The sequence below is a fragment of the Salmonella sp. 32100201201700099SM genome, from assembly GCF_017572645.1.
GTDB classification, from domain to species: domain Bacteria; phylum Pseudomonadota; class Gammaproteobacteria; order Enterobacterales; family Enterobacteriaceae; genus Salmonella; species Salmonella enterica.
In genome coordinates, this window is the sequence record NZ_JAGERQ010000002.1 from 115343 (window position 1) to 173013 (window position 57671).

50 protein-coding genes, 1 tRNA gene and 6 pseudogenes (2 of these 57 running past the window's edge) are annotated in these 57671 nt (G+C 51.3%); 22 read left to right on the forward strand and 35 right to left on the reverse strand.

Translation table 11 applies throughout. The annotated features are described in order from the left end of the window. The 5 genes from eptA to melR all read right to left on the reverse strand — a co-directional run. Positions 1–620, reverse strand: partial view of a phosphoethanolamine transferase EptA gene (gene eptA / locus J4685_RS03885; protein ID WP_000919284.1) — the start only. The gene continues 1024 nt to the left of window position 1, outside the view; only the first 620 of its 1644 coding nucleotides appear in the window; the start codon lies at positions 618–620; its stop codon lies beyond the left edge, outside the window. Between the two features lie 133 nt (positions 621–753). After that, complete coding sequence (gene adiC / locus J4685_RS03890; RefSeq protein WP_000093130.1) at positions 754–2091, reverse strand: arginine/agmatine antiporter; 1338 nt, start codon at positions 2089–2091, stop codon at positions 754–756. 139 nt (positions 2092–2230) lie between these two features. Then, complete coding sequence (locus J4685_RS03895; RefSeq protein ID WP_001217076.1) at positions 2231–2992, reverse strand: AraC family transcriptional regulator; 762 nt, start codon at positions 2990–2992, stop codon at positions 2231–2233. 297 nt (positions 2993–3289) lie between these two features. After that, complete coding sequence (adiA, locus tag J4685_RS03900) at positions 3290–5557, reverse strand: arginine decarboxylase (protein WP_011233239.1); 2268 nt, start codon at positions 5555–5557, stop codon at positions 3290–3292. Positions 5558–5789: 232 nt separating this feature from the next. Further along, the gene (gene melR / locus J4685_RS03905) at positions 5790–6722 is read right to left on the reverse strand and encodes a transcriptional regulator MelR (RefSeq protein ID WP_000106990.1); all 933 of its coding nucleotides are present in this window, start codon (positions 6720–6722) and stop codon (positions 5790–5792) included. 268 nt (positions 6723–6990) lie between these two features. On the opposite strand from melR, the gene J4685_RS03910 reads away from it, so the two are divergent. Further along, entirely contained in the window at positions 6991–8346 is a 1356-nt protein-coding gene (locus tag J4685_RS03910; RefSeq protein ID WP_024131599.1) for an alpha-glucosidase/alpha-galactosidase, read from the forward strand. Between the two features lie 83 nt (positions 8347–8429). Then, positions 8430–9860 (forward strand): melibiose:sodium transporter MelB, encoded by a 1431-nt coding sequence (melB, locus tag J4685_RS03915; protein ID WP_000028070.1) that lies wholly within the window; start codon positions 8430–8432, stop codon positions 9858–9860. A 97-nt stretch (positions 9861–9957) separates the two neighbouring features. On the opposite strand, the gene fumA is transcribed toward melB, so the two are convergent. The 5 genes and pseudogenes from fumA to J4685_RS03940 form a co-directional block, all read right to left on the reverse strand. Beyond that, positions 9958–11604 (reverse strand): class I fumarate hydratase FumA, encoded by a 1647-nt coding sequence (fumA, locus tag J4685_RS03920; RefSeq protein WP_000037205.1) that lies wholly within the window; start codon positions 11602–11604, stop codon positions 9958–9960. Between the two features lie 95 nt (positions 11605–11699). Then, positions 11700–13040 (reverse strand): anaerobic C4-dicarboxylate transporter DcuB, encoded by a 1341-nt coding sequence (gene dcuB, locus J4685_RS03925; RefSeq protein WP_000899148.1) that lies wholly within the window; start codon positions 13038–13040, stop codon positions 11700–11702. Positions 13041–13186: 146 nt separating this feature from the next. Next, positions 13187–13453: a hypothetical protein gene (locus tag J4685_RS03930; RefSeq protein WP_011233240.1), complete on the reverse strand. Its 267-nt coding sequence runs from the start codon at positions 13451–13453 to the stop codon at positions 13187–13189. Between the two features lie 316 nt (positions 13454–13769). Beyond that, on the reverse strand, positions 13770–14489 hold the full coding sequence (gene dcuR, locus J4685_RS03935; protein WP_000611307.1) for a two-component system response regulator DcuR: 720 nt from the start codon (positions 14487–14489) through the stop codon (positions 13770–13772). Beyond that, positions 14486–16100 (reverse strand): annotated as a pseudogene (locus J4685_RS03940) (sensor histidine kinase). The gene dcuR and the pseudogene J4685_RS03940 overlap by 4 nt, the downstream one beginning before the upstream one ends. A gap of 355 nt (positions 16101–16455) precedes the next feature. Between J4685_RS03940 and J4685_RS03945 the strand changes: the two are divergent. The 4 genes and pseudogenes from J4685_RS03945 to J4685_RS03960 all read left to right on the forward strand — a co-directional run bounded on the left by J4685_RS03945 (position 16456) and on the right by J4685_RS03960 (position 20977). After that, positions 16456–18885, forward strand: a pseudogene (locus J4685_RS03945) (DMSO/selenate family reductase complex A subunit). Positions 18886–18898: 13 nt separating this feature from the next. Then, entirely contained in the window at positions 18899–19525 is a 627-nt protein-coding gene (locus tag J4685_RS03950) for a DMSO/selenate family reductase complex B subunit (RefSeq protein ID WP_000816143.1), read from the forward strand. Next, positions 19518–20291: a dimethyl sulfoxide reductase anchor subunit family protein gene (locus J4685_RS03955; RefSeq protein ID WP_000544919.1), complete on the forward strand. Its 774-nt coding sequence runs from the start codon at positions 19518–19520 to the stop codon at positions 20289–20291. Before J4685_RS03950 ends, J4685_RS03955 begins: the two co-directional genes overlap by 8 nt. Before the next feature lie 74 nt (positions 20292–20365). Beyond that, on the forward strand, positions 20366–20977 hold the full coding sequence (locus J4685_RS03960; protein ID WP_016505071.1) for a molecular chaperone: 612 nt from the start codon (positions 20366–20368) through the stop codon (positions 20975–20977). A gap of 64 nt (positions 20978–21041) precedes the next feature. Here J4685_RS03960 and J4685_RS03965 read toward each other — a convergent pair whose 3' ends face one another. Further along, positions 21042–22442, reverse strand: a complete 1401-nt coding sequence (locus tag J4685_RS03965; RefSeq protein ID WP_000773797.1) for a DUF1996 domain-containing protein — start codon at positions 22440–22442, stop codon at positions 21042–21044. A 303-nt stretch (positions 22443–22745) separates the two neighbouring features. Between J4685_RS03965 and J4685_RS03970 the strand changes: the two genes are divergently transcribed. Further along, on the forward strand, positions 22746–23651 hold the full coding sequence (locus tag J4685_RS03970) for an SdiA-regulated domain-containing protein (protein ID WP_001268193.1): 906 nt from the start codon (positions 22746–22748) through the stop codon (positions 23649–23651). Positions 23652–23938: 287 nt separating this feature from the next. Here the strand turns inward: J4685_RS03970 and J4685_RS03975 are convergent, their stop codons facing one another. From J4685_RS03975 to J4685_RS22440, 5 genes and pseudogenes are all read right to left on the reverse strand, one after another. After that, positions 23939–24283 carry an Ig-like domain-containing protein gene (locus J4685_RS03975; RefSeq protein ID WP_100680417.1) on the reverse strand — a complete coding sequence of 115 codons (345 nt, stop codon included), beginning with the start codon at positions 24281–24283 and terminating at the stop codon, positions 23939–23941. Between the two features lie 7 nt (positions 24284–24290). After that, a pseudogene (locus J4685_RS03980) lies at positions 24291–24507 on the reverse strand (hypothetical protein). 22 nt (positions 24508–24529) lie between these two features. Beyond that, positions 24530–24817 (reverse strand): transcriptional regulator RtsB, encoded by a 288-nt coding sequence (gene rtsB, locus J4685_RS03985; protein WP_011233243.1) that lies wholly within the window; start codon positions 24815–24817, stop codon positions 24530–24532. After that, positions 24814–25689: an AraC family transcriptional regulator gene (locus J4685_RS03990; protein ID WP_000921674.1), complete on the reverse strand. Its 876-nt coding sequence runs from the start codon at positions 25687–25689 to the stop codon at positions 24814–24816. The genes rtsB and J4685_RS03990 overlap by 4 nt, the downstream gene beginning before the upstream one ends. 265 nt (positions 25690–25954) lie before the next feature. Further along, positions 25955–26177 (reverse strand): annotated as a pseudogene (locus J4685_RS22440) (hypothetical protein). Between the two features lie 316 nt (positions 26178–26493). On the opposite strand from J4685_RS22440, the gene J4685_RS03995 reads away from it, so the two are divergent. After that, positions 26494–26787 carry a DUF1778 domain-containing protein gene (locus tag J4685_RS03995; RefSeq protein WP_001110452.1) on the forward strand — a complete coding sequence of 98 codons (294 nt, stop codon included), beginning with the start codon at positions 26494–26496 and terminating at the stop codon, positions 26785–26787. Next, a complete protein-coding gene (locus J4685_RS04000; protein ID WP_000626100.1) occupies positions 26784–27275 on the forward strand; it encodes a GNAT family N-acetyltransferase in 492 nt (163 codons plus the stop codon). The genes J4685_RS03995 and J4685_RS04000 overlap by 4 nt, the downstream gene beginning before the upstream one ends. Positions 27276–27515: 240 nt before the next feature. Here the strand turns inward: J4685_RS04000 and J4685_RS04005 are convergent, their stop codons facing one another. Then, positions 27516–28268, reverse strand: coding sequence for a non-specific acid phosphatase (locus J4685_RS04005; protein WP_000842405.1), 753 nt, complete (start codon positions 28266–28268; stop codon positions 27516–27518). A gap of 552 nt (positions 28269–28820) precedes the next feature. Between J4685_RS04005 and J4685_RS22680 the strand changes: the two are divergent. Beyond that, positions 28821–28898: pseudogene (locus tag J4685_RS22680) on the forward strand (helix-turn-helix domain-containing protein); the annotation flags it as partial. A 79-nt stretch (positions 28899–28977) separates the two neighbouring features. Here J4685_RS22680 and J4685_RS04015 read toward each other — a convergent pair. The 6 genes from J4685_RS04015 to aspA form a co-directional block, all read right to left on the reverse strand. Next, a tRNA-Phe gene (locus tag J4685_RS04015) sits at positions 28978–29053 on the reverse strand. A gap of 115 nt (positions 29054–29168) precedes the next feature. Beyond that, complete coding sequence (locus J4685_RS04020) at positions 29169–29744, reverse strand: transcriptional regulator (RefSeq protein ID WP_001188504.1); 576 nt, start codon at positions 29742–29744, stop codon at positions 29169–29171. A gap of 36 nt (positions 29745–29780) precedes the next feature. Beyond that, positions 29781–31484 carry a protein-disulfide reductase DsbD gene (locus tag J4685_RS04025; protein WP_000068892.1) on the reverse strand — a complete coding sequence of 568 codons (1704 nt, stop codon included), beginning with the start codon at positions 31482–31484 and terminating at the stop codon, positions 29781–29783. Then, the gene (cutA, locus tag J4685_RS04030) at positions 31460–31807 is read right to left on the reverse strand and encodes a divalent cation tolerance protein CutA (protein WP_000887832.1); all 348 of its coding nucleotides are present in this window, start codon (positions 31805–31807) and stop codon (positions 31460–31462) included. Before cutA ends, J4685_RS04025 begins: the two co-directional genes overlap by 25 nt. 120 nt (positions 31808–31927) lie before the next feature. Then, positions 31928–33229: an anaerobic C4-dicarboxylate transporter DcuA gene (dcuA, locus tag J4685_RS04035; protein ID WP_000637595.1), complete on the reverse strand. Its 1302-nt coding sequence runs from the start codon at positions 33227–33229 to the stop codon at positions 31928–31930. Positions 33230–33343: 114 nt separating this feature from the next. Continuing rightward, the gene (gene aspA, locus J4685_RS04040) at positions 33344–34780 is read right to left on the reverse strand and encodes an aspartate ammonia-lyase (RefSeq protein WP_000069440.1); all 1437 of its coding nucleotides are present in this window, start codon (positions 34778–34780) and stop codon (positions 33344–33346) included. Between the two features lie 340 nt (positions 34781–35120). Here aspA and J4685_RS04045 point away from each other — a divergent pair, with 340 nt between their 5' ends. After that, positions 35121–35597 carry an FxsA family protein gene (locus J4685_RS04045; protein WP_001267291.1) on the forward strand — a complete coding sequence of 159 codons (477 nt, stop codon included), beginning with the start codon at positions 35121–35123 and terminating at the stop codon, positions 35595–35597. 58 nt (positions 35598–35655) lie between these two features. On the opposite strand, the gene yjeH is transcribed toward J4685_RS04045, so the two are convergent. Further along, on the reverse strand, positions 35656–36897 hold the full coding sequence (gene yjeH / locus J4685_RS04050; RefSeq protein ID WP_031609293.1) for an L-methionine/branched-chain amino acid transporter: 1242 nt from the start codon (positions 36895–36897) through the stop codon (positions 35656–35658). 275 nt (positions 36898–37172) lie between these two features. Here yjeH and J4685_RS04055 point away from each other — a divergent pair, with 275 nt between their 5' ends. From J4685_RS04055 to J4685_RS04065, 3 genes are all read left to right on the forward strand, one after another. Then, complete coding sequence (locus J4685_RS04055; protein ID WP_000027827.1) at positions 37173–37466, forward strand: co-chaperone GroES; 294 nt, start codon at positions 37173–37175, stop codon at positions 37464–37466. A gap of 43 nt (positions 37467–37509) precedes the next feature. After that, entirely contained in the window at positions 37510–39156 is a 1647-nt protein-coding gene (gene groL, locus J4685_RS04060) for a chaperonin GroEL (RefSeq protein ID WP_000729126.1), read from the forward strand. A 243-nt stretch (positions 39157–39399) separates the two neighbouring features. Further along, entirely contained in the window at positions 39400–39753 is a 354-nt protein-coding gene (locus J4685_RS04065) for a DUF4156 domain-containing protein (protein WP_000558210.1), read from the forward strand. 47 nt (positions 39754–39800) lie between these two features. Here the strand turns inward: J4685_RS04065 and J4685_RS04070 are convergent, their stop codons facing one another. Both J4685_RS04070 and epmB read right to left on the reverse strand, forming a co-directional pair. Continuing rightward, complete coding sequence (locus J4685_RS04070; protein WP_001229225.1) at positions 39801–40658, reverse strand: YjeJ family protein; 858 nt, start codon at positions 40656–40658, stop codon at positions 39801–39803. A gap of 281 nt (positions 40659–40939) precedes the next feature. Next, entirely contained in the window at positions 40940–41968 is a 1029-nt protein-coding gene (gene epmB / locus J4685_RS04075) for an EF-P beta-lysylation protein EpmB (RefSeq protein ID WP_000940487.1), read from the reverse strand. A 40-nt stretch (positions 41969–42008) separates the two neighbouring features. Here epmB and efp point away from each other — a divergent pair, with 40 nt between their 5' ends. From efp to ecnB, 3 genes are all read left to right on the forward strand, one after another. Continuing rightward, positions 42009–42575 carry an elongation factor P gene (gene efp / locus J4685_RS04080; protein WP_000257282.1) on the forward strand — a complete coding sequence of 189 codons (567 nt, stop codon included), beginning with the start codon at positions 42009–42011 and terminating at the stop codon, positions 42573–42575. 61 nt (positions 42576–42636) lie between these two features. Next, positions 42637–42771 (forward strand): entericidin A/B family lipoprotein, encoded by a 135-nt coding sequence (locus J4685_RS04085; protein ID WP_000977687.1) that lies wholly within the window; start codon positions 42637–42639, stop codon positions 42769–42771. A 107-nt stretch (positions 42772–42878) separates the two neighbouring features. After that, complete coding sequence (ecnB, locus tag J4685_RS04090) at positions 42879–43025, forward strand: lipoprotein toxin entericidin B (RefSeq protein WP_000239598.1); 147 nt, start codon at positions 42879–42881, stop codon at positions 43023–43025. A gap of 30 nt (positions 43026–43055) precedes the next feature. Here ecnB and J4685_RS04095 read toward each other — a convergent pair whose 3' ends face one another. After that, the gene (locus tag J4685_RS04095) at positions 43056–43643 is read right to left on the reverse strand and encodes a helix-turn-helix transcriptional regulator (protein WP_000912959.1); all 588 of its coding nucleotides are present in this window, start codon (positions 43641–43643) and stop codon (positions 43056–43058) included. Positions 43644–43898: 255 nt separating this feature from the next. On the opposite strand from J4685_RS04095, the gene sugE reads away from it, so the two are divergent. Then, on the forward strand, positions 43899–44216 hold the full coding sequence (gene sugE, locus J4685_RS04100) for a quaternary ammonium compound efflux SMR transporter SugE (RefSeq protein WP_000118469.1): 318 nt from the start codon (positions 43899–43901) through the stop codon (positions 44214–44216). Between the two features lie 16 nt (positions 44217–44232). Here the strand turns inward: sugE and J4685_RS04105 are convergent, their stop codons facing one another. The 5 genes from J4685_RS04105 to frdA form a co-directional block, all read right to left on the reverse strand. Beyond that, the gene (locus J4685_RS04105; protein WP_001238393.1) at positions 44233–44766 is read right to left on the reverse strand and encodes a lipocalin family protein; all 534 of its coding nucleotides are present in this window, start codon (positions 44764–44766) and stop codon (positions 44233–44235) included. Between the two features lie 111 nt (positions 44767–44877). After that, the gene (gene frdD / locus J4685_RS04110) at positions 44878–45237 is read right to left on the reverse strand and encodes a fumarate reductase subunit FrdD (RefSeq protein ID WP_000609652.1); all 360 of its coding nucleotides are present in this window, start codon (positions 45235–45237) and stop codon (positions 44878–44880) included. 10 nt (positions 45238–45247) lie between these two features. Next, positions 45248–45643, reverse strand: a complete 396-nt coding sequence (gene frdC / locus J4685_RS04115; RefSeq protein ID WP_000208749.1) for a fumarate reductase subunit FrdC — start codon at positions 45641–45643, stop codon at positions 45248–45250. Positions 45644–45653: 10 nt separating this feature from the next. Then, positions 45654–46388, reverse strand: coding sequence for a fumarate reductase iron-sulfur protein (frdB, locus tag J4685_RS04120; RefSeq protein ID WP_000829509.1), 735 nt, complete (start codon positions 46386–46388; stop codon positions 45654–45656). Further along, a complete protein-coding gene (gene frdA, locus J4685_RS04125) occupies positions 46381–48171 on the reverse strand; it encodes a fumarate reductase (quinol) flavoprotein subunit (RefSeq protein WP_001192954.1) in 1791 nt (596 codons plus the stop codon). The genes frdB and frdA overlap by 8 nt, the downstream gene beginning before the upstream one ends. Positions 48172–48493: 322 nt before the next feature. Here frdA and epmA point away from each other — a divergent pair, with 322 nt between their 5' ends. The 3 genes from epmA to J4685_RS04140 all read left to right on the forward strand — a co-directional run bounded on the left by epmA (position 48494) and on the right by J4685_RS04140 (position 51584). Continuing rightward, positions 48494–49471 carry an elongation factor P--(R)-beta-lysine ligase gene (epmA, locus tag J4685_RS04130; RefSeq protein WP_000004799.1) on the forward strand — a complete coding sequence of 326 codons (978 nt, stop codon included), beginning with the start codon at positions 48494–48496 and terminating at the stop codon, positions 49469–49471. 225 nt (positions 49472–49696) lie between these two features. Continuing rightward, entirely contained in the window at positions 49697–51199 is a 1503-nt protein-coding gene (gene yjeM / locus J4685_RS04135; RefSeq protein ID WP_000149876.1) for a glutamate/gamma-aminobutyrate family transporter YjeM, read from the forward strand. 64 nt (positions 51200–51263) lie between these two features. After that, a complete protein-coding gene (locus J4685_RS04140; RefSeq protein WP_001682126.1) occupies positions 51264–51584 on the forward strand; it encodes a hypothetical protein in 321 nt (106 codons plus the stop codon). Positions 51585–51720: 136 nt separating this feature from the next. Here J4685_RS04140 and mscM read toward each other — a convergent pair. From mscM to rsgA, 3 genes and pseudogenes are all read right to left on the reverse strand, one after another. Next, positions 51721–55047, reverse strand: a pseudogene (gene mscM / locus J4685_RS04145) (miniconductance mechanosensitive channel MscM). A gap of 18 nt (positions 55048–55065) precedes the next feature. Continuing rightward, the gene (gene asd, locus J4685_RS04150; RefSeq protein ID WP_000934949.1) at positions 55066–56034 is read right to left on the reverse strand and encodes an archaetidylserine decarboxylase; all 969 of its coding nucleotides are present in this window, start codon (positions 56032–56034) and stop codon (positions 55066–55068) included. Between the two features lie 91 nt (positions 56035–56125). Beyond that, positions 56126–57178, reverse strand: a complete 1053-nt coding sequence (gene rsgA / locus J4685_RS04155; RefSeq protein ID WP_000041945.1) for a small ribosomal subunit biogenesis GTPase RsgA — start codon at positions 57176–57178, stop codon at positions 56126–56128. Between the two features lie 106 nt (positions 57179–57284). Between rsgA and orn the strand changes: the two genes are divergently transcribed. Beyond that, on the forward strand, positions 57285–57671 hold the 5' portion of the coding sequence (orn, locus tag J4685_RS04160; protein ID WP_001271546.1) for an oligoribonuclease. 159 nt of this gene lie beyond the right edge of the window; only the first 387 of its 546 coding nucleotides appear in the window; its start codon is at positions 57285–57287; its stop codon lies off the right edge, out of view.

Below are 57671 nucleotides of genomic sequence, written 5' to 3' on the forward strand. Positions count from 1 at the left end.
GAATACCATGACCAACTGGCGACAATACTGTTCGATGGGCTTAACGATTTGATCAACTGTTTATTATTTCGAAATAGCGAGGCGTAATCTTTATAGAAAAAGGCGGCGACCAGAATAACTAATAAAATAGAGATCAGGACGCTGGCCAGGCGGTAAAGCCCGCTCCGTAAGCGCGGCGTCGCCGGACGGATTTTGACCCAGAAGGCAATCACGGCTGCCAGAACGCCGCTTAATCCCAGCGTCAGCACCATTTTCGGCGTCATCAGAGCAAAAGTTTCCGCGGGCGTGGTATCCATCATATTGGCGATCATGGAGCGATCGATGATGATGCCGTAAGTCAAAATAAAATACTGCGCGGCAGCGCCGACCAGAATAAAAATGCAGGCCAGCAGTCGGTTTAGCCAAATAAATGAGGCTAGCGTCAGCACACTATTGACCACGCTAAACGCGACGACCGGCATGGAAATAAACCCCAGCACATTGCGCAGCGAGTTTAACGGTAGGTCTTGTAGTACCTGCTTGTAGAACGCAATGTTCAGGCAGACGGCAATATAAAAGGAAAAAAGCAGAAGCCAGGCGATTTGCCCAAGAACAGGTCTTTTAAGAAAGCGCTTTAACATGTTGATGCGTCCATCGATTCGGTGACGCTAATCGTGACAAAGTAAAATTAAGTGAACCTTAAGAACTTAATGTTGGTGGTGGCCGGATAACCTGCGCTATCCGGCCTGTTGCGATAACATTAACTACACGTGGTCAATCCTGCTTAACCGGCGCATCCAGCGGATACGGGTTTTTGTGAATGCGGTTGTAGTTCAACGCATACAGCGCGGTGATCACCATCAACGTGACGAACGACCACATCACTTCTTTGGCGCCGGAACCGATAACCGCCCAGATGCAATATACAAACGCGACGAAGGTAATCAGCAGATACAGCGGGCGCGCTTTACCAAAGTGACCGTGGCCCAATAGCAACAGCGCGGCACAGGTGTAAAGATAAGGCACCAGGGTGAAGATAACCGACACGGAGGAGACCAGACCAAACTCTTTCGCGGCGTTCGGCGACATACTGCTGAACTGGAAGATAGTCATCAGCACGCCGACGATAAGCAACCCAGCCACTGGCGTACCGGCTTTATTAACCCGCGCGAAGATCGGCGGGAAGAGACCATCGTCCGCCGCCGCTTTTGCGGTTTGGCCGGCAAGCAGCGTCCAGCCGCCGAGAGAGCCCAGGCACCCCGCTGCCGCACAGAAGGAAACAATAGCCCCTGCGGTATCGCCCAGCGCCATACGCGCCGCGTCACCGAAAGGCGATGCCGACACACGCAGCGCTGCGTTGGGGATCATCCCCATAATCGCCGTTGTGGAGAGTACATAGCAGACGGCGGCGATCAGTACCCCGCCGATGGTGGCGATAGGCACGTTGCGTTTCGGGTTTTTTACCACACCGGCCGCAACGGAGGCGCTTTCTACCCCGATGAATGACCATAGCGTGACGTTCAACGTGCTTTGAATCGCGCCGAAGGTATTCATACCGCTCACGTTCCAGGCCGCCATATAGGTTTCGCCTTTAAACCAGAACCAGCCGAAGACCGCAATTCCTACGATAGGCACCAGCGCCAGTACGGTGGCGACGGCCTGTACGCGGGTAATCATTTTCGGCCCGACGATGTTCAGCAGAACAAAAATCCACAGCACCGCGACGCAGGTAAGCGTTAATACCAGCGGATCTTTCAGAATCGGGAAGAAATAGCTCAGATAGCCGACGCCGATAACGACCATCGCGATATTACCGATCCAGCATGCCAGCCAGTACAGCACGTTCGTTTGATAGCCCAAAAACGGCCCGAAGCAGCGGCGTGCATAGGCATAAGAACCGCCGGGACTGGGATCTAAGGACGACATTTTGGCATAAACCATCGACAGCGCCAGGGCGCCGATGATAGTGACCAGCCATCCGTAGATTGCAATCCCGCCAGTGGCCGCCAGGTTGGCAGGGAGTAAGAATACCCCTGAACCCATAATATTCCCCGATACCATTAAGGTGACGGGGATTAGGCCCACTTTGTGAGCATCAGCATCCGAAGACATAATTTGGACTCCTGAAAAGGTGACTTCGTTACGATAAATTACGTCGTATCATACCTCCTCAGAATGCCACTGAATTATATCGGAGACGGGTTATCGCCAATGCTGTTATTATCGTGTCTTATCGTTGAGTGTAGAAAAATTAGGCAGCCGATCGTTCCCGATGTTGGCTAACATAATGCAGGGGGGTCATACCATAAAACTCTTTAAACACGGAAATAAAGTACGACGTGCTGTTATACCCACAAAGCTGTGAGACTTGCGAGATATTCTTTCCGTCCATTAATAATTGGTTTACGGCATAACGCATTCGGCAGGTCGTGATTATTTGGCTATAACTGGTATTCTCGTTTTTGAGCTTTTTCTTTAACAAGCTTGGACTCAGGCACAGGCAGCTGGCAACGGCGCTCAGATTCCAGTCTTTATGAATATCGCTCTGAATGATATGGTAAACGCTGTCACTGATGCGGCTGCGCAGCATGTGCATTAACAAAGAAATAAATTTTTTGTGGTCAAGAAAGCGGGATAAAACGGTGAAAAGGAGCGCACGGGTGCGTTCACTAACAATTTCATCCGGTGTTTCCATCGCGCTGTAGCGGGCGGCGACCCTGAAGATATCCGGCGTCAGACAGGTGGCGGTCAATAAGGGATCGGCGTTGCGTTGCCAGACGGGAAGGTGTGAGAGATCTTTATTCAGGAATTGTAAATAGTCTTTAATATTATTGCGACTCACTTGTATTACTAGCACGCTATTTAATGATGAAATGTCAATAACGTTATTTTCACAAGCCAGAATGGCCATATGATTCGCTTTTAAACTGATTGGCTCCTTACCATTTACTCGTAACCATGTATCTTTTTCGGTTAATAACACTATGCAAGGCTCGTTGCTGCAAATCCTCATACCCGAACTCCTGGAATATGAACATAAAAGACCGGATCTCGCCAAACGGGAGAGATAACGGGGACTGAATCAATTGTGTGATGAATTGAAACTGCACTAAAATAACTTCCCTGAATAATATTACAATATTTGTACGATGAATTAGGGTGTACAAAAAGTTGTACGCGAGTGGCAACTTGGCATTTTTGTATAAAAAAAGCGCGGGATGGGGCCCGCGCAAAAAGGTATGACAGTATTATTGTTTTGCAGCAATACTCAGGGAATACATGCCATCCTCAAAAAAAAGACTCTTTGTGATTAGGCTTTCACGCACATAACGTGATATACGCCATCAATAATTTCCGTGCCTTCGGTTTCATGCTCAAAGCCAGGGAAGTGATGATCCCAGGATTGCAGTGAGCGTAAGTAACCCACCTGCGGACTGTTTTCATCGCCAAAGTTTTCACCGGAGAGCAGCATCGGGATGCCTGGCGGGTAAGGAATAACGGAGTTCGCCGCAATGCGACCCGGTAGATTTTCAATCGCCACCATTTCAATATTGTTGTTCACAATCGCGTTGTAGGCGTCGCGCGGGGTAATCTCCGCAACCGGCAGGGTGGAATAGGCGGCATTGAGACGGGCGCCCGGGTTATTTTCACGTAGCCAGGCAAACATTTTATCGCCCAGGTCATGAATACCCATGTTCGCGTAAGTGTCAGGATAATCCTGCACCAGTTCCGGCATCACCTGCGCCAGCGGCGTATTCGCGTCGTAATGATGTTTGAAGGAGCACAGCGTGTTGATCAGCGTTCCCCATTTCCCGCGAGTTACCCCCATAGAGAAGAGGAACATAATCTGAAAGTCGGTGGTGCGGGTCGGCACGATACCGTGGCGGCCAAGCCATGCTGTGACCAGCGCAGCAGGTACGCCGGATGCTTCCAGTTCGCCATCGTCGCCCATACCCGGCGCCAGGATACTGACTTTAATCGGGTCCAGCATACTCCAGTTATCCGGCAGGTCTTTAAAGCCGTGCCAGGTTTCCCCGGGGCGCATGACCCAGCAGTTCTGGTCGGTTGCCAGCAGTTTTGCCGGCGCGTCGGCGAAGTCATACGTTTTACCGGTTTGTGGATCGGTGACGACGTCTTTATTCCACGGTTTAAAGAACCAGTCGCCTTCATCGGTAAACTCTTTATAAAGACGCGCCATCGCCTGACGGAAATCAACCGCTTCGTCAATCACCTCTTGAGTCAGGGACAGGCCGCTGTTACCGTCCATCATCGATACCGCCACATCGTTGGATGCGCAGATGGCATATAACGGAGAGGTGGTGGCATGCATCATATAGGCCTGGTTGAAGCGGGAGAAATTCACCGCGCCACGGCCTTCACGGACGTGAATGTAGGAGGCTTGTGAAAGCGCGTTCAGTAATTTGTGCGTGGAGTGGGTGGCAAACACGGTCGGACCGTTATGGTCGCCTGGCTCGCCGCGCATCGCGTAGTGATCGCAATAAATCGGGTTGAAGCGCGCATAGCCGTACCATGCTTCGTCGAAGTGAATGCGATCGCTGGTTTTTGCCAGCAGATCCTGCGCCTCTTTGGCGTTATAGCATACGCCGTCATAGGTACAGTTGGTCACCACGCTGTAAGACGGTTTCTGTCCAGCTTTGGTTTTGGTCAGCGGGCTGGCGCTGATTTTTTTCTGCAAGGTTTCAGGCTGCATTTCCTGCGGGTAGATTGGCCCGATAATGCCGTAACGGTTACGGCTTGGCACCATATATACCGGTTTGGCCCCAGTGAGGATCAGCCCCTGCTCGATGGATTTATGGCAGTTACGATCCAGTACAACGACATCATTATCCGTCATACAGGCCTGCATAATAGTACGGTTAGAACCCGAGGTCCCGACAACCACGGACCAGGAGCGGTCAGCACCGAACACGCGGGCGGCGTTTTTCTCGCTTTCGCCAAACGCGCCGGTATGGTCGAGGAGTGAACCGAGCGTGGTACGCTCAATCCCCATATCGCTGCGGAACAGGTTTTCGCCATAATAATCGTGATAAAAGCGACCGGCAGGCGTTTTAGTGAAACCGACGCCGCCCTGGTGTCCCGGCGCCGCCCATGAATATTCATGAATGTCGCTGTATTTCATCAACGCGTTAAACAGCGGCGGTAACAGTTGCTGGCGATACCGGGTCATGGCGGCAACGGCGCGTCCGGCGATAAAGTCAGCGGTGTCTTCCAGAATCCAGGCGAATTCATCGACAAGCTCCAGTAGGTCGCGGTCCAGCGATGCCGTCGCTTTTTCCCTGCCGCCTAACAGGAAAACGGGCACGTTTTGCTGACGCTCGTGAAGCTTACCGATCAATTGCCTGACGCTCAGGTGCTCATCCGGTTGTTCCATTTGGTAGCTAAACATCAGACAGTCAATGGCTTCGTTCGCGGACAAGATGGCATAGCCGTCATCGAAGGATGTCGATTTAATGACGGTAACATTTTGTTGGCTCAAGGCATCCGCCAGACGCTCAACCGCGTTGCCAACCCAGGTGTCCTGATGCAGAAACTCACTTTCAACAATTAATACTTTCATCATCTTTTACCCGGTTGTGGAGGCCGTGCAATTTACGCCTTGCCGACCCGCCGTATGAATGTGACGTGGGCAAGTATTACCCCGTCAAATAGGGGGTGTAAAGTGATGGAATAATGGTCAGTTATTGATATTATTTTTTAATAAACAATGGGTTAATTATTTATAGCGAGCGATTTCACCCGCCGTTTATCGACAGGTGAATTATTTTTTTGGCTGATAGTGGTATCCGGCTTTAGCCGGGCATCGTCTGGCGTCGTTGCTGACTTAGCTTGCGGTATTGTTGCGGCGACATACCGACAAATTTGCTAAAAGTACTGTAAAAACGGCTGCTGGATCGGAACCCGGCAGTCAGAGCGACATCGAGGATCGTTTTGTCAGTATCGCTCAATAAGGCACGTACGTGATTGATGCGCATCGCCGTGATGTACTGCTTCATCGTCAATTGCATAACCCGCTGGAATATTCCCATCGCGTAATTAGCATTGAGTTTGACATGCTCCGCGACGTCGTTAATGGTGAGCGCCTGATCGTAGTTATCGGCAATAAATCCCAGTATCTGGCTTACGTAAAACTGCGCATGGCGTGAGACGCTATTCTTGTGGGTGCGTGATGCTTTATTGAGCAAAATGGGCTGCCAGCCGGAAAGGCTAAAGCGTTTAAGCATCAGGCCGATTTCATCGATCGCCAACTGGCGAATTTGCTCATTCGGGCTGCTTGTTTCCTGCTGCCAGCGCAACACTTCAAAGGTGCTAAGCTGCTGGGTCGCCAGTGATTTAACCACCATCCCGTGCGTGACATGGTTGATAAGATCGCGATCCAGCGGCCAGGAGAGAAACAGGTGCATCGGCAAACTAAAAATCGCCATCTGGCGGCAGTTGCCGGGGCGGGTAAGCTGGTGTGGCGTACAGGCCCAAAACAGGGTGATATGTCCCTGCTTTATCTGCACGACTTCATTGTTGATTAAATACTCCACATCGCCGTCAAACGGAACATTCACTTCTACTTGTCCATGCCAGTGACTGCTGGCCATTCTGTGCGGCGGCCTCAGTTCAACGTCCAGTCGTTGATATTCGGAATAGAGCGACAGCGGGCTACGGGTTTGCTTTTCATCGCCGTTGCACATGTGCGGGTCGGGCGGGAGGAGGGATATTGCTTGCGTACTCATCGTCACTCCATTTCCTGAATTATCAGAATTATGCCCCTTTAGCCGGGAGGAAACCGGGAATCCGGACACAGAATCCGTCGATATTGTAGAGCGTAGCCTGACTATCAGGCCGAATACTCTGCTTTTTACGCCATTTTGTCCCAAAAACTCAGATCTTCCGCGCGTCAGCATACGATCTGAGTTTTCGGGAATGCTCATCGGGGAAGACGGAGGTTTTCACCGGGAACGCGTGCCACCATGAAGGTGTTCACTACTGTTCTGGAGAGTCATGATGACGGCACCCAAAATTACCTTTATCGGCGCAGGTTCTACGATTTTCGTCAAAAATATCCTCGGCGATGTGTTTCACCGCGAGGCGCTAAAATCAGCGCATGTCGCCCTGATGGATATTGACGAAACCCGGCTGGAAGAGTCGCACATTGTGGTACGGAAACTGATGGACTCAGCGGGCGCTTCAGGCCGGATTACCTGCCATACCCACCAGAAAGCGGCGCTACAGGATGCGGATTTCGTGGTGGTCGCCTTTCAGATTGGCGGCTATGAACCCTGCACCGTGACCGATTTTGAGGTTTGTAAGCGTCATGGCCTGGAACAGACGATCGCCGATACGCTGGGGCCGGGCGGCATTATGCGCGCGCTGCGGACTATCCCGCATCTGTGGCGGATTTGCGAAGACATGATGGAAGTCTGTCCGAAGGCCACCATGCTCAATTACGTCAACCCGATGGCGATGAATACCTGGGCGATGTATGCCCGCTATCCGCATATCAAACAGGTCGGCCTGTGCCATTCGGTACAGGGAACGGCGGAAGAACTGGCGCGCGACCTGAATATCGATCCCGCCTCGCTGCGCTATCGCTGCGCCGGCATTAACCACATGGCGTTTTACCTCGAACTGGAGCGCAAAACGGCTGACGGGACTTATGTCGATCTCTATCCTGAATTGCTGGCGGCCTATGACGCCGGACAGGCGCCGAAGCCCAATATTCACGGCAATGAACGCTGCCAGAACATTGTGCGCTATGAGATGTTCAAAAAGTTGGGCTACTTCGTCACCGAGTCATCAGAGCATTTTGCCGAGTACACGCCGTGGTTTATTAAACCGGGACGCGAGGATCTGATTGCGCGCTACAAGGTGCCGCTGGATGAATATCCGAAACGCTGCGTAGAACAACTGGCGAACTGGCATAAAGAGCTGGAGGAGTATAAAACCGCCGAGCGTATCGACATCAAACCGTCCCGCGAGTACGCCAGCACCATTATGAACGCTCTGTGGACCGGCGAGCCGAGCGTGATTTACGGCAATGTGCGTAATGAGGGGCTGATTGATAACCTGCCGCAGGGAAGCTGCGTGGAAGTGGCTTGTCTGGTGGATGCCAACGGCATTCAACCGGCGAAGGTGGGGACGATCCCTTCCCATCTGGCGGCGATGATGCAGACCAACATCAACGTGCAAACGCTGTTGACCGAAGCCATCCTCACGGAAAACCGCGATCGCGTGTATCACGCGGCGATGATGGACCCTCATACCGCGGCGGTGCTGGGTATCGAAGAAATCTATGCGTTGGTTGACGATCTGATCGCCGCGCATGGCGACTGGCTTCCGGCCTGGTTACGCCGTTAATCTCCAGCCGCGCTGGACGGCAGATCCGGCGTTTAACCTCTACTAACAGAAGGCGGGCGCTGGTAACAGCGACCCGGTACCCTATGAGCATCTCTCTGACAACAAAGCTGAGTTACGGGTTCGGTGCGTTTGGTAAGGATTTCGCCATCGGCATTGTGTATATGTACCTGATGTATTACTACACCGATGTGGTGGGACTTTCGGTCGGCCTCGTCGGCACCCTCTTTCTGGTCGCGCGAATCTGGGATGCGATAAACGATCCCATCATGGGCTGGATTGTCAACGCCACGCGTTCGCGGTGGGGGAAATTTAAGCCGTGGATATTGATCGGCACCTTAACCAATTCGCTGGTGCTTTTCCTGCTGTTCAGCGCTCATCTTTTTGAGGGAACCGCGCAGGTTGTATTTGTCTGCGTAACCTACATCCTGTGGGGCATGACGTATACCATTATGGATATCCCATTTTGGTCGCTGGTGCCGACCATTACGCTTGATAAGCGAGAACGCGAACAACTGGTGCCGTTCCCGCGTTTCTTCGCCAGTCTGGCTGGCTTCGTCACTGCCGGTATAACGCTGCCGTTTGTGAACTATGTTGGCGGGGCGGATCGTGGGTTCGGCTTTCAGATGTTTACGCTGGTACTGATTGCGTTCTTTATCGCCTCGACTATCGTGACATTACGCAACGTACATGAGGTGTACTCCTCCGACAACGGTGTAACGGCAGGCCGCCCACATCTGACGTTAAAAACGATCGTTGGATTGATATACAAAAACGATCAGCTCTCTTGCCTGTTGGGAATGGCGCTGGCGTATAACATTGCCTCCAATATTATCAATGGCTTTGCGATCTACTACTTCACCTATGTGATTGGCGATGCCGATCTTTTTCCCTATTACCTTTCTTACGCCGGCGCGGCGAATCTGCTGACGCTGATTGTCTTCCCCCGGCTGGTGAAAATGTTATCGCGGCGGATATTGTGGGCGGGCGCCTCCGTGATGCCCGTTCTGAGTTGCGCAGGGCTCTTCGCGATGGCGTTGGCGGATGTCCATAATGCCGCTTTAATCGTGGCGGCGGGTATTTTCCTGAATATCGGGACCGCGCTCTTTTGGGTGCTTCAGGTGATCATGGTGGCGGATACGGTCGATTATGGGGAATTTAAGCTCAATATTCGCTGCGAGAGTATCGCTTATTCCGTACAGACGATGGTCGTGAAGGGCGGCTCGGCGTTTGCGGCGTTCTTTATCGCTCTGGTGCTGGGGCTGATTGGCTACACGCCAAATGTGGCGCAGTCTGCGCAAACCCTGCAGGGGATGCAGTTTATTATGATTGTCCTGCCGGTACTGTTTTTCATGATGACGTTGGTTCTCTACTTCCGCTACTACCGTTTGAACGGCGATATGCTGCGCAAGATTCAGATCCACCTGCTGGATAAATACCGGAAAACGCCGCCATTCGTCGAACAGCCGGATAGCCCGGCGATTTCTGTGGTAGCGACCAGCGATGTAAAAGCGTGAGCATGGTCTCTCGTGCAGGCCGGATAAGCCGGATAAGCGTAGCGCCATCCGGCAATTAACCGATAACGCGGCCCGGGAGAACGCCGGGCCTGCCAGGTTATTTCGCGCAGTTAGCGCACTGTTTGCTGACAATCTGCTGGAAGAAATCGTTGCCTTTGTCATCCACCAGGATAAAGGCCGGGAAATCTTCTACTTCAATTTTCCAGATAGCTTCCATGCCGAGTTCCGGATACTCGACGCACTCCAGATGCTTAATGCTCTGCTGTGCCAGTACCGCCGCCGGGCCGCCGATACTGCCCAAATAAAAGCCGCCATGTTTTTTACAGGCATCCGTGACCTGCTGACTACGGTTGCCTTTCGCCAGCATGATCATACTGCCGCCGTGGGATTGCAGCAGATCGACATAAGAGTCCATTCGGCCTGCGGTGGTGGGGCCTAATGAGCCAGATGGATAACCTGCCGGGGTTTTGGCCGGACCTGCGTAATAGATGGGGTGATCTTTAATATACTGCGGCAGGTCTTCGCCGGATTCAATACGCTCTTTTAGCTTCGCGTGGGCGATATCGCGACCTACGATAATGGTGCCCGTCAGCGACAGGCGAGTCGAGACCGGGTACTGCGATAGCTGGGCGAGGATCTCTTTCATCGGACGGTTGAGATCGACTTTCACCGCGTCGCCTTCGCCCGCCTGACGCAGCGCTGGCGGAATATACTGGCCCGGATTGTGTTCCAGTTTTTCGATCCAGATGCCTTCGCGGTTGATTTTCGCTTTGATGTTACGGTCTGCCGAGCAGGAGACGCCCATCCCCACCGGACAGGAAGCGCCGTGACGCGGCAGGCGAATTACGCGAATATCGTGGGCGAAATATTTCCCGCCGAACTGGGCGCCGAGGCCAAGTTTTTGCGCTTCTTCCAGCAGTTCCTGTTCCAGGTGGAGATCGCGGAATGCCTGGCCGTGCTCGTTACCTTCCGTCGGCAGCGCGTCGTAATAGTGGGTGCTGGCGAGTTTAACGGTTTTCAGCGTGCTTTCCGCCGAGGTGCCGCCAATGACAAAGGCGATATGGTATGGCGGACAGGCCGCGGTGCCCAGCGTGCGCATTTTCTCAACGAGGAAGTTTTTCAGCTTGCCTGGGGTGAGCAGCGCTTTGGTCTCCTGATAGAGATACGTTTTGTTTGCTGAACCGCCGCCTTTCGCCACGCAAAGGAACTTGTACTCGTCGCCATCGACGGCATAGAGATCGATTTGCGCTGGCAGGTTGCTGCCGGTATTGACCTCTTTGTACATATCCAGCGGGGCGTTCTGCGAGTAGCGCAGGTTATCTTCTATATAGGTATTAAACACGCCTTTGGAGAGCGCGGCTTCATCGCCGCCTCCCGTCCAGACGCGTTGGCCTTTTTTACCCATGATAATCGCCGTGCCGGTATCCTGGCAGGTCGGCAGAATGCCTTTGGCGGCGATCTCGGAGTTTCTCAGGAATTGCAACGCCACATATTTGTCGTTTTCGCTGGCTTCGGGGTCATTGAGAATGGCGGCGACTTGCTGCTGGTGTTCAGGACGGAGCATAAAAGACGCATCATGGAAGGCCTGCTGAGCCAGCAACGTTAACGCCTGCGGCTCAACGTTGAGGATAGATTCTCCGTTGAATTCACTGACGCTGACATAATCGGAGGTGAGCAGATAATACTCTGTTTTGTCCTCTCCCATCGGGAAAGGCGCCTGATAGATAAACTCTTTTTTCGACATGTGCTTCCAGCCTAATAGTAAGAAAATGTATTAAGAGCCTCATAGGCCAGGCTCTAAGTCGCGCGCCGCGCATAACCGGGCGGCGCGCGCGGCCATTACAGGAATCCGTACATTGCGGCAAAGATCCAGCCAAAGACGCAGGAGACGCTCACGCCAATCAAACCCGGCAGAATGAAGCTGTGGTTAATGATGAAGCGGCCAATACGGGTTGTGCCGGAACGGTCAAACTGAATCGCCGCCAGATCGCTTGGGTAGGTCGGCAGAATATAGTAGCCATAACATGCCGGCGCAGAGGCCACGATATACGCCGGATCGACACCGATAGCCAGCGCGACGGGAACAATCGCCGCCAGCGCCGCTGCCTGGGAGTTAACAAACTTGGAGACCAGCAGCAGAACGATGGCATAGGCCCACGGATACTCTTTGACCATTTCGCCCAGCACGCCCTGAATTTCCGACATATGCGCGCCGAACATGGTTTCCGCCATCCAGGCGATCCCGTATACCGCGACAATCGCAATCATACCGGAACGAAAAACTTCGTTTTTTGAGATAGACGCAGGATTGGTTTTGGTCAGGATGATAATGAGCGCCCCGGTCAGCAGCATGAACATCTGAATGACCAGCACCATCGACAACGGTTTGCCGCCGAAGGTTGGACGTAAGTCGGAGTCCGCGCCCAGGAGAGCGACCACGGCAATCGCCGCCAGGAAGATCCACATCGCCAGCCAGTTGCTTTTCGGCAGTTTTTTATCCAGCAGCGTCGCGGTATCGCCGTACACGTACTGACGGTTTTCCGGTACGGAGATAAATTTCTGAAACGCTTCGTCTTTATCCAGATCTTTACCGCGGAACCAACTAAAAATACCGATTGCCAGGATACCGAGCAGGGTAGACGGGATGGTGATCGACAGCAGATCGAGGAACTCCAGATGTTTTCCGTCAAATGTCACGTTGCCCAGCATCGCTACCAGAGAAACAACGGCGACGGAAACCGGACTGGCGATGATGCCCATTTGCGCGCCGATAGAACTGGCCGCCATTGGACGTTCCGGACGGATATTATTCTTGATCGCCACGTCATAGATAATCGGCAAAATGGTGTAGACCACGTGGCCTGTCCCACACAGAATCGTCAGGGTACAGGTGACGAACGGCGCCACAATAGAGACGTATTTGGGGTTGCGACGCAGCAGCTTTTCGGCAATCTGCAGCATCACATCCAGCCCGCCTGACGCCTGCAACGTTGCCGACGCGGCGACTACCGCGATAATGACCAGCATTACGTCAACGGGCGGTTTACCTGGCTGGAGATGGAAAACAAACACCAGAATGACCAGACCGATACCGCCCAACAACCCGAGCGCGATCCCGCCCTTTCGGGCACCATAAAACAGACATATTAATATTATGAGAAGCTGTATACTAAATAACATTTTTATTTATCCTCGCGATAAACCCAGTCAATTTTGATAAATGGATCACAGCCATCTTCTGATTTGTGTGAATGAGCATCAGGAAATGGCGAATATTCAATGCGCCAGTGGCGACGATTAACGGTTAAGCATTTTACAGAGTTGCTTTAAGTAATTATTTTCTTGCGATGGTGATGTTCAGAGGGAAGCACCCTCTGGCGATGGGCAGGTGGAGTCAGCGAGAGCAGTAAATTATGATTTGTCTGTTTTAAAAACAGGCGTTTATTATTTAATTTTTGTGTCTCGCCATCAGATAAATCACGAGATAAATCGAACAGAATGTGACTTATGTGATCATTGTCACGCCATTTTTTTAAATTATTAGTATGGCGTGTGGAGACGCGTATCTGCTCACCAATATACGTATTGTCCATAGGCGTAGCACAAGCTCCATTGCTACAAACATAATTTTATTTAAGTGTCAGGAAAATTCCGGACAAATCCCTTTTTTAATAAAAATACACACTCTCGGCATGGGATAATACTTAATTAACTTTTGTTAGCGTTTTGAAATTAAAAACAGCGCATGGCGCTGTAATAATAGAAAATAACGTTAACAGGCCTGGGTTGAGTATATTTGATCTGACACAATTTCCCAGGTTTGTTATTAATGTGATAGCGTTTTTATTGGCATTGTTATAATAAATGTTACCAGGATATAACGCTTCGCGTCGGATTTATGCGGTATCCTTACTGACAATATTGTTTCAGTAAAGAGTAATGTTCCGGCTGAACGCGGTAGCGGTAAACCGGCCTGCCGGTCACGCCGTAATGAATACTGGTAAACAAGATATGGCAATTCACCAGCCAGATAAGATATTTACGGCAGGAGACGCGCGAGATATTCACTTCGTTGGCCAACTCGTCGGTAGAAAATTCCTGCTCCTGATGCGCATCAATCCACTGGCATAAGGTGCGTAGCGTTTGCTGCGTCAGCCCTTTTGGCAGCCGGCGAGGCTCCTGCTCGCTGGATGAATTACCGTGAATGAGCAGGTCAAGCTCAGACTGTTCGTAATACTGGCGTTTTTCCATCGCCGTTTTCTTACGTAGCCAGCCGGTCAGCGCTTCTTCAAAGCGCGTGGCCTGAAAAGGCTTGATCAGATAATCCACCACGCCGTAGTGAAGCGAATCTTTAATGGTGGCGGCGTCAGCGGCAGAAGAAATGACAATAACGTCGCTTTTGCAGCCTGCGCTGTGCAGGACAGGCAGCAGATCCAATCCGTTTTCCTGCTGCATATAGATATCCAGCAGGATTAGGTCAATGTGATTTTCACTGTTGAAGATAAACTCTTTCGCTTTTTCCAGCGTCGAAGCGGTTCCACAACAATGAAAACCGGAGATTTGCGCGACATAGCGGCGATTTAACTCCGCGACCATCGCATCGTCATCGACAATTAATACATTGATCATAGGCTGGTCCTTTTTCCATCCCAGGGTAACTGTACAAAAAATTGTGTGAAGATCCCAGGCTCGGACTCCACGGAAATTACGCCGCCAAGCGCTTCAACCTGCTGTTTAACCAGCGCTAAACCGACGCCGCGTTCGGCGCCTTTCGACGAGACGCCTTTTTCAAAAATCGCCTCGATGCGCTCAGGTTCGATACCCGGACCGTCATCGCTCACTTCGCAATGCAGCCAGCCATGACGGTAGTGTAACGAGACGCTGATTTCGCCGCCGGATTCCTGGCTCAACGCTTCCAGCGCGTTTTCAATCAAATTGCCCAGCGCCGTAATCAGCACCGTAACCTGATCTTCATTGTTATTATCCAGTAACTGGCTGTCGCTGCTTATCACCAGGCTGTGCCCGAAATCTGAGGCGCGAGTAATTTTACTGAGCAAAAAACCAGCGATAATCGGCGACTTTATTTTACCCAGCAGCAAACCGATCTCTTCCTGATAGTTATTGGCCGTCTTGATAATATACGCTTCAAGCTGCTTATAACTCTTCAGGTGCAATAATCCCAGAATCACATGTAATTTGTTCATGAATTCGTGGGATCGTTCACGGAGCGCATCCGCGTAGTTCACCATCCCGTCTAACCGCTGCATCAGTTGGCGAACTTCTGTTTTATCCCTGAAGGTGGATATCGCGCCGATAATTTCGCCGTTGCTGCGCACCGGAACGGTATTCACCAGCAGCAGGCGGCCTTTGACGATGATCTCTTCATCGCGGCGCGGCGTACCGTCACGCAACACTTCGCTAATGTCCACCACCTGGGGTGGATAATCTGGCGTCATCCTGCGTTTTTCGATAATCGAGCAGCGCCTGCGCCGCGTGGTTAATCAACGTGACTTCGCCGCTACCATCTACGGCGATAACGCCCTCTTTGATTGACTGCAGCATTGCCTGGCGTTGTTCAAACAGGGTTGAGATCTCATAGGGTTCGAGGCCAAACAGGATACGTTTTAGCACCTTGACCAGCGCATAGGTGCCTAATAATCCCACCAGAGCGCCGAACAGAATGGACCAGATAATACTGCCGCGGCTATTGTTGATCTGCTGCGTAACGTGACTGAGTTCCAGGCCAATCGCTACCACGCCGATCTGTCGGTGGTGTTCATCATAAACCGGTGTGAAAACGCGTAGCGCTTTGGCAAGAAAGCCGCGATTAATGGCAACGTTTTCCTTTCCCTGCAGTGCGAGCAGAATGTCATCGCCTTTGAATGGTTGACCGATTCGCTGCGTTTCTGGGTGCGAATAACGGATGCCCTGCATATTGGTCACCACAATAAACAAAAAGCCATTATGCTGGCTCACCGCTTCGGCGAGCGGCTGAATGCCGCTTTCCGCAGGCGGTTTTTTCAGCCCCTCGCGAATTGCCGGAGAGTCCGCCAGCGAGCGAGCCACCGCCAGCGCTTTATCTGCCAGCGCGTCGCGCGTCATGCTGCTGATTTGCGAAAAATAGATCAGATGGACCACAACGAGCACCGAAAACAAAACGGCGCTGACCATCAGAATGACGGTAGTGCCGAGTTTCATGGGGCGTTTGCGTAACGCCCGGCATGGCAGGGAGTGTTTCATAGTGGACCTGAGCGGACGAATCGTAAGGTTATTATCCCTGATGAGGCGTCTAATTCAAAGGCATAGGCGATGTTGCTCCAGTGTTGAAAAGCCCGTCTAGTCTTGCAGGGGGCGCTACCTGCTCATGTCGTTAATTAATATCGCCGGATACCGTGATGGGTAATTTATTTTCATCAGAATTACATAAAATAATTTTTCATTAATTTTTATAATAACGTATGCGGTATCACATTTTATTTTTACTGACGTTCAGAATGCGTTTGATCACAATCAATCAGCGCTAATATTTAATCTATTATGATTAGTTTTCATTACATATTATTAATAATTATGGAAGCAATGTGAGAAATAAAAAATGGAAATAAAAAAATGGCTGAACACAACCATAACCCGACGTGATGCTATTGTCGCTACTGCAAAAGTAGGGGCGGCGGTGACGCTAAGTCAGGCGATTACGCTGCCTTTTGCTACCACTGCCCAGGCGCAGGATACCCCGATACCGAAGGATGCCAACGGCGAAACCGTCAGGCACAGCGCCTGTCTGGTCAACTGTGGCAGCCGATGCCCGCTTAAGGTTATCGTGAAAAATGATCGCATTGTGCGTATTGAACCGGAAGACGCGAAAGATGACGCGGTATTCGGCGAGCATCAGATTCGTCCCTGCCTGCGCGGGCGTTCCAGTCGCTGGCGCGTTTATAGCCCGGATCGCATTAAGTATCCGATGAAAAGAGTGGGAAAACGCGGCGAAGGAAAATTTAAACGTATTTCATGGGATGAGGCCACAGCCTTTATTGCGGCGGAATTAACGCGCGTTAGCGAAAAATATGGCCGGGAAGCTATTTATTATAATTATCAATCCGGCGCGTATTATCACACGCAGGGTAGACCCGCCTGGATAAGATTACTAAATCTCACCGGCGGTTATTTAAATTATCACAACACCTATTCCACGGCGCAAATCGCCGCCGCCACGCCTTATACCCACGGTGATTATGTCGGTAGCCATTTTACGCAGATCGCGCATTCCGATCTGGTGGTGCTATTTGGCCTGAATCTCTCAGAAACGCGGATGTCCGGCGGCGGTTAGGTTGAAGAGCTGCGCCGGGCGCTGGAGACCTCGAAAGCCCGAGTCATTATTATCGATCCGCGCTATACCGATTCGGTGATTACCGAACACGCCGAATGGCTACCGATTCGCCCAACCACGGACGCCGCGCTAGTCGCCGGCATAGCGCATACGCTGATTACCGAACAGCTTCTCGACGAGGCGCTGGTAAACCGCTATTGCGTCGGCTATGACCGTAGCACCTTGCCGGACACGGCTGCGCCTAACGCCAGCTATAAAGATTATGTTCTTGGCACGGGCGATGACGGTATCGCGAAAACCCCGGAATGGGCGGCGGATATCACCGGAATTCCGGCAACGCGTATTCGCCAACTGGCGCGCGAAATCGCCTCGGCGCGCGCCTGCTATATTTGCCAGGGCTGGGGGCCGCAGCGTCATGCCAACGGCGAACAAACCGTGCGTGCTATTCAGACGCTGCCAGCGTTAACCGGCCACTTCGGGCGGCCCGGCACCAATAATGGCAACTGGCCTTACGGTACGCCGTATGGCGTGCCATTGTTGCCTGTCGGTAAGAATCCGATCACAACCTCTATTCCTTGCTATCTGTGGACGGACGCCATTCAGCATCCGGAGAAAATGACCGCGACGACAATGGGCGTAAAAGGCGCGGACAGGCTAAAAACCGGGATTAAGCTGTTTTTCAACCAGGCCGGTAATACTTTGCTTAATCAGCACGGCGAAACAAACCGCACCCGTCAAATTCTCGCGGATGAATCGCTGTGTGAAACCATTATCGTGATTGAAAACCATATGACGCCCAGCGCGATGTATGCGGATCTGCTGTTGCCGGAGACCAGCTATCTTGAGGCGGAAGACCTGGTGGACAGCTCCTATGCGGCAGGATCGCATAACTATATGATTGCGATTCAGAAAACCGTTAAACCGATGTGGGAAGTGCGCAGCACGTATGACATCTGCGCGGATATCGCCGGGCATCTTGGACTGCGCGAGCAATATACCGAGGGCCGAACTCAGGCGCAGTGGGCGGAGATGCACTATCAGCAGATCCGTGAAAAACGTCCATACCTGCCGGAGTGGAGCGTGGCGAAAGAGATGGGCGTGATTGACCAGCGTATCGCTACCGAGCAGCAGAGCCTTGCGTTTGCCGATTTCCGCGCCGATGCCGAGGCTAATCCACTCTCCACGCCGTCGGGCAAAATTGAAATTTACTCCCAGGCGCTGGCGGATCTGGCGCAAGCGTGGACGTTGCCAGAAGGCGAGCGAATTCCCGCATTGCCGGAATTTTGTCCAGCGAAAGAGTCGCACCTTAACAAAGCATTGACGGCGAAGTATCCGTTGCAGTTAAGCGGTTTCCATACCAAAGGGCATACCCACTCGACCTACAGCAATGTGCTGATGCTGCATGAGGCGGTGCCGGATGAAGTCTGGATTAACCCGATTGACGCCAGCGCCCGCCAACTGAAGTCCGGCGATCGGGTGCATGTATTCAATGACCGCGGCGTGGTGGAGCTTCCCTGTAAAGTTACCCAGCGCATTTTACCCGGCGTGGCGGCGATGCCGCAGGGCGCGTGGACGCGGCTTGACGGCAACGGCGTTGATGTCGGCGGCTGTATCAATACGCTGACCAGCCATCACCCTTCGCCGCTGGCGAAAGGCAATCCGCAGCATACCAATCTGGTTGAAATTAAACGCGCTTAAGGAGTGATGTACGATGAAACAGTATGGCTTTTATGTTGACTCCTCGCGCTGTTCAGGCTGTAAAACCTGCCAGGTAAGCTGCAAGGATAATAAAGATCTGGATGTCGGCCCGAAACTGCGCCGCGTCTATGAATATGGCGGCGGAAGCTGGGTGAAAGAGGGGGAAAGCTGGCATCACGACACCTTTACCTACTACCTCTCTATTGCTTGTAACCATTGCGATGAGCCGGTATGTGTCTCCGGCTGTCCGACCGGGGCGATGCATAAACGCAAAGAAGATGGTCTGGTCGTGGTGGATGACAGCGTATGCGTCGGCTGTCGCTATTGTGAAATGCGCTGCCCCTACGGCGCGCCGCAGTTTGATACGCAGGCAAACGTGATGCGTAAATGCGACGGTTGTCTTGACCGACTGGAGAACAATCTGCGCCCCATTTGTGTGGATTCTTGCCCGCAGCGAGCGCTGGATTTCGGCCCTGTCGATGAATTACGGGCAAAATATGGCACGGAGAATCAAATCGCGCCGCTGCCTTCGGCGTCGTTCACCCATCCTAACCTCATTATTAAACCGCATCCGAAAGCGAGACCCACGGGCGATACGGAAGGCGCAATCATGAACATTCGGGAGGTGCGCCATGCATGAGTTACCGCTGGTCTTTTTTACGGTCTTTACCCAGAGCGCGGTCGGCGCGTTTATTCTGCTGCTGATTGGCGGCGCAATGGGGCTGGTCGCGCCGCGGCGTAAGGCTATCGGTCTGTTCTCGGTGATGTGCCTGTTTGGGATTGGCGTCGTTGTCGGTACCTTCCACGTCGGGCAACCGTTGCGTGCGCTGAATATGCTGCTGCGCGTCGGACATTCGCCGATGAGTAACGAGATTGTCTTGTCGGCGGCTTTTGTGGCGCTCGGCGGTCTGGGGGCGCTCGGTTTATTGCTGAACCGTGCGACGCCGCTGTGTAACGCGTTGGTCTGGTTGGCGGCGATAGTCGGGGTGGTCTTCTTATACGCCGTTCCGCAGATTTACCAACTGCCGACGGTGGCGACCTGGCGTTCATCTTACACCACGGCAATGATGATATTGACGCCGTTGATTGGCGGCGGCGCGTTGGCGGCATTGTTTGGCGTGCGCCGTCTGGGGCTACTGGTCAGCGTGTTGGCGATTTTGGTGAGCTTTTGTCTGCGCCCGGGCTATATGGCGACGCTGATGAGCGCCGATAGCGCTCTGACCGCCGCGCAGCATAGCTGGTTTACCGCCCAGGCGGTATTGCTGGCGGCGGGCGTGGTCGGGGTGGTGGTCTGCGCGCGCCTGAAATCGAGTGCTACGGTGCTGGCCATGACGGCTGTGGTGGTTATCGCGGCGGAGTTGGCGGGTAGGATTGCGTTTTACAATCTGTGGACGCTGCCAATGTAGTTTTTGCCCGGCTTGTGCCATGTAAGCCTGATAAGCGTAGCGTCATCAGGCGAAATATTTCAGGAGCTATTGCTATGCCTTCCCGTGCTGTTTTGCCGCGTATCCTCGGCGCACTGTTTTACTACTCCCCTGAGAGGCCGGAGGTGAAAGCGTTGTTCGATTGTTTGCCAACGTTGCCTGAGCTTTACCCCTGGCGCGATCGCGGACATATTGAATCACTGTGCGCGTCATGGTCGCTACCGGATGATGATGCGCTTACATGGCAATTTTCCGTATTGTTTGAAGGCCAGGGAAAGATGCCCGTCCCGCCCTGGGGATCGGTCTATCTGGAAAAAGATAATTTGCTGATGGGGGAAACCACCGCCGATTATCGAGCTTTTTTACAGTCGCAGGGAATGGTATTCACTGACCGTGAACGCGAGCCGGAAGATCAGTTTGGCCTGATGCTATTAGCCTGTAGCGATCTGCTGGCGCAAGGCGACAACGTGGCGGCCAACCGGTTACTGGAGGCGCATCTGCTACCCTGGGGATTCCGCTATCTGGAATTGCTGCAACGCAATACCGTTAGCGCCTTCTATGCCCGGCTTGCCATCGTAGCGACCTGTTATCTGCAGGATGTTCAGCAGCAACAGGGGCTACAACCTGAGAAGAAACGGTTGTTTTCTAAGGTATTGGTCAGGTTTTGACGACGTGCCGTAATGCTTGTGTCGCCATCGTGCCCGCTGTTGCGTCAGCGGGCACAGTTTACTATTACAGCTCCGGCGTCTTTTTGAAACCGGTCAGCATCAGCACCAGGCTCTGTTTTGAGTCCGCTGGCATGAAATCGTAGTGATTTACCTGACGGTCGCCGCCGATATACCAGGATATTTCCGTTTTCCCTTCCGCTAGCGCTTTGCGCACCGCTTTATCGACATCAACCATGCGATACTCATGTGAATGGTTTAGATATAATACGGCATCGGAACGGTAATTGATCGCCGGTTTATTGTTCCATGACACGCTACTGGCGTGCCAGTCACTGCTGGTCGGGTAAAAGAAAATTTGATCGGCGCCGTTCGTTTTCGTTTTGCCGCCAAAAAGGCGAATACGGTATTTGAATAGCGAAGCGTCCATATTGGCAGGCAGGGGCGGGATCTTAAATTTCACCAGCGTGAGCGTTTCCGGGTGCTGCGTGCGTCCGCCATTTGTCCAGTCATCCTGTACGTACAACGTATCGACGCTGGCATGAGGCTTGTCGTCTTCGCTGCTTACCCAGGTATTTTCTTCCGCTTTACTGTAGGCGTAAGGAACCGCAGTGCCGCAATCCAGTCCCTGATTCATACACAGATCCGTCATAAACTGCGCGCCATCTTCCGTCCAGCCATTCATAAAATCGGCATGGGCGGTATAAATACTTCCCCAGCGCTCTTCCCGGGTTTCGCCATGCATTACCGGGTCCATCGACAATTCCACTTTGGACGTATCCAGCGAGGAGATCTGCGGGAGTACCCAGGCGATGTTCATATTAACCGTCGGGATTTTAACCGGATAGTCTGCGGAACATTTCCCGTGGTCGGCATAGATAGCATTATTGTGGCTATGTGTCGGTTTCAGGTTGACGCCATCCCAACAGTTGGGGAAAGCGATCCCGATATTAAACTGGACGGCATCGCCCGCTTTACGCAGGCCGCATATTTCGCCTACCTTGTTGGTGTAACCTTTGCCGTTGGCACATAAAAAGGTGATTGCGGAACTGGGGCCAGTACCGTGATGATCGCCTGCCAGTAACTCCAGCCCGGCCGGGAATGGATGGAGCGGATATTGCGCTACATTTGTGGATTGATAATAGGTCTTTTGGTAGGCCGGATTTACGATTTCACCATCGGGTAATTTCATGGACGGTGCCCAGTAACCGGAGCTGTCGGCTTTATTATCACAGGTGGTATCGGGTTGCGCGCGCAACGTCTGGTAGGTAGAGACCGCGTCGGTGTGGGTGTTGCCAAAAAAGTCATGCCACATCGCCTGATTCGCTTTACCAAACATCATAATCGCGTCATCGCCCAGCGTGTGGTGATAGCCGCACACGACATGCGCCTGAGGACCGGCATGGGCCGGGAATGCGCCAGCGGCAACGAGCGTAGCCAGGCTGACGGTAATAAGGTTGAGTTTCATTTTTTTGCTGCCCGGTTGAATAGAAGTGGGAGCAGCAATAGCAGATCAAATTACGGTGTTACATCTCATTAATTATCACTTTTTGTCATTTGCCCTGCATACAGGGGCGAATTTGCAGACGTACTATTTAAATAATTAGCCGAAACTACCCTCCTCTTGATTATGTCAATTTACAAAAAGGGTACGTTAGTGATTAAAATCGGGCTTTTTGTGATAACTCTCACTATTTCATTTTGCCTATGCTAATGGCGCTCGCCATAACCGAATAACGATTCTATCGGACATCGGCTTTATTTTTAAGAAATGCGTTACGACATCAGTCGTGACGCGATCTGCTATGGATTTTTTATGAGATTACTAAAACGCGTTATTGTGGTTGTACTCTTGGGCGTGATTTTATTTATGGTCAGGGACGATATACGCTATGTTTATCAACTGATCCTCAAATATGGTGATAAACCCTCGGCGCTAGCACTGAGTAGCTATAAAGCGGTTATTCAGCAAAAACCAGTCGCAGGAGTTAAGAGTAACCTTTCAGGTTTGACCTACTCCGCCGAAGACAGGATGCTTTTCGCCGTTATTAATAATCCCCCTGAACTGGTCTGGTTAACGACAGAAGGGCAGCTGGTAGGGCGGATGCCGCTGCAGGGCATCCACGACCCGGAGTCTATTGCATGGAGTGGGGGCAACCAGTTCCAGATAGGCAGTGAGAAAGATGGCGCGGTCTATAAAACACAGGTGGATATTCAGCGCGGCGCCATGCAGATAATCTCCATGGTGAAGCTTGAGGGCTATGACAAAGCAAAAAATAAAGGGCTGGAAGGTACGGCATGGGATGCGAAAAATGAGAGATTATATGCCGCAAAAGAAAGAAAACCCATTATTATCAAAGAAGTAGAGATGAGCAAAAATGGTATCACCAGAGCGTTGCCTTCTGCCATCACTGCGAGTGTGAGCGATGTCTCCGGACTTGAATACCATGCCCCAACGGATTCGCTGCTGGTGTTGTCGGACGAGTCAAAAATGATTCTGGAGGTCAGTTCCGAGTGGCGGGTGCGCGATCGATTGTTCCTGACGGCGGAGTGGTCAGGGCTCAGAGACGATATACCCCAACCAGAAGGGATTGCCATGGATAATGAAAATAATTTGTATATTGTGAGTGAACCAAATCTGTTTTATAAATTTTCGTGTGATATACAGAATGACTAAAATCTATTTTTACTGTCACAGCATGCTAAAACAGAACAAGGTTGTTAATACCATGATTTGACGATTGCTTGATTCGTTGATTCATTGTTGGGGATATTTATGTTTTACTTACCTCAGTAACGGATTGCTTTGTGGTGTAGCGTAACGGTAATTGTCCTCCTCATATTTGCGGCAGCGTAGTCTGCCGCTTTTTTTTTATAAATTAACTCTCTCTGTAATAATTAACAGACAATGAATATTATTCTGTTTTTTCAGGAGGCCTCCGAAGAGACCTCGCATGGTGATGTTTAGTTATCAGGCATAATCATTTCATCTACGCCGGAACTCTTGTTGACCGGATTTTCCGTGGGCGATGTACCTGTAAATGTTACACTGGCGGCGGCGCTATTACCGGCGGGATCGGTGGCCGTTATGGTATACTGATTCTCCCCCGACAGAATAGCGGATTGCGGAACAGAAACATGCCAGTTACCGGTATCGTTATCGACACTGGCGGTGTAGTCCGTATCGTCGACCGTGACCTTCACCTGAATATCCTGATGCGCCTCCACGACTCCCTTAAGGCTGACGGTATTATCCAGACTGCTAACAGTCGATCCCAACGTTGGTTCGGCGGACGGTTGTGTATCAATAGTCAGCTTAATTGTTGCGTGAGCTTCTAAGCGACCCGATAAAAGGTCGGTGTATTGATGTTAGTGATATTATCGCCTCCGGCGCCAATATCACTATTATTCTTCATGGAACGTACTGGCGGTGTAGAGTCTATCGTCAGCCAGCCGATAGACAGCGAAGAATTATCCATAGCGTTTGCGGAACGATCTCTGAAGATGATATCCAGAGTTGCCTTGCCTACCATTCTAGCAACATTTTAGAAAAAATTACGTAATATCGACTGATATGTAAAACTCATTCAGCATCAAATGGATTAATTCAACATCAGTAGTAATATCCATTTTTTTATAGGCTGATCTCTTTTGTGTTGAAATCGTTTTTATATTTCGATCTAATAAATTTGAGCAACTTTTAACAGATAATCCTGCAGCCACGTAATAAATAACTTTTTTCTCGCTCAATGTTAGATCGAATTTTTTAGCGAGCAACAGAATTCCATCTCTTATATTAATATGTTTTGCTTTGTCCTTATACTGCATTGTCAGATATCTCAATTAACATATTGATGACGAGAGGAGGATAAAAACGCTAAAAATTCCGATGGTGTAGTTTTGAAATGTTTTTTAAAAACGCATGTAAAATAAGAAGCACTATCATAACCACACATATAAGCCACTCGAGTAATATTATATTCACTATTGCGTAGAAGTTTTGTCGCTTTATTCATTCGCGCATTAAGGTAAACTTCACTGAATGAGGTGTGCTCTTGTTTCAATTTCCTTTTTAATGTGGAACAACTCATATAGAGTGAGTCAGAAATATCCTTGAGCGCCCATTTTCGACTTATGTCGCTTATAATAATATTATAGATGTTTTCGGCTAATGTATTTTGCGATAGTTCTCTGAAGAGAGCAAATGCTTCAGGTTCATAGATGAACTCTGAAAGCAGAAATCTTATTAAATATTCCTTTTTATCTTGGGATAATTTCTGGCTTTTATTTGAAGAGTGTAAGAGGTTGAATACTCTTGCTACGCCTGTTTCTATTGGCGCTAACAGATGTTTTGTCGTCGGTTTTGTTAATGGGGCCGAAAAGTCTGCATGTTCATACAGAAAAAAATTATAAGCATTTTTTATTGACGCTGAATCTAATTCAATTAAATTGTAATTTAACTGTTCATGAGTCTCTTCCATAGTGATATGAATGGTTTGATCTTTAGCTAAAAATATTAACATTGGCCCTGATGCCGTAATATACTCCCCGGACGATGTCGTAATTGAAATTTTACCCGTGGTGAGCTTGATGAGTACGGACTGCAGTAAATTTAATCCCTGAAGTGATAAGGATTTCCTCTGCCAGTTTTGCGCTGATTGTAAACATTCAATGCTCCCCACCTGGACAGGTGAGGGATTAAACACCTTTAGCATGATAATTTCCTTTTATTAAATGTGCGTGTAAATCAAAAATTATTCTGAAAAATATTTCAAAAGAAAACTAATATATAGCTATATAATTATTTGCGAACTTAAGGTATCAGGTGGCGATCTTTTCATTTTCTATGGAAAATGCTATTTTATATTGCATTTCTACCTATTATAGTATCGTTAAAAAACTATGTCGCGTATAAAAAAAAGATGGAAATTTACAAGAATTGGCTCATGTTATTGTCAAATTATCTCTTTAAAATTTGAATTAAGTAATAATTACCCTTATTCTTTTAGAGAATAGCTCTTTAATTTCATGGGGGTAGTTAGCATGAGGTATAAGATCTGATGTTAATTTGTGATAAGGTTTATCTTGGAGGTAAATATTAACGATCTCGGCCAGGAAAGGCATACAACGCGGTAAATATATACTGCGGCGGGTAGACGGTGTAACAATATCCGGAAGTTTGAGGGGGAGGGGAAACATTCAATCGTATGGTTGGCTTTATGAAAAACGATGTAACACGTTATTGAGGTTCTTACTGTGCGTATCCGTTAGGTTTATGCTTTCTGATTATATAATGTTGCGTGTTTTGGCGCGGCAGTATTGAATCTTTTGCTGCGTCGGCCCCGAGGAGGAATCACTCACAGCGAATGCCAGCGCACAGCCTGGTACTGAATCTATAAATGAGTAGAAAACCTTTCGGTTCGCTACTCCGGTTCCATTCCTTCTAAATTTATCGTAATGACATCTGCGTTACGCGTGTTGTATACTTAATATCCACAGAAGTACAAGAGGACAACACTATGCCAGCCGCAAACAGTATGGCGATGAAACGTGAAACTCTGAACCTGCGTATCAAACCCGCCGAGCGCGATCTTATTGATCGAGCGGCGAAAGCCAGAGGGAAAAACCGCACAGACTTTGTGCTGGAAGCTGCCCGTGCTGCCGCAGAAGAAGCGCTTATCGAACAACGCATCATTATGGCCGATCCAGAGGCTTATCAGGAATTTCTCGTTCGTTTGGATCAAACACCTTCACCTAATGCCGCACTGCGTAAAACCATGCAGACCCCTGCGCCGTGGGAGCAGGAAAAATGATCTCCACCCCTGAGCCGCTTCATGCCGGACATATTCTTACTCCGTTTTGCTGCGGTGTGGATTCTATAGATAACTGGCTGAAACAGCGGGCGATGAAAAATCAGACCACTGGCGCGTCCCGTACCTTTGTGTGTTGTGGCAGCGATTCGAACGTACTGGCCTATTACTCGCTGGCGTCCAGCGCAGTCACGACGAATACCTCCCCCGGTCGCTTTCGTCGCAATATGCCTGACCCGATTCCGGTTGTGGTATTGGGGCGTCTGGCGGTGGATAAATCGCTTCATGGGCAGGGCGTCGCTCGGGCGCTGGTACGCGACGCAGGGCTGCGGGTTATTCAGGTGGCGGAGACTATCGGCATTCGTGGGATGCTGGTTCACGCCCTGTCGGATGAAGCGCGGGAATTTTATCAGCGGGTGGGGTTTGTACCGTCGCCGATGGATCCGATGATGTTGATGGTGACGTTGGGGGATTTGGTGGAGAGTGTTTAAACTCCAGAACGCATCCCTTAGCTTCTGATGGCCGGAATTCGCTGTGGATAGTCAGTGAGCCAGACCGGTTTTACCGCTTCAGCCGGACAACGACGTCATGACGGTCTGGACGGACTGCAAACGGGGACGTTGAATTCATGCGAATCGGGGAAACCAAAGGCGTTCTCCACGCCCGGTCGCCCCTACGCAGTTGCACTTCCTTTCATTTGCTGTGGCCAGTTTGCGGGAAGACTTTCACCTTCAGTAATTAAGTTCGGGGCGTTCTTCTTTACTCAATAAATTATTTTTGTCGTTCAGCTCCTCACGGACTTTTGCCAGTGACTTCTGAAAAGCCGGGATTGTTTGCAGCCTTGCAAACTCTACTGCTCCCACATAACGGCCAGCATCAACATCGCTTTGCCAGTGAGCACCGCATATCACTCTGCTTTGCCCGAACTCCCATCCTCGTCTGGCGAGCTCCTGCGCGCGTTCCGGTCTGGCCTGGGATAATACTAATGCCAGAAGTGTACCATAAGCAGTATGCCCGGAAGGGTAAGAGCCATCTTTTCGCAAAGTATTCTCATCTTCAGGACGGCAGGTAGAATGATTAAATAAGACAAAGGGACGAGTACGCATATAATATTTTTTTGCCGAAGCAGTAGCGTAGTAGCTGCCCATTTTCAGAAGATTCTGTAACATATTCCAGGTTTCTGGCGTATCTTTGGGATTAATTTTAGCACCCACTACTGGCGAGAATATTCTGGCTATATTTTCCACGCTTACATCTGCATCCTCAGCAGCTTGTTTCCATTGTGGGGAACCTTTTATCGCATAGCCCTTAAAATAAGCCTCCTTATCATAGCGGAAAGCCGGATCATCATTACCTGGCGGTGGGGGTAAGTAGAACTGACTGTTCACTGATTCTTCAGGAGAATGAAAGAGTTGCACTGTTGCTGCTGATGTATATTTAGCTACGATCAGTGGTAGAAAAAATAGTAAATAACGACTTTTCATAAAGACTCACTCCGGATCAGGCAATAATAAACAGATGTGATTCTATAATGATTTATTGAAATGGTTATTCAACATACAGGTAAAAAAGCAGGACGCTGTACTGGCATTATCCTCTACCCATACCGGACTGATTGCAGCGGACAACAGAACAATACTGGTACTTCCGGCTAACAGCATTTTGTTTAATTTTTCTCCCCGGTTATTTTTTATCTGCGTGCCTGACTGACACGCATGAGGTTAAAATGTTTCCGTAATAACAAACTATGAATAAGTATTTTAAAGTATGTGCTCTGTTACCCCGATAACTATCATCAGTCATGATGTGCTGAGTATTAATTTATGATTATGAACAAGAGTCGAAAACAGTATTTAAGAATAAAGAAACCGAAAAATAAAAATACCAAAACTGGCGAAGGGATTATTGTTGTCAGTGATGGAAAAGTTCATGGCGGAAATATTGGACTCACTTGTCGAGGCTAGCGAACCGTCAGATGAAGTGATAGGCGTTATTACTGGTAATAATCTCCCTGTAGCTAAGTAAGCTTTTGACCCTGGCCCAAAGATGAGCGGCTGATCGCCGAAGCACTGGGCGTTGCGCCAGAGAAAATCTGGCCTTCTCGTTATAGCTAGTCAGGCCAGAGATGGGGGCTACGGATTTCCATTCCCAGAAAAGCAAAAACCCAGCCATAGGCTGGGTTTTCTGAATAAGTGGTGCCCGGACTCGGAATCGAACCAAGGACACGGGGATTTTCAATCCCCTGCTCTACCGACTGAGCTATCCGGGCAACGGGGCGCATTAAACCGTAAAGGGGCGCGGTCGTCAACGGCTTTACACGAAAAAAGTGATAAAAGCGCGCTGACTGCCTGCTTTTCAGGCAAAATGCATAAAATCAGTACCCGTCAGGTGAGCGCGCCACCCTGACGGCACTGTGCAAAACGCAGAATATCTTCCGCCAACCGTTGAGCGGTATCTACATCAGCCTGACTGCGGTTGACCAGCATTCGGCTGAGACAACCTTCCAGCACCAGCTCCATCTGCCTTGCAACCATCGCCGGATCGTCAATTTCCAGCGTGGTCAGTAGTTCATGGGTAAAATCATGTGCCGCGCGTTTTTGTTGATTAGCCAGTTGGTGAATAGGATGGGTTGGGTCGGGATAAAACGTACAGGCGGCAATGAACAAGCAACCAGGATAACGGTTATTACTGACACATTCCGAAAGCGCGCTGTAGCGTGCCAGTAGCTTTTGTTCAGCAGAAAGCGACTCATCAAGAAGAAGCTGGCGTCGCCAGATATCTACCTGCTGACTCAGATAACGTAGCGCGTCATATAAAATGGCTTCTTTATCTGGCCAGAAACGCTGTAATGTGTCGAGTGGGCGATTTACGCGCTCCGCCACCATTTCCAGCGTAGTATCGGCTATCCCTTGCGTCTCCAGTAATTTCAGGGCTTCTCCCAGAATATCTTCACGTTGCACGGTATTCTCCTCCGTCTTTGCTTTTGCAAGTGTCGCTCACGGTTGGCGATCGTGCAAATGCGCGCTAAAGGTGGCGGCGTCCATAAAGCCGGTGACTCGCGCTTGCGGCTGTTCCTGGCCTTGGGCATCAAAGAACAGAATGGTGGGCAGCCCGAGGACTTGCAGATGCTTTAACAGCGCGACGTCCTGCGCATTGTTAGCGGTGACGTTAGCCTGCAAGAGCACCGTGTCGCCGAGCGCCTGCTGAACCCGCGGATCGCTGAAGGTATACTTTTCAAACTCTTTACAGGCCACGCACCAGTCGGCGTAGAAATCCAGCATGACGGGTTTGCCTTTGGCCTGCGCCAGCGCCTGATTGAGTTCGTCCACGGTAGAAATAGCCGTGAAATTGAGGTGCGCTGGAGCTTGCGCGGATGGCGATCCGAACGCCCAATCCTGTAGAGGTCGCACGCTAATGAGCGCTGCCGCCAGCAGGATAATCTGTACGATACGCATCCACGCTCGTCTGGCCTGAAGGCTGGTGATAAAGGCCCAACCAAAGAAAGCGACGCCCAGCAGCGACCACAGACGTAAACCCCAAGCCTCGCCAATAATCCGCTCCAGTAAAAAGACCGGTAACGCGAGGATCACGAAACCAAAAGCGGTTTTGACATGCGCCATCCACGGGCCGCTTTTCGGTAACAGGCGGTTGCCAAACACGGTGACCAGCATTAGCGGCAGACCCATACCTAATGCATACAAATACAGCGTACCGCCGCCCAGCCACATGTTGCCGCTCTGAGCGATATAAAGCAGGATCGCGCTTAACGGCGCTGTAGTGCAGGGCGAGCAAATTAATCCGGCAATCGCCCCCATAACAAAAACACCGCCGGGCGAGCCGCCTTGCTGACGATTACTCATTAATGTCAGCCGGGTTTGCAGTGAGGAGGGGAGCTGTAGTGTGAACAGGCCAAACATCGACAACGCAAGCAGGGTGAACACGATGGCAAGGCCGATTAACACATAAGGGTGCTGCAGCGCCGCCTGAAACTGTAATCCCGCCGCGGCGACGACCAGACCCAGTGCGGTATAGGTCAGCGCCATCCCTTGTACATAGATAAAGGCCAGCAGCAGTGCGCGCCCCGTCGACAAACGTTGCCTTCCCCCCAGGACAATACCGGAAATCAGCGGATACATGGGTAAAACGCAGGGCGTAAAGGCAATGCCGATGCCGATCAGCAGCGCCCAGAGCGCGGAAAAAGGTAGCTGGGCGGCGGGTTTTGACGTCTCACCCGTCTGGGTGACAGCTGGCGTCGGCGTGGCGTCTATTGCCGCGGCAACTTCACTTAGCGGCACCGTTTTCGTTTCCGGCGGATAACAGAATCCCGCATCGGCGCACCCCTGGTACGTTACCGTTAGTGTCGCGCCAGCCGCCGCCTGGTTAACCGTTACCGGAACGTTTAGCCGCTTACGGTAGATTTCGCTTTTTCCGTAGAATTCATCTTCATGCCAGACGCCTGCCGGGAGTTGGACTGCGGCGATATCCGCTTTCGTCGGCGTGATACTGATTTGTTTACGGTAAAGGTAGTAACCCTCTTTTACCTGCCAGGAGAGGGTAAGGTCGTGTTGATTTTGCTGAAAATCAAAAACAAACGCCCGGTCGGCAGGGACGAACTGCGAGCGACCCGGCGCGTCGAATAATCCGGCGAAGGCGGATGTGCTGCACAGCAGCAGGATCAGCGTAAAGATGCGTTGAGCCATGAGAGGTAATCAGTATCTCCGTGAGTAACAGGTAAAACCAGAAGTTCAGGCGTTTGATACGGGTGATGAGACTTCAGGCAGTCGATAAGCGCTTGCTGATGTGAAACGGTGGTTTTTAAGATCATTTGAACTTCATACTCCTGCTCCAGTTTGCCTTCCCAGTAGTACAGCGATGTCGCGCCGGGGAGGAGGGTGGCGCAGGCAGCCAGTTTTTCCGCCAGCACTTTGGCGGCCAGATCCTGGGCGGTAGCTTCATCCGGGGCGGTACAAAGCACCACAACGGCCTCGGGGATGGAAATATCCTGACTCTTAACATCAAGCATAAACACCTCGAAAGAACAAAAAGACCCGCAAGTGAACGGTCACTATACAACGGACGAGGGCAGGATGTTAGTCAAAGGGCGGGAGAATGCGGGGCGTGATACGCCCCGCGGGTGAAACACTTACAGCATAAAGCTGCCCAGCAGGAAGCCGAAGCAGACAGCCAGAACGACGCCCAGGGTGCCTGGGATGAAGAACGGGTGGTTAAAGACGAATTTACCGATACGGGTTGTACCGGTGTCATCCATCTGTACCGCCGCAACCAGAGTCGGGTAGGTCGGCAAAATGAACAGGCCGGAAACGGCGGCGAAGGAAGCGACTGCCGTCAGCGGAGAGACGTTCAGCGCCAGCGCCATCGGCATCAGCGCTTTCGCCGTTGCCGCCTGAGAGTAGAGCAGCGCGGAAGCAAAGAAGAAGATGACGGCCAGCAGCCACGGATGGCCCTGGATGACGCTACCCGCAGTGTCTTTGATCCAGTCGATGTTAGCGGATACGAAGGTATCGCCCAGCCACGCCACACCCAGGATACAGATACAGGCGCTCATCCCTGCTTTAAAGGTACTGGAGTTGAGGATGGCGTCAGTTTCCACTTTACACAGGATGGTGGTCAGCGTTGCGACGCTCAACATGATGATCAAAATAGCGTTGGTGGTGTTCATCAGCGGTTTCTCAACTAGGCCGAGGCTCGGACTGTTGACAATCGCATAAACAACCACGCAGATAACGCCCAGCAGGAACAGCCAGACGGAATTTTTTGCCATCGGTTTGATTTCAATCTGCTTTTCACCACGCAGTTCAATCAGCCCTTCTTCCAGACGCTTGCGGTAAATCGGGTCGTCCGACAGTTTGGAGTTGAACAGCATCGTGACCAGGAAGGACATCACCAGCACCGCCAGCAGCGTAGAGGGGATAACCACGGACAGCAGGTGAATGTAGCTAATGCCATGACCTTCCATAACAGAAGACATATACACCACGGCCGCAGAAATCGGCGAGGCGGTAATCGCAATCTGCGCGGATACCACGGCGGTCGAGAGCGGACGGCAAGGTTTGATTCCCTGCTCCTTCGCGACTTCAGCAATAACCGGCAGCGTTGCCAGGGAAATGTTCCCGGTACCAGCAAAAATAGTCAGGAAATAGGTCACAATCGGTGCGAGGATAGTGATGTATTTCGGGTTCTTACGCAGCAGTTTTTCCGTCTGGTTTACCAAATAATCCAGACCGCCCGCGACCTGCATAGCAGAGATCGCGGCGATAACCGCCATGATGATGGAAATGACATCGAATGGAATTGTCCCTGGCTTCACGCCGATGGCGGCAAGTACCAGAACACCCAGCCCACCTGCGAATCCAATACCGATGCCCCCAAGTCTGGCGCCCAAAAAGATTGCCAGCAAAACAATGATAAGTTCGACAACTATCATATTAGCCTTCCTTGTTGTTTAACAAGTTGATATTAAATTGTTGTTATTTGGTAACTTCTTGTAAGAAAAAAGGCACGTCATCGTGACGTGCCTCTTTGGTACTACCCTGTACGATTACTGTTCGCTTTCATCAGTATAACGTTTAGCTTTATAAGCCGGGTGCATCAAGTTCTGTACGGAGAAAATATCGTCCAGCTCGGCTTCCGTTAACAGGCCGCGCTCCAGCACAACTTCACGTACGCTCTTACCGGTTTCAGCACAGATTTTACCGACGATGTCGCCGTTGTGGTGGCCGATGAACGGGTTGAGGTAAGTGACGATACCGATGGAGTTATAAACGTACCCTTCGCACACTTCTTTATTCGCGGTAATGCCGTTAACGCATTTTTCCAGCAGGTTGTAGCACGCGTTGCTCAGAATGTGGATGGATTCGAACATCGCCTGACCGATAACCGGCTCCATAACGTTCAACTGCAACTGACCGGCTTCCGCCGCCATCGTAACGGTGGTGTCGTTACCGATGACTTTAAAGCATACCTGGTTTACGACTTCCGGTACTACCGGGTTCACTTTGGCTGGCATGATGGAAGAGCCCGCCTGCAGTTCCGGCAGGTTGATCTCGTTCAGGCCGGCACGAGGACCAGAAGAGAGCAAGCGCAGGTCGTTACAGATTTTGGACATCTTCACTGCCAGACGTTTCAGCGCGCTGTGAACCATAACATACGCGCCACAGTCAGATGTCGCCTCAATCAGATCTTCCGCCGGAACACAGGCGAAACCAGTGACTTCAGCCAGTTTTTTCACCGCCAGCGGAGAGTATTCTTTCGGCGTGTTCAGACCGGTGCCGATTGCCGTTGCGCCAAGGTTGACTTCCAGCAGCAGCTCAGCAGTACGCTCGATGCTTTTCACTTCTTCTTTCAGCAGGATGCTGAACGCACGGAATTCTTGACCAAGCGTCATCGGTACGGCGTCCTGCAACTGGGTACGACCCATTTTCAGGATGTCCTGGAATTCAACCGCTTTACGTTCGAAACCTTCACGCAACTGGTTGATGGCATCGATCAGTTTGACGATAGAGGCGTAAACCGCTACACGGAAGCCTGTCGGATAGGCGTCGTTAGTGGATTGACATTTATTCACGTGGTCGTTCGGGTTCAGGTACTGATATTCACCTTTCTGATGACCCATCAGTTCCAGCCCGATGTTGGCCAGCACTTCGTTGGTATTCATGTTGACGGAAGTGCCCGCGCCGCCCTGGTAGACATCTACCGGGAACTGGTCCATGCACTTACCGTTGTTAAGGACTTCATCACATGCGGCAATGATGGCATTCGCCACACTCTTAGGAATGGTTTGCAGCTCTTTGTTGGCCAGCGCCGCCGCTTTTTTTACCATAACCATGCCACGCACAAATTCAGGGATGTCGCTGATTTTGTTATTGCTAATGTAGAAGTTTTCAATCGCTCTCAGAGTGTGAACACCATAGTAGGCTTCAGCTGGAACTTCCCTGGTACCCAACAGATCTTCTTCGATACGAATGTTGTTTGACATGTGAACCTTCTTTTTCAAGCTGCCAATGATTTTTACTTTAAAACACACAGGATATATGTGATTTCGAATGTTTTCTGACCGACGATTATCCCCTCCATCGGCCTGATAAACGAGATCATATGCTGGTTCAGAATTCCTACCGTAATCTGGATCACTTAAAGTGTGGGAATTTACCCCTTATTTATTATTTTGTGAAATAGGTCACCGCTTTAGTATTACTACCTAAAATAAGTGTACAAACCACTTGAAATTTTGCTACGCATCACCATATCGGATCGATGCGAATCGCAACCCCATTCAAATGGTCGTCGCAGACGGCCATGACTTACAGGAGAGTCCTTTGCGCTGGATACCCTTTTTAGCTGTCTTTCTCTATGTTTACATTGAGATTTCTATCTTTATCCAGGTCGCCCATGTGCTTGGCGTCCTGATGACGCTAATCCTGGTGATTTTTACGTCTGTTATCGGTATGTCGCTGGTACGTAACCAGGGTTTTAAAAACTTTTTGCTGATGCAACAAAAAATGGCGGCCGGTGAGAGCCCGGCGGCAGAAATGATTAAGAGTGTATCGCTGATCATCGCTGGCTTACTGCTCCTGTTGCCGGGATTTTTCACCGATTTTCTCGGCCTTCTCCTTTTGTTACCGCCAGTGCAAAAACATTTGACGCTGAAGTTGCTGCCGCATTTACGTTTTTCCCGGATGCCGGGCGGCGGGTTTAGCGCGGGTACTGGCGGTGGCGAAACATTTGACGGCGAGTATCAGCGTAAAGATGACGATCGCGATCGTATTGAACATAAAGACGATCGTCGGGATTAAAGGTAGAGATGCTGGTCGGATAAGTCGCGTGAGGCGTTATCCGGCCAACAGATACGTCTTACGCCATGCGTTTTCGCTTCGGTAAAAACAGCCATAATGCTGCCAGCATAATAATGGCATATAAGCTTTTCCACCCCAGCATTACCAGCAATAACAGGCACAGTAGACAACCCGTCACCGCCAGTGCATAGCAGCGCCCTTTCAACAGTCGACAGCCCGCCAGCATACAAAGTAGATAGAGCATAATAAAAATACCGTTAGCATAGACGATCAGCGCATTGAGGTTAATCTTCAGGGCGTAGACGACCAGGGAACTCACGCAACAACAGGCCAGAATAACGTTTAACGCGTGCAAGGGAAGGCGCCCGGGAGAGAGTTGAGCCAGATAGTGATCGGGCTGATATTGCATTTGCGTCCATATCAGACGCGCAAAACTCTGAGCATACACATTCAGGCTGGCAAAGCAGGTGAGATAACCAATAATGCAGGCTATCCACAACGCCTGGATACCGAAGAGATGAACAATAATAAGCGGTAGCGATGCTGTTGCCGCTATCTTGTCGCTATAGACGCCAAAATGCAGCACCACGGCGGTACAGGCCCAATAAATGGCGCCGGCCAGCATCAGGCCAATGATCAATGCGCGCGGAAAATCACGTTCAGGATTTTTAAATTCAGACGACAAATGCGTAAAAGCCTCAATTCCCACAAATCCCCAGAACATGATCGCCAGGGCGGTACACAGCCGGGAAAAGATGATTTCGTTTGCGGCTGGGAAGGTGATATCTGCAGGTTTAATCGCGCCTTTCCACAGAATGGCGGCAATAAGCGCGATAATTAATCCAGCGATAATGGCTTGCAGGTTGGCGCTGGAGCTGGCGCCGCGCGATCCCATAAACCATAGCAAACCTAGAGTACCCAGCTCCCCAAATAAGAGCTGTTCGCTTTGCCAGCCAAACAGCGCCTGGCCGAAACCCACCGCAATATGCAAGGCTGCGGGAAAACTAACAGGAATGACTGATAAAAACAGCCAACTGATCACCCGTTGCAGACGCGGGCCAAATGCCATCCCGACAAAATGCGCTACGCCGCCAGCGTGTGGAAAATGACGCCCCAGCACAGCAAAGACAATCGCAATAGGGAAAATCAAAATAATGAGCAGCGGCCATGCCCAAAGGCTGATGTCGCCTGCCGCCAGCGCAGCCAGCTCCGGAAGCGCAAAAACGCCAGTCCCTAATAATGATGTGGTTAACAAGATAACGCCCTGAACCAACCCAAGCTCTTTTTTTAGTTCATTCATCAGCCCATTATCCGGCGGCATTGTAACGTCAGGTGACGACAGACATTTTTAAGCGTATCACACACGCCTTTTCTTATAGCAGGATGTTCTAAACCTTGGGTAAACGTGAGATAAGTAGCGTTTTTACCGCTTTTTTCGCTCAGAAGAATTTTTTTTCATCTCCCCCCTTGAAGGGGCAAAGCCCCATCCCCATCTCTCTGGTCACCAGCCGGGAAACCGTTTACGGGCCGGCGTCACCCATAACTGATAATGACTTTCTCAAAGGAGAGCTATCAATGAGTATTCGTCCGTTACATGATCGTGTGATCGTCAAACGTAAAGAAGTTGAGTCCAAATCTGCTGGCGGCATCGTACTGACCGGTTCCGCAGCGGGTAAATCAACTCGTGGCGAAATCATCGCTGTCGGTAAGGGTCGCATCCTGGACAACGGTACTGTACAGCCGCTGGACGTGAAAGTTGGCGACATCGTTATTTTTAACGATGGCTACGGTGTGAAATCTGAAAAGATCGACAATGAAGAAGTGTTGATCATGTCTGAAAGCGACATTCTGGCAATTGTTGAAGCGTAATCCGCGAACGACACTGAACATACGAATTTAAGGGAAAGAGAAAATGGCAGCTAAAGACGTAAAATTCGGTAACGACGCTCGTGTGAAAATGCTGCGCGGCGTAAACGTACTGGCAGATGCAGTGAAAGTAACCCTCGGTCCGAAAGGCCGTAACGTGGTTCTGGATAAATCTTTCGGTGCGCCGACTATCACTAAAGATGGTGTTTCCGTAGCGCGTGAAATCGAACTGGAAGACAAGTTTGAAAACATGGGCGCGCAGATGGTGAAAGAAGTTGCCTCTAAAGCGAACGACGCTGCAGGCGACGGTACCACCACCGCGACCGTACTGGCGCAGTCCATCATTACCGAAGGCCTGAAAGCCGTTGCTGCGGGCATGAACCCGATGGACCTGAAACGTGGTATCGACAAAGCGGTTGCTGCTGCGGTTGAAGAGCTGAAGGCGCTGTCCGTACCGTGCTCCGACTCTAAAGCGATTGCTCAGGTAGGTACTATCTCCGCTAACTCCGACGAAACCGTAGGTAAACTGATCGCGGAAGCGATGGATAAAGTCGGTAAAGAAGGCGTCATCACCGTTGAAGACGGTACCGGTCTGCAGGATGAACTGGACGTGGTTGAAGGTATGCAGTTTGACCGCGGCTACCTGTCTCCTTACTTCATCAACAAGCCGGAAACTGGCGCAGTAGAACTGGAAAGCCCGTTCATCCTGCTGGCTGATAAGAAAATCTCCAACATCCGCGAAATGCTGCCGGTTCTGGAAGCCGTTGCAAAAGCAGGCAAACCGCTGCTGATCATCGCTGAAGATGTTGAAGGCGAAGCGCTGGCTACCCTGGTAGTGAACACCATGCGTGGCATCGTGAAAGTGGCTGCGGTTAAAGCACCGGGCTTCGGCGATCGTCGTAAGGCGATGCTGCAGGATATCGCTACCCTGACCGGCGGTACCGTAATCTCTGAAGAGATCGGTATGGAGCTGGAAAAAGCAACCCTGGAAGACCTGGGTCAGGCGAAACGTGTTGTGATCAACAAAGACACCACCACCATCATTGATGGCGTGGGTGAAGAAGCTGCCATCCAGGGCCGTGTTGCTCAGATCCGTCAGCAGATTGAAGAAGCGACCTCCGACTACGATCGTGAAAAACTGCAGGAGCGCGTAGCGAAACTGGCAGGCGGCGTTGCGGTAATCAAAGTTGGCGCTGCGACCGAAGTTGAAATGAAAGAGAAGAAAGCCCGCGTTGAAGATGCCCTGCACGCGACCCGTGCTGCGGTAGAAGAAGGCGTGGTTGCTGGTGGTGGCGTTGCGCTGATCCGCGTTGCTTCTAAAATTGCTGACCTGAAAGGCCAGAACGAAGACCAGAACGTGGGTATCAAAGTTGCGCTGCGCGCAATGGAAGCTCCGCTGCGTCAGATCGTGCTGAACTGCGGCGAAGAGCCGTCTGTTGTCGCTAACACCGTTAAAGGCGGCGACGGTAACTACGGTTACAACGCAGCAACTGAAGAATACGGCAACATGATCGATATGGGTATCCTGGACCCAACCAAAGTTACCCGTTCTGCGCTGCAGTACGCGGCTTCTGTGGCTGGTCTGATGATCACTACCGAGTGCATGGTGACCGACCTGCCGAAAAGCGATGCTCCTGATTTAGGCGCTGCTGGCGGCATGGGTGGTATGGGTGGTATGGGCGGCATGATGTAATTGCCCACCCCCTGCATCCTTCAGGCTGCAGATGCGTTGGCTAACCCCAGTCACTTACTCAAGTAAGTGACTGGGGATTAACAAACTGGCCGCCTTCCTGCAACCAGAATGATTTGGGTGCTTATCTCCCAGAATTGAGAAACCCCCGGGCAGAAATGACCGGGGGTTTTTCTTTTAGTCATCTTTTTAGTATAAGATTCAGATACGGACAAAACGTCCAGCTCATTGATTATGGGGAATAACATGCACGTGAAATATTTAGCAGGGATCGTTGGCGCCGCGCTGCTGATGGCGGGTTGTAGCTCCAGCAACGAACTCACCGCTGCCGGCCAAAATGTACGCTTTGTCGAAGATAAGCCGGGCGCGGAATGCCAGCTTATTGGTACGGCAACTGGTAAACAGAGTAACTGGTTTTCAGGCCAGCACGGCGAAGAGGGTGGCTCAATGCGTGGCGCAGCGAACGATCTGCGTAATCAGGCAGCCGCGATGGGTGGAAACGTGCTGTATGGCGTAAGTAGTCCGTCACAGGGCATGTTGTCCAGTTTTGTCCCGACGGCCAGCGAGATGAACGGCCAGGTTTATAAATGTCCGAATTGATATGTCTGAATCGTAACGCCCTCTGAAAGATTCAGAGGGCGATATGGTTAGCGTTTTTCCTGCGATGATGCCATGCGTAGATTATGCAACGCGCGCATGCATTGATCTTGCGTCAGACGCGCTGCTTTACCGGTTCCAAGCGTTCTGACAAAAACCTTACACGGTTTTCCTTCCAGCTTTTTAAGACGCGGGCTGAAATTCAGCAAGCGGCGTGATATTGCTTCAGCTTCTTTAGAGCCTGACTGATTACGGGTCTTAATGATGGTGCCGCAATCATGCGATTGTCCTGCCTCATCCGTATAACGATAAACGAGCGCTAAATAATGGTTATACAGATTATGTTTCCAGTCAGGCTGGTTATAGGTATCGAATTCGATATTACCGTTTTCCAGGCAGTCAGCATCGTATAATGGTAAAAAGTCCAGCATTGAAGAAATACGCAATGCGAGCTCACGCATTTCGGCATTATTAATGGCGTGAATAATAGCCATCACCAGAACTTCAACCTGCCACTCACCGACCTGTAAATCAAGATGGCTACCATTGTGCAGCTTTAACGTAAAGGTTAATACTTTTTCTGTATTATCGCTCAACGCTAAAGATTCAACACGCTGATTAACATCAGCATTTTCCAGCTCCTCACGGAGTATTGCCGGAATATTCTCATGCATTTTAAGCACATGACTGCTTTTGGCTTTCTGGCGTTTTTCCTGCTCTTGTTCCGGAAGCGAGTGTTGTAAATAAAGCCGGTGTTCAAGGCCGATCAACAAGTCTCGCAGCGCGAGCACAGGAAAGAAAAGCAGTGTTTCTTTATTTCTCAGTGACTTCACCTTAAGCGCCAGCGCGATAAACTTATCATTGTGACGAATAACGCCGGTATTTAGTCCCTTAATCGTTAAGGCCATGTCAATTCTCCACAAATATAAAATAATTAAATGTTTTACTGCAATGTATTTGATATATAAATTGTTTATGCCGTCCTATAAAAAGGAGAACCAGTATAATTCGAAAATGCAGTACACGCTAAGCGAGTCCTAAAACGGACTTTATTGAAAAGAGAGTATCGGAAAGGTGTATTTAACGAAGGTTAGTTTATCCTCGCCAGAGGGTGAGGAGAATCGCGGGGGAATCTCCTCGTGATATTGCGCGGTAATATTTTTCGTCGTCCCTGACGCGCCCGCGAGGATTAGCACTGCCGAAGCTGTAAATCCAGCGGTGTTTTGCTCGGTTCGCCGCCGATTTCACGCGCCAGTCTTGGCACCATATAGCCGGATACCAGCGTGAGCAGTTCGCGCATGATTTGCCGGGCTTCGTCATCGGTGACCATAAAATGCGCGGCGCCCTGCACTTTATCCAGCACATGCAGGTAATAGGGCATCACGCCGGCGTCAAATAGCGCGTTGCTCAGGTTCGCCAGCGTTTGCGCGTTATCATTCACGCCACGCAGCAGGACGCTCTGGTTGAGAAGCGTGACGCCCACGTGGTGCAGTTTCTTCATCGCCAGGCAGAACGCCTCGTCCACTTCATTGGCGTGGTTGATATGGTTCACCAACAAAATTTGCAGACGTGACTGGTCAAAGCGGGCGACCAGTTCGTCAGTAATGCGTGCCGGGATAACGATAGGCAACCGACTGTGGATGCGTAGCCGCTTGACGTGCTTAATGGCTTCCAGTTGCGTGAGCAGCCAGTCCAGCTCATGATCTTTCGCCATCAGCGGATCGCCGCCGGAAAAGATGATCTCATCCAGTTCCGGGTGTACGGCGATATACTCCAGCGCGACTGTCCAGTTGCGCTTATTGCCTTGATTCTCCGCATACGGGAAGTGACGACGGAAACAGTAGCGGCAATTTACCGCACATCCGCCTTTTACCAGCAATAGCGCCCGGTTTTGGTATTTATGCAATAATCCTGGCACCACGCTGTGTTGCTCTTCCAGCGGGTCGGTGGAGAAACCGGGGGCGACAATAAATTCATCCCGGGACGTCAGCACTTGACGTAAAAGAGGATCGTCAGGGTTGCCCTTCTCCATGCGCGCAATAAAAGCGCGCGGCACGCGGAGGGCAAACAAGCGCCTGGCGTCCTGTCCTGCCCGGAGGTTTTCATCAGCTTCAATCTGTAAAAGATGCAGCAGTTCGTCGGGATTGGTCACAACATCGGCAAGTTGCGCTAACCAATCTTCTCGCAATGGGGTATTTAGGGTTACAATATGCGCCATTTTGTGGCTTAGCTACCAGTTAACAATTTCAGAGGGCCTTATGGCGACTTACTATAGCAACGATTTTCGTTCCGGTCTTAAAATCATGTTGGATGGCGAACCTTATGCGGTTGAATCCAGTGAATTCGTGAAACCGGGTAAAGGCCAGGCGTTTGCCCGCGTTAAGCTGCGCCGTCTGCTGACCGGCACGCGCGTTGAGAAAACCTTCAAATCGACCGATTCCGCAGAAGGCGCGGATGTAGTCGATATGAACCTGACTTACCTGTACAACGACGGTGAGTTCTGGCATTTCATGAACAACGAAACCTTCGAGCAGCTGTCTGCAGATGCCAAGGCTATCGGCGACAACGCAAAATGGCTGTTGGATCAGGCGGAATGCATCGTGACCCTGTGGAACGGTCAGCCTATCTCTGTCACTCCGCCGAACTTTGTTGAACTGGAAATTGTTGATACCGACCCAGGTCTGAAGGGCGATACCGCAGGTACTGGCGGCAAACCAGCCACGCTGTCTACTGGCGCAGTGGTTAAAGTTCCGCTGTTCGTGCAGATTGGCGAAGTGATCAAAGTCGATACCCGTTCCGGCGAATACGTATCCCGCGTAAAATAATTTACGTTATCGGGAAAAATGGTGCAGCGTATGCTGCGCCATCCTATTTTTCGCGCCATCAATGATGAAACGCTTTATCGGCCTTGTCGCGCTGGTTCTTCTTACCAGCACATTATTAACGGCATGTAATACCGCCCGCGGCTTCGGCGAAGATATTCAGCATCTTGGCCACGCCATCTCCCGCGCAGCCAGCTAATCGCTTCTCGTCTTCCTAAAATTAGTCGATCGCCCATCATTTTCTGGGATGTTGTCTATTATTAAGTTGCTATACACAAACAACATTGGCTAGAAAAGGAAGACATTATGGTTAAAAAGACAATTGCAGCGATCTTTTCTGTTTTGGTACTTTCCACTGTATTAACTGCTTGTAATACCACGCGCGGCGTGGGCGAGGACATCTCGGACGGTGGTAGTGCGATCTCTGGCGCTGCAACCAGAGCTCAGCAGTAATCATCAACGGTACGGCATGGCGTCGTACCGTTAATCGATTTTCTCCGGAAGCATAAGAAAGGGAGAATACCGGTTATCCATATGAAGTTTCATACGGATATTACGTTTATAGGTGTAAACCGTTTTCCCGTGAATGCCAAGCGCATACGCAATCTCTTTATTGCTGGTGCCTTCCGTCCACATCGCGAGCACTTTTTCCTCCTGCGGAGAGAGCAATGGCGTGGCGCTTTCCGGCGCTTCCTGCAGTGGATGAGTATATAGCGCTCCTTTAATTCGTTGTGCAAGCTCATGTAAAGGCGTGTGTTTAGATAACACTGCATGACTGGCATATTGCGGTCTGTACGGCATATTCCCTGACTGTAATAATACCAACGGCGTCATCCTGCAGGCGGCAAAAAATGCATTGATAGGCTGTTCGGGTAAGGCATCGTTGAGAAAACCATATAAATCAGCGATAACCAGATGGGGCTTCCATTGCAGAATATGTTCTTTCGCCAGTATAAGGTTATTCATCCCGGATACCAGCAGTGAAGAACTGAGCACATCAGTGTGATTAAGCCAGGCCTCCATGCCCGTACGGGTAAAGTGGCATCGGTCTATCACTAAAATTTTCAACATAGTTTTTTGCACCCGGAAGTAGTAAAGCACTTTCTTTCCCAGAAGGCGTTCCATCATAGAGAACTCCTGTGGGCGCTAAATGCGAAAACTACGCGGCTTAAAAGGGCCAATTCCCGCCTTTAGACGGAAAAAAATAAAAAGGTTGAAATTCATTTTCTCTCAGGCAAGAATGGCTTTTCATCCGTATACGTTACAGGACGACCTGTAAACGCTATTCTCACCGGGGACGGCCCCATTAATTATCTGGAGCCTGCTATGTCCTGGATCATTCTATTAATCGCTGGTTTACTTGAAGTGGTATGGGCTGTCGGCCTGAAGTATACCCACGGTTTTTCTCGTCTGACCCCCAGTATTATCACCATTACGGCCATGGTTATCAGTATGGCGTTACTTTCCTGGGCAATGAAAACGCTGCCTGTTGGAACGGCGTACGCCATCTGGACCGGCATCGGCGCCGTTGGGGCGGCAATCACCGGTATCCTTCTGCTGGGCGAGTCTGCCTCACCGGCGCGTTTGCTCAGTCTTGGCTTGATCGTCGCGGGTATCATTGGGCTAAAACTCAGTGCGCATTAATTCGTCGCTGACATTGCTACGAACCTGATTGTTTTACCCAAATTAATTTATTGACGTCAAACCCCTCCCGGGTCGCGACGGCCAACATTTGCTGTTTTATTTCCTCAGAAAGCGTTGGCGTGCGAGAGAGTATCCACAGATAGTCGCGATCCGGGCCGCACACCAGCGCATGACGGTATTCCCGATCAAGCGCAATCACGTTATAGCCGCCGTAGAACGGGCCGAAAAAAGAGACCTTGAGCGCGGCGCGGTTTGGACTACCGGTAAAATACGCTTTGCCTTCTGTTTTTTGCCACATTTCCCGATCCGGGTTATAGCCTTTATTGATGACATTAATCCCGCCATCGTCACGCAGACTATAGGTGGCCGTGACTTGTTCCAGTCTACGTTCAAATCGATGATCGAGGCGTGCGATCTCATACCAGGTGCCGAGGTAACGTTTGGCATCAAAGTTATTTACCACGGTAACGCCTTTAGGCGGGGTAGGCGAACTACAGGCGACAATCAAAAATGCCGCAGTAACCGCAGCAACGACGGGCAGCAAGCGCATAGCGTTTTTCCTTCCAGTGTTTTTTCTAAGTGTAGAACCTGGCGGGAAAATGAGAGGCAGGAAAAGAAAAAATGCCCTCTTATCGGGTAGATAAGAGGGCGTCGTGGCAACTTAGAGAGTGATAACGCCAATCGCCGTCACAACGGTCAGGATTGCCGCCAGACCGTAGAAGACCCATTTGCCCGCAGGCACGTGGATTTTCAGGTCATGCATCGCGTGGTGCATACGGTGTAGGCCACACCATAGCGGCAGCACGATCATCAGGAACAGAAAAACGCGACCAATAAAGCTTTGGGTGAACGTCAGTACGCGCTCAAAACTCAGGGCATCGCCCGGAAATAGCCCCAGTGGCAGCATGATGCCAACCAGTAGCACGATCACCGGCGCGATGATCGCGCCCCACATACCGCCTGCGCCAAACAGTCCCCAGAATACGGGTTCATCAGAACGTTTTGGGTTTGGATTAATCATCCGGGACTCCTTACCAGAACAGGGCAACATACAGAATGACTACGGTGACTACCGCAGTGACCACCCAAAGCCCTTTGATGATTGGCTCTGGCCCCATTTTTTCGTCTTTTACAATGATATTGGCCGCCTTCGGCGCCAGTTCAAACCAGGTTTTGGTGTGCAGCAGCGCGGCCGCCAGGGTGATCAGGTTTAAGATCACTACCACCGGGTTTTGTAAAAAGCCGACGAATCCCATCCAGGATTCTGCGCCGTGTTTGAGCGCAAACAGACCGAAAATCAGTTCAATACTGAACCAGACTGCCGGCACCGCTGTGCCTTCGCGCAGCATATAAAAGCGATAAAACGGCAGTTTTTTCCACCAGGTGGACGTCATCGGCCGCACATAGGGTTTGCGTTTAGTCGTCATGTTGCACTCCTTAGCGTGGTTTCAGGGTAGCGATAAGAAAGTCTTTCGAGCTTTCCACTTTACCCTGCTGAATGGCCGCAGCCGGATCGACATGTTTTGGACAGACTTCGGAGCAGTAGCCCACGAAAGTACAGGTCCATACGCCGTTCGGACTGTTCAACTGCGCCATACGCTCCTTCTTACCGTGATCGCGGCTATCTTCGTTATAGCGATGCGCCAGCGTAATCGCAGCCGGTCCGATAAACTCAGGATTCAGACCGAACTGCGGGCACGCGGCGTAGCACAGACCACAGTTGATGCAACCGGAGAACTGGTGATACTTCGCCATTTGCGCCGGAGTCTGGACATTCGGCCCCTGATCTGGCGTGCGAGAGTTGCCAATAATGTACGGTTTGATCGCTTCCAGGCTTTCGATAAAGTGCGTCATATCGACAACCAGATCGCGCTCAATCGGGAAGTTCGCCAGCGCTTCCACCTTCATACCGTTGGTGTAATCGCGCAGGAAGGTTTTACACGCCAGTTTAGGGACGTTGTTGACCATCATGCCGCAGGAGCCGCAGATCGCCATACGGCAGGACCAGCGGTAGCTCAGGTCTGGCGACAGGTTATCTTTGATGTAGCCCAACGCGTCCAGTAGCGATGTTGTTTCATCATAAGGAACTTCATAGAAAGCACTGTGCGGCGCGGTATCGGTTTCCGGGTTATAGCGCACCACCTCAACTTTCAGGTTTTTCATCTCAGCCATTCGCCTTCTCCTTCTTATCGGCTGCTTCCGCTTCACCGCCGTAAACACGTTTGGCTGGCGGCAGGGTGGTGATTTTCACGTCGCTGTATTCCAGGCGGGTCGTGCCATCAGCATCGCGGAAGGCGAGGGTGTGCTTGAGGAAGTTCACATCGTCGCGCTCGGTACAGCCTTCATCCAGACGCTGATGCGCGCCGCGGGACTCTTTACGCGCCAGCGCAGAGTGCGCCATACATTCCGCCACGTTCAGACCATGACCCAGTTCGATGGTATACAGCAGGTCAGTGTTGAACACGCTGGAGGTATCGGAGATACGTACGCGTTTGAAACGTTCCTGAAGCTCGGCCAGTTTATCAACGGTTTTCTGCATCAGCTCCGGGGTACGGTAAATACCGCAACCTTCTTCCATAGACAGACCCATCTCATCGCGGATCTTCGACCAGTTTTCGTTGCCTTCCTGGTTCACCAGATTTTTCAGACGTTGTTCAATATCGGCAACCTGGGCGTCGAGCGCGGCGCTATTTGCGGCGCCTGCCGTAGCAGCGCGTTCCATTGCTTGTTCGCCAGCCAGACGACCAAACACCACCAGTTCCGCCAGTGAGTTGGAACCGAGACGGTTCGCGCCATGCAGGCCAACAGAGGAGCATTCGCCAACGGCAAACAGCCCTTTGACACGGCTTTCACAGTTCTGGTCGGTTTCAATGCCGCCCATGGTGTAGTGCGCGGTCGGACGTACTGGAATCGGTTCTTTAACCGGATCGACGCCGACATAGGCTTTCGCCAGTTCGCAAATGAACGGCAGACGTTCATGCAGTTTCTTCTCGCCGAGATGACGCAGATCGAGGTGAACCACATCGCCGCGCGGCGTGGAGATGGTGTTGCCTTTACGCCATTCGTGCCAGAAAGCCTGGGATACTTTGTCGCGCGGCCCCAGTTCCATATATTTGTTTTTCGGCTCGCCCAGCGGCGTTTCGGGGCCCATGCCGTAGTCTTGCAGGTAACGGTAGCCATTTTTATTGACCAGAATACCGCCTTCGCCGCGGCAACCTTCAGTCATCAGGATACCGGAACCTGGCAGGCCGGTCGGGTGATACTGAACGAATTCCATATCACGCAGCGGAACGCCGTGGCTCAGCGCCATGCCCATCCCGTCGCCGGTGACGATGCCGCCATTGGTGTTATAGCGGTATACGCGGCCTGCGCCGCCTGTCGCCATGACCACGGCGTTGGCGCGGATTTGCACCAGCGTGCCTTCCATCATGTTCATTGCCACCAGGCCGCGCGCATGGTTGTCATCAACCAGAATATCCAGCACAAAATGTTCGTCAAAGCGCTGGATTTGCGGGAACTGTAGGGAAGTCTGGAACAGGGTATGCAGCATATGGAAGCCGGTTTTATCCGCGGCGAACCAGGTACGCTCGATTTTCATACCACCGAAGCGACGCACGTTAACGCTACCGTCCGGACGGCGGCTCCACGGGCAGCCCCATTGCTCCAGCTGCGTCATCTCAGTGGGACAATGGTGGACAAAGTAATCCACGACATCCTGCTCACACAGCCAGTCTCCGCCTGCTACCGTATCGTGAAAATGGTAGTCAAAGCTGTCATGATCCTGGGCGACAGCGGCTGAACCCCCTTCGGCAGCGACGGTGTGGCTGCGCATCGGGTACACTTTTGAGATCAGTGCGATTTTAGCATTGGGATTCGCCTGTGCGGCAGCAATTGCAGCACGTAATCCCGCGCCACCGGCGCCTATAATGGCAAGATCGGCTTGAAAGGTTTGCACGACATTCCTCCAGATTATTGTAATTTCACCCTCGCGCAGCCAGATAAAGCCTCTGGGTTCTGCGAAGTATGAATGCGTTTCCACTGCTCCTTTATGGGTACAACAGTATAGTCTCAGGGATGTCAGGGAAATTTGACGTGTTCGATTTTTTTAGCGTATCAGAGGGATGAATTATCATTGATTTTGATTAATTTAATTACTAAACCATCTGAAATCACTTTTTTTACCCTCCAGAAGGCGCCCGATACGCCTGCGCAAAATTTGTTTCGCCCGCGCGTTGCGAGTAGACTTCGTGACCTTGTCTTAAACTGGAGAAAGAATCATGAGCGAAACGGCAACCTGGCAGCCGAGCGCGTCCATCCCCAATTTATTAAAACGTGCGGCGATTATGACGGAAATCCGTCGTTTCTTTGCCGATCGTGGAGTGCTTGAGGTTGAGACGCCCTGCATGAGTCAGGCGACGGTCACAGACATTCATCTGTTCCCGTTCGAAACGCGTTTCGTCGGTCCTGGCCATTCCCAGGGGATGAACCTCTATTTAATGACCAGTCCGGAATACCATATGAAACGCCTGCTGGCGGCAGGGTGCGGCCCGGTTTTCCAGCTATGCCGCAGTTTCCGTAATGAAGAGATGGGACGACATCATAATCCGGAATTCACTATGCTGGAGTGGTATCGCCCGCATTACGATATGTACCGCCTGATGAATGAAGTGGATGATTTGCTTCAGCAAGTGCTGGATTGTCAACCTGCGGAAAGTCTCTCCTATCAACAGGCGTTTCAGCGCCATCTGGAGATTGACCCGTTATCAGCAGATAAAACGCAACTGCGTGAGGCGGCGGCAAAGCTTGATTTAAGCAATATCGCTGATACGGAAGAAGACCGTGATACGTTGCTGCAACTGCTGTTCACGATGGGGGTTGAGCCGCATATAGGTAAAGAAAAGCCGACCTTTATTTATCACTTTCCGGCAAGTCAGGCATCGCTGGCACAAATCAGTACCGAGGATCATCGCGTCGCCGAGCGCTTTGAGGTGTACTACAAAGGTATTGAGCTGGCGAATGGTTTCCACGAACTGACGGACGCACGTGAGCAACAACAGCGCTTTGAACAGGACAATCGTAAGCGCGCCGCGCGCGGTCTGCCGCAGCAGCCGATTGACCAAAATCTACTGGATGCGCTGGCCGCCGGTCTACCGGATTGTTCCGGCGTGGCGCTGGGTGTTGATCGTCTGGTGATGCTGGCGCTGGGAGCAGAAAGCCTGGCGGACGTGATTGCTTTTACGGTCGATCGGGCGTAAATCTGAAATTCACTCTTTCGCGAGATAAAATGGCGCAATAAGCGCCATTTTGTAGCATATTTTTTCAATTATCTTCTGTTTGCCACAACATAAGGCTGGAACTTTGATGCCATTTAGGTATCAATCCTGTGTTGATTTTTTTATCGCTGACCTTTGTAAAAAAGAAGGCAGCGTCAATCGGTGAGCGGCGTCTGGCAAACGCGCTCGAGCGTAAGGGATGGTTGAATGACCCACACGATAAAAAAGATGAGCCTTATTGGGCTTATCCTGATGATTTTTACTTCTGTTTTTGGTTTTGCGAATAGCCCGTCGGCGTTTTATTTAATGGGGTATAGCGCAATCCCGTGGTATATATTTTCTGCCTTGCTGTTTTTTATTCCATTCGCCTTAATGATGGCTGAAATGGGTTCCGCTTATCGCAAAGAAGAGGGCGGGATCTATTCGTGGATGAATAATAGCGTGGGGCCGCGTTACGCGTTTATCGGCACGTTTATGTGGTTTTCATCGTATGTCATATGGATGGTAAGTACGGCGGCAAAAATTTGGGTACCGTTTTCTACTTTTGTTTTTGGCGCCGATATGACGCAGCACTGGCGTATTGCGGGGCTTGAGCCTACGCAGGTTGTCGGGCTGCTCGCCGTTGGCTGGATGATTCTGGTGACGTGTGTCGCCGCCAGAGGGATCAATAAAATTGCGCGAATTACGGCGGTCGGAGGTATTGCCGTAATGTGTCTTAATTTGGTTTTATTGTTAGTGAGTGTCGCTATTTTGTTATTAAATGGTGGGCATTTTGCACAAGAGATTAATTTTACCTCGTCACCGAATCCGGGTTATCACTCCGGCCTGGCAATGTTGTCATTTGTGGTATTTGCTATTTTTGCTTACGGCGGTATTGAGGCTGTCGGCGGACTGGTGGATAAAACCGAAAAACCGGAAAAGAATTTTGCGAAAGGCATTGTCTTCGCGGCCATTGTGATTTCAATTGGTTATTCTTTGGCGATCTTTTTATGGGGCGTCAGCACTAACTGGCAACAGATATTAAGTAATAGCGCCGTTAACTTAGGGAATATCACCTACATTCTGATGTCGAGTTTAGGCACGACATTAGGTAACGCGTTAAACCTTTCTCCGGAAGCTGCGATGACGGTGGGCGTCTGGTTTGCGCGTATCACCGGCCTTTCTATGTTTCTGGCTTATACCGGCGCGTTTTTTACGTTGAGCTATTCACCGCTGAAAGCCATTATTCAGGGGACGCCAAAAGCGTTGTGGCCCGCGCCGATGACAACACTGAACGCTAACGGTATGCCGGCGACCGCTATGTGGCTACAGTGCGTGCTGGTGAGTCTGTTTATTTTGCTGGTCTCTTTTGGCGGTGACACCGCATCGGCGTTTTATAACAAACTCACGCTGATGGCGAACGTCTCAATGACCTTGCCATACCTGTTCCTTGCGCTGGCATTTCCCTTCTTTAAAGCGCGTCAGGATCTGGAGCGGCCATTTGTTCTCTTTAAAACCAAAGCCTCTACCCTGGTCGCGACGGGTGTTGTGGTGCTGGTGGTGACGTTTGCCAACGTCTTTACCATCATCCAGCCGGTGATTGAAGCTGGGGACTGGGACAGCGCCTTGTGGATGATCGGCGGCCCGATCTTCTTCTCGCTGCTGGCGATGGCAATTTATCAGAATTACAGCAGCCGCATGAGCGCTGATCCGGAGTGGGCGGCGGAGTAAAGGCCGTATGCCGGATAAGGCCCCACGGGTCGCATCCGGCGTTTATTGCCCTATGGAGAACGTGATGAATGATAGTTCGAGAGACCCGATTATCACGGAAGATGAGATTAGGGCACTCAATTTTACTCCGGAAGATATCCTTGAAATAGAAAAGGTTATTCTTTCTTCCGTTCATGTTGCACGTCGAAAGGTTGCGATGGTAGTAGGAATGACTATTGGCACGTTAAGGGATCGCGATGAGGATAAGTGGAAACATGTGTCGGATATTTATTGCGCGTATGTTGTAAGATGCCTCGTATTTCGCGGAGAACTGGTGGGTTACGGCGATTTATTCCGAATGCGCTATAGCGAAATTAACCTGCCTGTTGCCGATCTGGACGCATAATAAGTCCGAAAATGTCTGTGAGTTGCGATGAAATGCCCGATGGCGCAAGCTTATCGGGCCTACAGATTAATTGTCGGCCCGTAGGCCGGATAAGACCCGACGGGGCGCATCCGGCATTTCTTGCCGGGATCATGCGCTACAAACTCCCCGCCGGGAGGCTGGTTTTACCCGCTGACGTTAACGTTCTCCCCGTTTGTTTACCGCCGAGACTCTCCAGACGCATCTGGAACGGCGGGAACGGCATATCAATACCGTGCTCGCGGAAGCCAGCCAGAATCAATTGGTGGATCTCATGGCGTAATGGCATACGGTGTCCCATTTCCGCGGCATAGATACGCAGTTCAAAAATTTGAATACCCTGCTGGAGATCCACCAGAAAGATTTCAGGCGGCGGGTTATCAAGCACCAAAGAACAGCGCTGCGCCGCCGTCAGCAGAATTTGCGTCACCTCTTCGCTATTGGCATCCGCCGGCGCCGGGATGGTTAACACCACGCGCGTAACGGAGTCAGACAGCGACCAGTTGATAAACTGTTCGGTGATAAAGGCTTTATTCGGCACGATAATCTCTTTACGATCCCAGTCGCTGATGGTGGTGGCGCGGGTATTGATTTTGGTCACGCTGCCGGTGAGATCGCGAATGGTCACCGTATCGCCGATACGAATCGGCTTTTCAAACAAAATAATCAGGCCGGAGATAAAGTTAGCGAAAATTTCTTGCAGGCCAAAACCAAGCCCAACGCCGAGCGCGGCAACCAGCCATTGTAGCTTCGACCACTCAATGCCGATCATCGAGAAACCGACCAGCCCGCCAATCAGCATTAACAGATATTTGGTGATGGTCGTGATGGCGTAACCGGTACCTGGCGTTAAATCGAGATGCTGTAATAACGCCAGCTCCAGCAGCGCAGGCAGATTACGCACCAACTGCGTGGTGATGATAAAGACCAGAATCGCAATGAGCACCGCCCCCAGGGTAATCGGCTCCAGACTTTCCACGCCTTGCACCGTAGAGGTGACATCCCACAGCGAAATATTCTCCAGGAAGCCGAATGCCGAGTGGATTTCCGACCACAGTACAATTACCGATAGCAGGGCGATAAGCATCAGAATTGAGCGAACCAGACGCAGCGACTGAGCGCTAATAGCGTCAAGATCGATTTCACTTTCATCGATGTCGACCGCGCCTTCCAGGCTGGAGGAGTGCGCCGGTTCTTCTTCGCCGCGCGCGCGCTGCGCCAGCATTTCCGCCCGACGATGTTTGGCGCGGTCAAAAGCCAGTCGGCGTCGTTGGATCAGCATCCAGCGGCGAATGACGTGATAAATGACCAGCAACAGGAACCAGATGGCGACCGAGGTTTCCAGTCTCGCCAGTAGCGCCTGCGCCGTGGCCAGATAACCCACCGCCGCCGCCAGAATCGCGATAAGCGGCGCGCCCATCAACATATTCCACAACAGGCTGTTGACCATGTTGTCGCCGTTGCCTTCTTTATCAAGATAGAGCGGGATGCCCGCTTTTTTCAGACTCAGCGTGACCAGCGCCAGCGCGCCGCATATCAGGATGAAGCAAAGGCGGCCCAACGAGCCGGAAAACTCCCGATCGTTAAGATTATCAAACATGATCACTGCCATAATGAGCGGCACGATCAGCCCAATGCTCATCAGGTAGTAGCGCATCGCTTTCGCTACCCGGTTTCGCGGCCAGCCGAAATGCGCCACAAACAGACCATTAGGGCAGGCAAAAGCGGCGCAAATCATGACTACCCACAACAGCGGTACTGTCGCCGTCACGCCATCGCCGATGGCGACGGCCAGCGGATACGGCCAGGCTTCCTATAGACCATAGCCGAGCGTCGCCCACAAGACGGGCAGCGGCGAGGCGACCAGAATCGACCAGAACACCGTTCGCAGCGTCAGCGAGAAGTGATCCTGGGTGACTTTCCCGACGCGCGAGGCCGAGCGCTCAAGGAACCGGTTGAAGTGTTGGCGTGAATAGAGGCTAAACCCGACCAGCGCCAGCGCGCCGAATAACGGCAGTAGCGTCTCTTTGCTGGTCAGCATCATGATGCTGGCTTTACCTAACTGATTAAACGTATCTAATGAGATAAGCCGACGTAAATCCTGAACCAAATCAACAGGCCAGGAGAGCGATAGCGGGCTAACGTCAGCGGTCCAGAACAGATAACGGTGGGTCGCTTCATTAACCTCTTTAAGCGCATCCTCCAGTTGGCTGTTGGAGACTTTCAGTTTGGTCAACTCCAGGATCAGCGTGTCGCCGCCCTGTAACAAAGAGTTGAGCAGCTCGCGCTGAGTGCGAAGCTGGGCGTCAAGAATCTGGTTTTGCTCGGCGGTCAGTGGTTGTCCATTGGCCTGACGTATTTGCCGTAGCTGCGGTTGCTTATTGAGTAATTCTTCATAGCGCATACGGTGAACGCGTAGCTGCGCCATTTCCGTATCAAGCTGCTGCGGCTTAGGCATCTCTGGCAGACGGGCGACCTGCGCGCGCAGCGCTTCGCCAAGCATGTTGGACACGCCAAGCCATTGCGACTGCTCCCGCAGCGTATTGAGCGCCTGACGCACCTGTAACGTTTGGCTGGTGGCCTGTCGCTGCTGCGAGGCGACCAGATCCATCCGCTGCGCTTGTTGATTGAGCGCCTGTGACAGCTCGCGGTTGACTTTAAATTGTTCGACGATGCCTTCCGGCAAACCGGCGCTGTTTTCCGCCAGCAGCTCAGTGCTTTCCAGCGCGCGTTCCGCTTCACGTTGACGCAGGCTGTTGAGCTGATTGCGCAGCGCCTGAAGATACGCATCCAATTGCTGACTCTGTTTTTCCGCCAGCTCGGAACGCAGACGAGCCAGTTCCTGCCGGTTGTTGGCGGACAGTTGCGCCAACTCCAGTTCGTCGACTAACGCTTTTAGTTTGGCGGACTCCGCCTGCATACTGAGACTTTGCGCCTGGCTAAGCGCGGCACTTCCGCCTGCGGCGCCGAGTCGTCGCTCAATCTCATTAAGCTGGCGGCGGGCGTCGTTTTGCTGTTGGGGAAGCTGGCTGAGCGAGTCGGCGATCTCCCTGACGCGCTCCTGCTCCTGTTGCGCCTCGCGGGTTTTATCCAGTAGCTGGCTGCTAACCTGCAAGATCTCCTGATTTAACGCTTCGGTGGACATCTCTGGCGGTACGCTGCGAGGTTCATCGCGCAGATTATTCAACTGGGCGCGCAAGGTGGCGGATAGCTTAGGGAAATTATCAATAACGTGTTGATATTGTTTCGCGCGCTCAAGCGAGCCTTTTCGCTCTTCAAGCGCGTTTAACGCAGTCTGGAGCGCCTCAACGGCTTCCGGCTGAGCGGGTTTCGCCGTTTTTGCCTGCTCCAGTTCCTGCGTGATTTGTTTGGCGTCGGGGGCCGTTGCGGCGAACGCCCCCGTGCTGAGGCACCAGGCCATCAGAAAAGCGATAATCAGGCGCACGTCAGCATTCTCTCTTGATTAGGTGTCGTCTTTTTTATTGTCAACCAGCGGGCTGGCGTCGTGTTCGGCTTTAATTTCTTCTGCCGGCAGCGGAGCAGGTTCTACCTCCGGCGCGACGAATGTTTCGGTCGACGTCGCCAGCGGTTGGCCAATTTTGGTAACGGACAGGCTTGCCAGCGACGCGATCAGATTCACTTTCCCCGGTGCAAATAAGTTGATGACCGTGGAACCCAGTTTAAAGCGCCCCATCTCCTGGCCTTTCAACAAGGCGACAGACCCTTCATGTTCGCCTTCTGGCCAGGTCCAGCGCTTGATGATGCCTTCGCGCGGCGGGGTAATGGTCCCCGCCCAGACAGTTTCGATACTGCCGACAATAGTTGCGCCGACCAGAATCTGCGCCATAGGGCCGAACTCGGTATCAAACAGGCAGATAACGCGCTCGTTGCGGGCAAACAGGTTGGGGACGTTTTGCGCGGTCAGATGGTTAACGGAGAACAGATCGCCCGGTACGTAGATCATTTCACGCAGGATGCCGTTGCATGGCATATGCACGCGATGGTAGTCGCGAGGGGAGAGGTAAGTGGTCACAAACGTGCCGTTGCGGAACTTATCCGCCATCAGGTAGTTACCCGCCAGCAACGCCTCAAGGCTGTAATTATGGCCTTTGGCCTGCAAAATTTTATCTTCTTCGATACGACCCAACTGGCTTATCACGCCGTCGGCAGGCATCACCAGGATGTTAGGATCGGTATTGAGCGGACGCACGTCATCACGCAGCGGACGAACAAAGAAATCATTGAACGTACGATAGCTGGCGGTATCCGGTTTTTGCGCCTCAGTCATATCGACTTTGTAATACTTTACGAAGAGATCGATAACCAGTTTTGTCAGCCATCCTGCTCGTTTGCTTGCGCCCCAGCCCGCCAGGCGAGTGAGCCATAGTTTCGGCAGAATGTATTGTAGCGAAAGTTTAAATGAGTTTAACAAGGTAGCCTCCAGGCCATTGTTGTTCCTGAACCGGCAGTTATACCGGTATCCTGAAAAAAGTGGACGATTCTAACGACGCCTAGCGTATCTGTCAGTCGTCCGTATCAGAAAAGTTTTTACGCGTTTTTACCTGCGCCATACTTTCAAGAATTCGGTGATAATTTTCGAAACGGGTTTCCGCAATAGCGCCGTTCTCTACCGCTTCGCGAATGGCGCAGCCTGGATCGGCGTCATGCTTGCAGTCCCGGTATTTGCAATGTCCCAAATAGTCATGAAATTCGACAAAGCCCTGGGTGATTTGTTCCGGCTCCAGATGCCATAAGCCGAACTCGCGCACGCCGGGAGAATCAATGACATCGCCGCCATGCGGGAAATGATACAGACGAGCAGCGGTAGTGGTATGTTGACCCAGACCGGAGACATTCGACACATCGTTCGTCAGAATCTCGTTCTGTAAGCCGAGCAGAGCGTTTAGCAGACTGGATTTTCCGACGCCGGACTGCCCGGCAAAAATACTGATGCGACCGGTTAACGCTTCTTCCAGCGGTTTCAGACCATCCTGCGTATGGCTGGAGACCATCAGCACGCGATAGCCGATATTGCGGTAGATATCCATCTGCTCATTAACGAAGTCCATACCTTCGTCGTCCAGCAGATCAATTTTATTGAGTACGATAAGCGGCTCAACCTGTAGGGTTTCACAGCCGACCAGATAGCGATCGATGATATTCAGCGACAGCTCCGGCAAAATCGCGGAGACGATAACGATTTGGTCAATGTTGGCGGCAATAGGCTTCACGCCGTCGTAGAAGTCCGGGCGCGTCAATACCGAGGTGCGCTCATGCACCGCTTCAACGATGCCTTTTACGTTGACGCCCTCTGCGGCGGCTTTGCCCGGACGCCAGACGACGCGATCGCCCGTCACCAGCGAACGGATAGTGCGGCGGATATTGCAACGGTGAACCTCGCCGTCAGCAGACTCCACATCGGCATGCATACCAAAACGGCTAATGACGATACCTTCTGCAGGCTCGCCAAACAGGTTGTCATCGTAGTCGGCTTTCTCCGCGGACGTTTTTAAACGACGCTGGTGATTGGCGTTCACACGGCGCTGCTGGCCTTTGGAGAGTTTATTTTTGCTCAATCGTACTGGCTCCTGGTCGCCCATAGTGGGCAAAACATCTATGATACACGCAATTGTAGATGAATATAGTCACAGTGAATGTGACCTCTGAAGGGTGGAAAATAGCATGAGTGCCGATGAAAACAACCTGATTTGGATCGATCTGGAGATGACAGGTCTGGACCCCGAGCGCGATCGCATTATTGAGATAGCCACGCTGGTGACGGATGCCAGCCTGAACATTCTGGCGGAAGGGCCGACGATTGCGGTACATCAATCCGATGCGCAACTGGCGTTAATGGATGACTGGAACGTGCGCACCCATACCGGCAGCGGTCTGGTGGATCGCGTTAAGGCAAGTACGATGGGCGAACGAGACGCTGAACTGGCGACGATTGAATTTCTGAAAACGTGGGTGCCTGCGGGTAAGTCGCCGATTTGCGGTAACAGCATCGGTCAGGATCGTCGTTTTCTGTTTAAATATATGCCGGAACTGGAGGCCTACTTCCACTAT

What these genes read in the sequence shown, in the direction of transcription:
- J4685_RS04025 (WP_000068892.1), bottom strand. Translation starts at nt 31,484, where the DNA reads ATGGCTCAACGCATCTTTACGCTGATCCTGCTGCTGTGCAGCACATCC.
- melR (WP_000106990.1), bottom strand. Translation starts at nt 6,722, where the DNA reads ATGAGTACGCAAGCAATATCCCTCCTCCCGCCCGACCCGCACATGTGC.
- aspA (WP_000069440.1), bottom strand. Translation starts at nt 34,780, where the DNA reads ATGTCAAACAACATTCGTATCGAAGAAGATCTGTTGGGTACCAGGGAA.
- fumA (WP_000037205.1), bottom strand. Translation starts at nt 11,604, where the DNA reads ATGTCGAAAAAAGAGTTTATCTATCAGGCGCCTTTCCCGATGGGAGAG.
- dcuA (WP_000637595.1), bottom strand. Translation starts at nt 33,229, where the DNA reads ATGATAGTTGTCGAACTTATCATTGTTTTGCTGGCAATCTTTTTGGGC.
- J4685_RS03995 (WP_001110452.1), top strand. Translation starts at nt 26,494, where the DNA reads ATGCCAGCCGCAAACAGTATGGCGATGAAACGTGAAACTCTGAACCTG.
- J4685_RS03990 (WP_000921674.1), bottom strand. Translation starts at nt 25,689, where the DNA reads ATGCTAAAGGTGTTTAATCCCTCACCTGTCCAGGTGGGGAGCATTGAA.
- dcuB (WP_000899148.1), bottom strand. Translation starts at nt 13,040, where the DNA reads ATGTTATTTAGTATACAGCTTCTCATAATATTAATATGTCTGTTTTAT.
- J4685_RS03965 (WP_000773797.1), bottom strand. Translation starts at nt 22,442, where the DNA reads ATGAAACTCAACCTTATTACCGTCAGCCTGGCTACGCTCGTTGCCGCT.
- J4685_RS03895 (WP_001217076.1), bottom strand. Translation starts at nt 2,992, where the DNA reads ATGAGGATTTGCAGCAACGAGCCTTGCATAGTGTTATTAACCGAAAAA.
- frdC (WP_000208749.1), bottom strand. Translation starts at nt 45,643, where the DNA reads ATGACGACTAAACGCAAACCCTATGTGCGGCCGATGACGTCCACCTGG.
- J4685_RS04070 (WP_001229225.1), bottom strand. Translation starts at nt 40,658, where the DNA reads ATGGCCTTAACGATTAAGGGACTAAATACCGGCGTTATTCGTCACAAT.
- J4685_RS03960 (WP_016505071.1), top strand. Translation starts at nt 20,366, where the DNA reads ATGCCTTCCCGTGCTGTTTTGCCGCGTATCCTCGGCGCACTGTTTTAC.
- J4685_RS03955 (WP_000544919.1), top strand. Translation starts at nt 19,518, where the DNA reads ATGCATGAGTTACCGCTGGTCTTTTTTACGGTCTTTACCCAGAGCGCG.
- cutA (WP_000887832.1), bottom strand. Translation starts at nt 31,807, where the DNA reads ATGCTTGATGTTAAGAGTCAGGATATTTCCATCCCCGAGGCCGTTGTG.
- J4685_RS03910 (WP_024131599.1), top strand. Translation starts at nt 6,991, where the DNA reads ATGATGACGGCACCCAAAATTACCTTTATCGGCGCAGGTTCTACGATT.
- J4685_RS04140 (WP_001682126.1), top strand. Translation starts at nt 51,264, where the DNA reads ATGAATGATAGTTCGAGAGACCCGATTATCACGGAAGATGAGATTAGG.
- ecnB (WP_000239598.1), top strand. Translation starts at nt 42,879, where the DNA reads ATGGTTAAAAAGACAATTGCAGCGATCTTTTCTGTTTTGGTACTTTCC.
- epmA (WP_000004799.1), top strand. Translation starts at nt 48,494, where the DNA reads ATGAGCGAAACGGCAACCTGGCAGCCGAGCGCGTCCATCCCCAATTTA.
- J4685_RS03930 (WP_011233240.1), bottom strand. Translation starts at nt 13,453, where the DNA reads ATGGACAATACGTATATTGGTGAGCAGATACGCGTCTCCACACGCCAT.
- dcuR (WP_000611307.1), bottom strand. Translation starts at nt 14,489, where the DNA reads ATGATCAATGTATTAATTGTCGATGACGATGCGATGGTCGCGGAGTTA.
- sugE (WP_000118469.1), top strand. Translation starts at nt 43,899, where the DNA reads ATGTCCTGGATCATTCTATTAATCGCTGGTTTACTTGAAGTGGTATGG.
- frdB (WP_000829509.1), bottom strand. Translation starts at nt 46,388, where the DNA reads ATGGCTGAGATGAAAAACCTGAAAGTTGAGGTGGTGCGCTATAACCCG.
- J4685_RS04055 (WP_000027827.1), top strand. Translation starts at nt 37,173, where the DNA reads ATGAGTATTCGTCCGTTACATGATCGTGTGATCGTCAAACGTAAAGAA.
- melB (WP_000028070.1), top strand. Translation starts at nt 8,430, where the DNA reads ATGAGCATCTCTCTGACAACAAAGCTGAGTTACGGGTTCGGTGCGTTT.
- efp (WP_000257282.1), top strand. Translation starts at nt 42,009, where the DNA reads ATGGCGACTTACTATAGCAACGATTTTCGTTCCGGTCTTAAAATCATG.
- J4685_RS03970 (WP_001268193.1), top strand. Translation starts at nt 22,746, where the DNA reads ATGCGTTACGACATCAGTCGTGACGCGATCTGCTATGGATTTTTTATG.
- yjeH (WP_031609293.1), bottom strand. Translation starts at nt 36,897, where the DNA reads ATGAATGAACTAAAAAAAGAGCTTGGGTTGGTTCAGGGCGTTATCTTG.
- yjeM (WP_000149876.1), top strand. Translation starts at nt 49,697, where the DNA reads ATGACCCACACGATAAAAAAGATGAGCCTTATTGGGCTTATCCTGATG.
- J4685_RS04005 (WP_000842405.1), bottom strand. Translation starts at nt 28,268, where the DNA reads ATGAAAAGTCGTTATTTACTATTTTTTCTACCACTGATCGTAGCTAAA.
- J4685_RS04085 (WP_000977687.1), top strand. Translation starts at nt 42,637, where the DNA reads ATGATGAAACGCTTTATCGGCCTTGTCGCGCTGGTTCTTCTTACCAGC.
- J4685_RS04105 (WP_001238393.1), bottom strand. Translation starts at nt 44,766, where the DNA reads ATGCGCTTGCTGCCCGTCGTTGCTGCGGTTACTGCGGCATTTTTGATT.
- J4685_RS04000 (WP_000626100.1), top strand. Translation starts at nt 26,784, where the DNA reads ATGATCTCCACCCCTGAGCCGCTTCATGCCGGACATATTCTTACTCCG.
- J4685_RS04095 (WP_000912959.1), bottom strand. Translation starts at nt 43,643, where the DNA reads ATGTTGAAAATTTTAGTGATAGACCGATGCCACTTTACCCGTACGGGC.
- adiC (WP_000093130.1), bottom strand. Translation starts at nt 2,091, where the DNA reads ATGTCTTCGGATGCTGATGCTCACAAAGTGGGCCTAATCCCCGTCACC.
- J4685_RS04065 (WP_000558210.1), top strand. Translation starts at nt 39,400, where the DNA reads ATGCACGTGAAATATTTAGCAGGGATCGTTGGCGCCGCGCTGCTGATG.
- adiA (WP_011233239.1), bottom strand. Translation starts at nt 5,557, where the DNA reads ATGAAAGTATTAATTGTTGAAAGTGAGTTTCTGCATCAGGACACCTGG.
- groL (WP_000729126.1), top strand. Translation starts at nt 37,510, where the DNA reads ATGGCAGCTAAAGACGTAAAATTCGGTAACGACGCTCGTGTGAAAATG.
- frdD (WP_000609652.1), bottom strand. Translation starts at nt 45,237, where the DNA reads ATGATTAATCCAAACCCAAAACGTTCTGATGAACCCGTATTCTGGGGA.
- J4685_RS03950 (WP_000816143.1), top strand. Translation starts at nt 18,899, where the DNA reads ATGAAACAGTATGGCTTTTATGTTGACTCCTCGCGCTGTTCAGGCTGT.
- epmB (WP_000940487.1), bottom strand. Translation starts at nt 41,968, where the DNA reads ATGGCGCATATTGTAACCCTAAATACCCCATTGCGAGAAGATTGGTTA.